This window comes from Tropicimonas marinistellae (assembly GCF_001509585.1).
Lineage (GTDB): Bacteria > Pseudomonadota > Alphaproteobacteria > Rhodobacterales > Rhodobacteraceae > Tropicimonas > Tropicimonas marinistellae.
Genome location: NZ_LNCI01000002.1, coordinates 1 through 56,533 on the forward strand (window position 1 = coordinate 1; position 56,533 = coordinate 56,533).

A 56,533-nucleotide genomic window follows, 5' to 3' on the forward strand; every position below is an offset into this window, starting at 1 on the left:
ATCCTGACGCTCGATACCGGCGACACGGTCGAGTTGCTCGGTGTAAATGCGATCGACCAGATCGTCTTCGCGGGCGATGCGCCTGACGTCTGACGGAAACGCTACGCAAACCGGCGCAGGTGGCGGCTTGCACGCGCTTTCGGGAGCGGTCCGCTTGACAGCGCCATGCGCGCGCGCCAACGCTGCGCCCATGTTCGATATTCGCCCTGTGGGATATGTCATTGGCCTCCTGGTGGCCACGCTCGGGGTGACGATGCTGTTGCCGCTGGGGCTGGATCTGGTGGTGGGCAACGGTCACTGGCCGGTCTTCGCCGAAAGCGCCATCGTCACGATCCTCGTCGGCGGGCTTGTCGCGCTGGCCAGCCACAATGGCGTGGGGCAGGGGCTGACGATCCGTCAGACGTTCCTCCTGACAACGGGAGTCTGGGCGGCGCTGCCCTTCTTTGGTGCAATCCCGTTCATGATCGGCGCGACGCAGGCGAGTTTCACGGACGCCTATTTCGAGGCGATGTCTGGGTTGACCACCACGGGTTCAACGGTGTTTTCGGGCCTGGATGCGCTGCCCGAGGGGCTTCTTCTATGGCGGTCACTGCTCCAATGGCTGGGCGGGATCGGCATAATCGTGGTGGCGATGGTGTTCCTGCCGGAGTTGCGCGTCGGAGGCATGCAGATCTTTCGGTCCGAGGCCTTCGATACCATGGGCAAGATCCTGCCGCGCGCGGCGGAAATCGCGTCGCAGATTACATGGATATACCTCATACTCACCGTGATCACCGTCGTGGGCTACATGGCGCTCGGCATGTCCGCCTTCGACGCGGTCAACCATGCGCTGACCACGATTTCGACCGGCGGATTCTCGACCCACGATGCGTCGTTCGGGACCTTCCAAGGGCCGCCGGAGTATTTTGCCTCCGTGGTCATGCTGATCGCGAGCATGCCTTTCGTGCGCTATATCCAGCTCGTGGCAGGGCGGGCGCAACCGCTGATGCGGGACTCGCAGATCCGCACCTATCTGCTTTTTGTCGCAGTCGTGAGCGTGATGCTCGCGCTGTTCCAGGTGTTCTACGACGAACGCCCGTTGGAGCCGAGCCTGCGCGAGGCGCTTTTCAACGCGACCTCGATCATCTCCGGGACAGGCTACGCCAGCGTGGACTACCAGGAGTGGGGAAGCTTCGCGATGATGGTGGTCTTCTTCGCGGGGCTTGTCGGGGGCTGTGCCGGATCGACGGCCTGTTCCGTGAAGATCTTCCGCTACCAGCTGCTTTTTGCGGCGATCATCCAGCAGGTAAAGCTCCTGCATTCGCCGCGCGGGATGTTTCCGACACGCTACGAGGGGCGTGCGGTTGGGCCGGATGTGTTGAGTTCCGTCATGTCCTTCTTCGTCCTCTTCACGGTGAGTCTTGGCCTGCTGTCCGTTGCGCTGGCCATGACTGGCCTCGATTTCACCACCTCGGTTTCCGGGGCCGCGACAGCGATTGCCAACATCGGGCCGGGGCTGGGGGAAACCATTGGCCCGTCGGGAAACTTCGCGCCACTGAATACCACCGCGAAATGGCTGTTGTCGGCGGCGATGCTGGTCGGTCGACTGGAATTGCTCGCCGTCTACGCGCTGTTTACGGTCGCATTCTGGCGCCGCTAGTTGCGGGCGCTTCCAAGGCCATCCGATCCAGCGTGGCCGGGTCAGTTCCAGCAGCTGACCCGGACTGTCAGATCACCGGCGAGTGCCGACAGGTCTTCCGGTGCCAGGGCGGCACTCCGTTCCGAGGCCTTGGCGGACATTCCCGCCTGATCCAGAAAGCTCGCGATGGCAGGCACATCGATCGCGAAGTTCACATCCGGCGGCAGCCGGCGGGTGGCCGCGTCGTCCCGCGCCTTCAGCATGCCAAGCACAGCTCCGGTGGCATCGAAAACCGGGCCGCCGGCGTCGCCGGGAAGAGAGCTGAGCGCCAGCCGGTCGACGGATTCCTCCCCTTGCAGGCCTCGTGTGTCGGCGAGGGTGCCGTAGGTGACCACGGGCAGGTCCAGCACGTCTTCGTAGGAGAATCCCGCCAGCGCCACCTCGGAGTTCAACCGCGGTACACCGGGACGAAACTCGGCAATCGCGATGGGTGCCAGGGTTTCGCTCGGGCGCAGCAGCGCGAGGCCAAGGGCGGCATCCTGCGCGGCAATCTCGGCTTCGGTTTCTTCACCAATGGTGAGCCGGGTGCATTGGCCGAGCACATCGGTCGTCGTGAGCACGGTGCCGATTGTATCGACGTAGAATCCGCTGCGTGTCTTTTCGGGCCGGCGAAGCTCCAGACCTGCCAGAAGGTCGATCTGCTGATCGGCTCCGGAGTCGCTGATGGCAGTGTCGGGCAGGACCACGTCGGCGATCGGCGTGAAGCTCTGCCGCATGGTCTCGACCACGCGTTCCATCACCTTGGCGTTCTGGGGTTTCCAGATCAACGTGAAGCCCTTCACCGCGCCATCCTGAAGTTGGGCATAGGTGTAGGAATGCATGGTTGCGGATTGACCGGTCAGCACGAAACTGCCGCGGCTGCGCTGCCGGAAGCCGTTGAGCGGGACGATTTCCAGGGTTTGCATGATGTCATAGAGGCCGAAGAGCGTGGCCTCGCTGCCCGATTGGCTTATGAGCAGCACGCGGACTCCATCCGCATCCGTGCTGTCGTAGTGAACGAAGGGGGCCTCGGTCCGCGCATAGTCGACCTTTCCCGCGGGCAGGATCATTTCGATCCCGGCTGCGTCGTCGCGAACCGCTGCGAGACCCAGCCCGGAAAACGCATCTCGATAAATGCCCACAAGCTCTGCGCGCTGCCGCGTTGTCAGAACGCCGGTGGCGTCGTACCCCTGCGCCGCCTGCCAGGCTGCCATGGCATTCCGGGTACCGGGGCCGAAGGCGCCGTCAATCGAGCCGGAGTACACACCTTCCCACTTCAGCGCTTCCTGCAATTCCTGACGGTCCCGCGGCAGCAGGCCACGTTCACTGGCACGCGCTTCGCGTGGCGTTTCGTCGGGTATCGGTTGCAGTTCGGTCGTTGCTGGGAGCGCTTCGGGCGCCGCCGCTTCTGAGGGCGTGTCAGCCGTATCCGCGCTGAGTGCCGCTTGCGCTCCTGTTTGGCCCGGCAGTGGAGCCGCGGTCAGCAAATCGGCACCCACCGGCCAGAATTGCTGTCGGAACTGGCCCGAGGTGGCGATGTAACTATCCGACGGGATGAGCCCGTCACCACGTAGCGCCCTGAGTTCCGCCTCAGCGGTAGCCTGGGTGTACGGACCAAGCGCGACGGCATACCAGCCGCTGGAGGTTCGGAAACCGCCGACGTTGTTCAGGGCTCGGGCGTAGGCGCGGGCCCTTTCCTGAGCCAATGCCAGAGTCCGCACGGCCTCGATCTGTACCCAGGCCGTTTCTTGTTGCGCGCGTGCGTAGGACGGGAAAGCCGCCACGATGCACGCCAATACAATTGAAAATAATGTTTTCACTGCCCCAAACCCCGTTGGATTCTTGCTTGCCGCCGGCGAAATGCCGGTTCTGGTGCAAGATAGCAGAGGTGTAAACAGGCGCACTTCAATTCTGGAAGAGCGCCGCAGGCGTGGCGGCCCTGCATCGGAAGGAGCCGTGGTGCGATTGACCCTTGCCCGCCCGCCGCCTATTGAGGCGCGAAACCGCTATGAATGACCGTTTTTCGACCGGGGCAGCGCCATGACAGAGACAAGCAAGCCGACCTGTTTCCAGGAGGTGATCCTGCGGCTTCAGACCTACTGGGCCGACAAGGGCTGCGCGGTTCTGCAACCGTACGACATGGAAGTGGGTGCCGGCACCTTCCACCCTGCAACCACTCTGCGCGCGCTCGGCAACAACGCCTGGGCGGCGGCCTATGTGCAACCCTCGCGCCGTCCCACCGATGGCCGCTATGGCGAGAACCCCAACCGGCTCCAGCACTACTACCAGTACCAGGTGTTGATCAAACCCAGCCCGCCTGACCTGCAGGACCTCTATCTCGGCTCGCTGGAGGCAATTGGCATCGACATGGGGCTGCATGACATCCGATTTGTCGAGGACGATTGGGAGAGCCCGACGCTCGGCGCTTGGGGCCTGGGTTGGGAGGTCTGGTGCGACGGTATGGAGGTGAGTCAATTCACCTATTTCCAGCAGGTTGGCGGCCATGATTGCAAGCCGGTCTCAGGCGAGTTGACCTATGGTCTTGAGCGTCTTGCGATGTACGTTCTCGGTGTCGATCACGTCATGGAGATGCCCTTCAACCGCCCGGACGCACCGATCCCGCTGACCTATGGCGATGTCTTCCGCCAGACCGAGGCGGAATACTCGCGCTGGAACTTCGACAACGCCGATACCGACGTGCTGCTCAAGCATTTCGAAGAGGCAGAGGCGCATTGCGACTTCATCCTCAACCAGCCCGAGGAAGACCCCAAGACCGGCAGGCGTATCATCATGGTGCATCCGGCCTATGACCAATGCATCAAGGCCTCTCACCTATTCAATTTGCTCGATGCGCGCGGCGTGATTTCCGTCACCGAGCGGCAAGCCTATATCGGCCGCGTACGGGCGCTGGCCAAGAAATGCGCAGATGCCTTCGTGCAGACCGAGGCCGGAGGATGGCAGGGGTGATACCCTCTGGGCTGTATCCAACGGCGTACTGGGCCGATCACAGGGACCTTGCGGCGGGCCGCGCCCGGCCGGCCCAACGGTCTGCCGCGTCTCGCCAGCCCGCGGCTCGGCGCCGCCGTCCGTTCCTTCGCGTGCGAGCTATCGGATCTCTCTTGACCTGCCGGTCTCGAAAGCTGCGCTTTGAGTACGGTTGCACTCGTATCTATTGCGATGGCCGCCAGGATCATGCGCATCAGCCGGCACAAGGTGGTTTTGACCATGCCCGCCAGATACGTGCCAATGCGCTCTGCCAGGGCGAAGACCGTGCTGCTCGACTAAACGATTGCGCCGAAGGCCGCGAAATAGCCGTTCCGGCCCGCAATGGCGACGGCATCGCCCGTCACCGCGACGTAGATCGTCGTTTCCAATCTGCGCGCGCATTGCGGCGCGGGGCTTGTGCTCTGGGCGACGCGGAGGAAATCCACCGCGAATGCCGCTCCACGGAACCTCATGGCAATCTCGGCGATAGCATCGTGAGCCAGTCTCAATTCGGGAGGCTCGCAGCGCAAGACCTCAGCGTCTGGTTCGCAAGGCTCACGCTGACACAGGCTGGGGGGGCGGTGGCATGAGTGGCAAGATCATCGCGGGCGGCATCGTGGCCATCGCCTTTGCCGTTGGCGTGGCGATCTACTACCTGCAGGTCTACTACTATTACGACGATGTTTCGGCCGAGACCGAGGACATCGCGCTTACGCTCATCGGCGGTTCGCCGGAACCAATTCTGGCCGAGAATATCGAAGCGATCAACGCAACCTCCTCGCCGATCCGCTATCGCGCCTGCTTCACGACCACGCTCAGCCACGCAATGCTGACCGAGACCTACGAGATCTACGACGGGGCCGAACCATTGGTCGCGCCTCATTGGTTCAAGTGCTTTGACGCGGTGGAAGTCGGTACGGCACTAGAAGAGGGGCGCGCGCTGGCCTTTCTCGGGCAGAAGGATCTTGCGCACGGGGTGGACCGTGTCGTCGCGATCCACGAGGACGGACGCGGGTTTGTCTGGCACCAAGTAAACGAGGAGATCAAGAAATGAGCGAACCGATACTCATAAATGGCTTCGTCTCGGTGACGGTGGCGTTTCTCGTCTACATTCTCGGCGCGCAACTGACACGCAGAGTCGCGCTTCTTCGCGATTTCAACATACCCGAGCCGGTCTCCGGCGGATTGCTGGTGGCGCTCGCCACGATGGCGGCCTACATCATCTTCGGTCGTGCTATAGAGTTCGACCTCGCGGCACGAGACTACTTCTTGCTCGTGTTTTTCACCGGCATCGGCCTCAACGCGCGGATTTCGGACCTTGTGAGGGGCGGCCTGCCTCTGGCGATCCTGCTGGCTCTGACAATTGTCTATGTCGTTCTTCAGAACCTCATCGGTGTCGCCGGCGCACGCGCGTTCGGTTTGCCGCCCGAGTTCAGTGTGCTGCTCTCGTCTGCCGCACTAATCGGCGGGCACGGCACCGTTATTGCCTGGACACCCAAAATCCAGGAGATGACGGGCGGCGCGGCGGGCGTCAGCGAACTTGGAGTGGCCGTCGCCACCATCGGCCTTGTCTGCGCCGCGCTGATCGGCGGGCCGATCGCGAAGTATCTGATCAATCGCTGGCGGCTGGAGCCGGAGCGGCCTGACGAAGAACACACGGTCGGTGTTGCCTTCGAGGACGAGGCGACTGAAACGATCAACCATCTGAGCTTCATGCGGGTTATGCTCTGGGTCCATATTACCATCGCCATCGGCTATACGTTCTGGGAGGTGCTGGACCATTACGGCGTCGGCCTGCCGCCCTTTGTGCCCTGCCTGCTGGCCGGGATCGTGCTGGGAAACGTGCTCCCAGTGATCTTTCCGCGCATTGTCGAAGTGCGTCGCACGCCGACGCTCGCCATGGTTTCCGATTTCTCGCTCGGTACCTTCCTGGCCATGTCGCTGATGTCGCTCCAGCTCTGGACGCTCGCCGGCATGGGGCTGGTGCTCGCCGTCGTCATGACGGCGCAGACCCTGCTTTCCATTTTCTTTGCCATCTATGTGCTCTTCCCTGCCATGGGGCGCGGGTACCGTGCGGCGGTTCTGGCCTCGGGCTTCGGTGGAGTCACGCTCGGTGCCACGCCCACCGCCATCGCCAACATGACCGCCGTGACCAAGCGCTACGGGCCGTCGCCCATGGCCTTCGTCATCCTGCCGCTCGTCTCGGCCTTCTTCGTGGACATCGTGAACAGTTTCGCGATCCAGTTCTTCCTGCCCCTCTGAGGTCCTCCCAATGCCCGATCTTCTGATCGAACTCTTTTCCGAAGAAATACCCGCCCGGATGCAGTCCCGCGCCGGTGCGGACCTCAAGAAGCTGGTTACCGACGGTCTGGTGGAGGCCGGTCTGTCCTACGCCTCGGCTGAGGCATTCACCACACCGCGGCGTGTGGTGCTTACGGTCGAAGGGGTGACGGCGGAAAGCCCGACCGTGACGGAGGAACGCAAAGGGCCGCGCGTGGATGCGCCGGAGAAGGCGCTGGAAGGCTTCCTGCGTTCGACGGGTCTGACGAAGGACCAGCTCGAGGCGCGGGACGACAAGAAGGGGCAGGTCTGGTTCGCCAAGATCACGAAGGAAGGCCGGCCTGCGGCGGAGATCGTGGCGGAGGTGCTGGAAGACACGATCCGCAACTTCCCCTGGCCGAAGAGCATGCGCTGGGGCGCGGGCGCCCTGCGTTGGGTGCGCCCGCTGCATTCGATCCTCTGCATCCTGAGCGATGAGGCGGGCACGAGCGTGGTGCCGCTGGAGGTGGACGGGATCGTCGCCGGCGACCAGACCTCTGGCCACCGTTTCCTTGCGCCGGGGCCATTCTCGGTCACCGGTTTCGAAGATTACGTAACCGCGCTGAAACGCGCCCATGTCATTCTCGACCCGGCGGAGCGGGCCGAGGCGATCTGGCATGACGCGACCAATATGGCGTTCGCGCAGGCGCTTGAGGTGGTCGAGGACAGGGGGCTTCTGTCCGAGGTCGCGGGGCTGGTGGAATGGCCGGTGGTGCTGATGGGCGATATTGCCGAGGATTTCCTCGGCCTGCCGCCAGAGGTTCTGAAAACCTCGATGAAGGAGCACCAGAAGTTCTTTTCGGTGAAGAACCCGAAGACGGGGCGGATCGAGAAATTCGTGACCGTCGCCAATATGGTGACGGCGGATAATGGCGCGACCATCCTGGCCGGCAACCAGAAGGTGCTGTTTGCGCGGCTCTCGGATGCCAAGTTCTTCTGGGAGAACGACCTGCGCGTGGCACAAACGGCGCAGATGGTGCCGTGGCTGGAAAGCCTCGAACACGTGACCTTCCACAACAAGCTCGGGTCCCAGAAGGCCCGCATTGACCGCATCGCCGCACTCGCCCGCGACATCGCGCCATTGGTCGGGGCGGACTCCGAAGCGGCCGAAAAAGCCGCGCAGGTCGCCAAGGCGGACCTCTCCTCCGAGATGGTCTACGAGTTCCCGGAATTGCAGGGTACCATGGGCCGCTACTATGCCGAGGCCGCAAGCCTGCCGGCGGATGTCGCCGCGGCCGCTGAGGAGCATTACTCGCCGCTGGGACCGTCCGACGACGTGCCGACCGCGCCGATCTCCGTCGCCGTGGCGCTGGCCGACAAGCTGGACACGCTGACGGGCTTCTGGGCGATTGATGAGAAACCGACAGGATCGAAGGACCCGTTTGCGTTGCGGCGTGCGGCGTTGGGGGTGACGCGGCTGCTACTGGCGAACGACATTCGGTTATCGCTGGATCGGTTGAACGATGCGCAACTCCTGCGTCACCAGATCGACACGGATGGGCATCACGATGCGGCGCTTCGCGACGCGCTCCTGCGTGAGATCGCCCATCACGGGGTGTTCGGTTCCGCAGTGCGGGGGGTGATCGACCAGATTGAGGGCGACGCACCGGATTGGATCGTCAAGGTTACCGAGCATGAACCGGACGTGGCCGATGACCTGCTGTCCTTTTTCCATGACCGCCTGAAGGTGCATCTGCGTGACGAAGGTATCCGGCACGACGTCATCGACGCTTGTTTGGCTATGCCGAATGCCAGCGACCTCGTGCTGCTGGTAAAGCGGGCAGAGGCGCTGGCCGAGTTCCTCAAAACCGAGGATGGCGAGAACCTGCTGCAGGGCTTCAAGCGGGCCAACAACATCCTGACCCAGGCCGAGGAAGCCGATGGGGTGAGCTACGAATACGGCCCCGACCGGAAGTTCGCCGAGACCGGTGAGGAAAAGGCCCTGTTCGATGCGCTGGATGCGGCGGAGGGGGCGATCTCCTCGGCCATCGAGACCGAGGATTTCGCGTCGGCCATGGCAAGCATGGCCTCCCTGCGCGCGCCGATCGACGCGTTTTTCGAGGCTGTGCAGGTCAACACCGACAACCAGATCGTCCGGCGCAATCGGCTCAACCTGCTGCACCGGATCCGCGAAACCTGCCTCAAAGCGGCGGATCTGACGCGGATCGAGGGGTAAAAACCCGCGGTAGCTTACCATGCTGCGTTGCGGCATGGCGGGTTCTCACCTAGATTGAGCGCGAGATTTCCGGAGCGCCGCAACCCGTCCAAGGCGGTGCCGGCCCATGGCAACGACAGGAGCAAAGGAGGCCGCGTGTGCTGAACCCGAGCGTGCTGAAAGACTTCACGTTGATCACGCCCACTGCCGAGTTGCGGGTGCGGACACATGGCGGGCGGGCGAAGTGCCTGCAGCGGCTGGTGCGGCTGGAGGTGCCGGTGCCGCGTACCGTGGCGCTGTCGTTCGAGGCGGTGCACCAGATCGCGGAAGGAGGCCGACCGGATACGGCGCGGCTGCTCTCGGCCTTCGGGCGCAGGCCGTTGGTCTCCGTGCGGCCTTCGAGCGCCGATCCGGACTGGGGCGGACCCGGGGCGATCCTGAACATTGGCATGAACGACGAGCGATGCGCCACGCTTGCCGAAACGATGGGGCAGGCGGCGGCAGAGGCGCAATACGCTGCCTTCATCCGGGCCTATGCAATGGATGTTGCCCGGCTCGACCCGGAGCCCTTCGAAGAGGCCATGGAAGCAGATGCGCCTGTCGTGGCCGCACTTGCGGCCTTTGAGGCAGAAACCGACGAGCCCTTCCCGCAATCGCCGGCCCGCCAGCTCGAAGAGGTGTTGCGGTCCATGGCGCGCGCCTGGGAAGGCGTCAGTGCGCGGCTGCTGCGGCAGGCCCGCGGGGCGCCGGTGGATGCCGGGCTTGGCCTCGTCGTGCAGGACATGGCACCGGGGCTCGGGGCAGGTGAAAGCGGGTCCGGCGTCATCCGGATGATCAACAAGGAGACCGGCAATCGACAGGTGACAGGGCGCTACAAGCGCAAGGGCCTCACTGGGCGTGACCGCCAGGAACTCTATCTCGCGCGCGATCCACGGGGAGATTCGATGGAAGGGGAGGCGCCGGAGGTTTACGCGCAGCTTCTCGCTATTCTGGATACCTGCCGCCATCACCTGCGCGAGGAGATGGAGATAAAGTTCACCGTTTCCGAAGGCGCCTTGATGGTCCTCGATGCCGTCAGCGTGGAGCGCAGTGCCCGTGCCGATGTGACAGTCGCGGTGGCGCTGGCGGAGGACGGAATCATCTCGCCGCGCGAGGCGCTGTTGCGCGTCGAGCCCATGTCGCTCACGGAATTGCTGCACACGCGCGTCGATCCGGCGGCGACGCGCGACGTCATCCTAAAGGGGATCGCCGCCAGTCCGGGCGGCGCGACGGGGCAACTCGTCTTCTCTTCCCGGGCGGCGCAGACCTCCGCCAGCCACGAATTGCCCTGCATCCTCGTGCGGCGCGAGACCACACCGGAGGATATTCGCGGGATGCACGCCGCCCAGGCGATTATCACCGAACGCGGCGGCACGACGAGCCACGCGGCGGTGATCGCCCGCGGGCTGGGCCTGCCCTGTATCGTCGGGGCGTCCGGGCTCACGATCTCGACCCGCAACCGGACGATCCGGACGCGGAGTGGACGGGTGTTTCATGAAGGCGACATCGTCACGGTCGATGGCACAACGGGCGAAGCCCTGGCCGGAGCGGTGCCGATGCTGGAGCCGGCGCTGGACCGCTCTTTCCGCACGCTTATGGGCTGGGCGGACGAGGTCCGCGACATCGGCATTCGCGCGAATGCCGACACGCCCGACGATGCACGCATGGCGGAGACATTCGAGGCGGAAGGCATCGGCCTTTGCCGCACCGAGCATATGTTCTTCGAGCCTGCGCGCCTGACCGTGATGCGGGAAATGATCTTTGCCGATTGCGAGAAGGACAGGCAGGCGGCACTCGACCAGCTTCTGCCGATGCAGCGGGACGACTTCGTCGAACTGTTCCGGATCATGGCGGGGCAGCCGGTGTGTATTCGGCTATTCGATCCGCCGCTGCACGAGTTTCTTCCCAACGACCGGGACGGCTTGATGGGGCTGGCGGAATCGCTGGATCTGCCACTCAGCGATGTCACGCGACGAGTCGAGGCACTCTCCGAATTCAACCCGATGCTGGGCATGCGCGGGGTACGGCTTGGAGTGACCATGCCCGAGATCTACGACATGCAGGTGCGCGCGATCTTCGAGGCGACGGTGCTGGCCAGCCGCCAGGCCGGGGCCGCCGTGGTGCCGGAAATCATGATCCCGCTGGTTTCGGCCAAGCGGGAGGTGGAACTGGTCAAGGCACGGATCGATGCCGTGGCAGCATCCGTGCGAATCGAGACCGGGCAGAGCTTCGACTATTGGCTCGGCGTAATGGTCGAAACTCCGCGCGCGTCGTTGCGCGCCGGCGAAATCGCGGCCCACTCCGCGTTTCTCAGTTTCGGGACCAACGACCTGACACAGATGACCTACGGGCTGTCGCGCGACGATGCGGGTCGCTTCATGGACACATACGTGCACAACGGCGTCTTCCACGAAGACCCGTTCCACAGCCTTGACCGCGATGGTGTTGGAGAGCTGCTCCTGCTCGGAGCGGAGCGCGGGAGAAAGGGGCGGCCGGATATCGTTCTGTCGGTCTGCGGCGAGCATGCAGGCGAGCCCGACACGATCGAATTCTGTCGAGAGGCGGGCTTCGACTACGTGTCCTGCTCGCCGTTCCGTGTGCCTGTTGCCCGACTCGCAGCGGCGCATCTGGCGCTGCGCGGCGCGCGCCCGGACGAACAAGGTGATTGAAAACACGCGGCTTTTCGCCGGTCTTTGGCAAGAAACCGCTCAAATTCGTCATTATTTCGCCATGATTCCGCCCATCCGCCGCCACGCACGAAGAATCGTGCCCTTACGGCATTTACAACAGTGTCAGAGCTTTGCTATCGCCGCCGACGGTTCGGCGCGGCCTGTCGCGTCGCTGGGTGGGAAGAAAAATGTTTGTTTTGCGTGGCTTCATTCTATCGGTATTTCTGAGCCTTGCATTTGCCGGATCGGGTGTCGCAGAGACCCGTGTTTCGACATCGACCAATCCGTCCGGGAAGGGGGCCGAGCGCTTGGAAAGCTTGATGGGAATGGAGAACCGTGTCCTGAATTCCCTCAGCGACGAGCATCTCGGACGTTTGAGCCCACGTACTTCGGTGCGCGCGAAGGCACGCCCAAGCGCTTTCAAAACCGTGAGCTACTCCAGAAGCTGGCTTGATCAGCAGGCGCACGTGTCCGGCGGGGCCGAGTGGAAGTGCTTGTCCGAAGCGCTCTATTTCGAGGCGCGTGGCGAGAGTGTGAAAGGACAATTCGCTGTCGCAGAGGTGATCCTGAACCGCGTGAAAAGCCCGCTCTTTCCGAACACGGTTTGCGGTGTCATCAACCAGGGTACAGGAAAACGGTACCAGTGCCAGTTCACCTACAATTGCGATGGCAAGGCAGAGCGGATCGGTGAGCCGGCAGCGTACCGCCGGGTTGGCAAGGTGGCCAGGTTGATGCTTGAGGGAGCGCCGCGCATTCTGACCGGCGGCGCAACCTATTACCACACCCACGCCGTGCGCCCGTCATGGTCTCGCAAGTTCGCGCGGACCGCGTCCATCGGGGATCACTACTTCTACCGTCGTCCCCGGTCCTGACGCCGCCGCCCGAGCTTTCTTGCCTCCGGCGGGGATACTTTTGGACAGAAGAAGACAATGGCCTCTCGCCGCGTGGCGGGAATGGTCATTTCGGGCGTGGCTTCTGAGGCTGGACGTGGCATGTAGGTTCAATGAATACCGAACTCTCCCTTGCCTTTTCCCATCCTGAGCGACGCGCGGCGGCCAGCGCGCCGGACGATGCGCCGCGGGACCGCATCTCGTTGCGCGACTATGTGCGGGAAGCGGAGATCGGGGCGTTTCAGGAAGAACGCGGGGTCTCACAGCGGCTGCGGTTCAACGTCGTGGTGGAGGTGGGTCATGCGCCCGCGGTCTCCGACGATGTCGACCGGATCTTGAGCTACGATTCCATCGTGGAAGCCGTCGATGGCGCTTTGTCGGAGGAGCGTCTCAGCTTGCTTGAAACACTGGCGGAACGTGTTGCCGCGCGCGTGCTCGCAGAGCCACGCGCGCGCAGGGTTTTCGTGCGTATCGAAAAGCTCGACCGCGGTCCGTTTGCGCTCGGGGTCGAAATCGAACGGTCACGCGCGGTTGTGCAGCCAGCGGAGCCGGAGGCTCATCCGCGGCCTCTCGTCGTGCATTTGTCCAACGCCGCGATTGCCGATCCGCGGTTGTCGGGATGGCTCGATCAGATCGAGCGGCTGGAACGGCCGGTTGTCCTGACGGTAGGCCGCCCGAGCCCGGCCGTGCCACAGGCGCAGGCAGCGTTGCCACAGCGCCGGATCGACCTGCTCGCGCTGGAACAGAACGCCTGGGTGCTCGCTGCGCGGGACCGGCGATGTGTCGTCGTCAGCAGCCGCACGGAAATAGTCCATGCGATCCATAGCGGGCGGATTGTTGTCTGGGCGCCCTCGAAAATTGTTCTGGATGCGGTCGACGGGCCGGACACCGGCGCGCGTTCGCCGGAGGCGCTTGCTCGCTGGTTTGCCGATCTTCTCGATGCGGAGCGATTGCTCGGCCTTGGCGCCGATGTGCCTGGTGGCGACAGCGTGGTGCTTGCCGATGAGTTGGCGCTGTAGGCGCTTTTTCCGCAGCCGCGAGGTTGACCAGAGACGACGATGACCGACTATTTCCGCCCGATCCCCTGCGCCGACCCCGCCCAACCCGGAGACGCACGTCCACTTGCCGGCGGCTGGTGCTGGTTTCGCAATGTCGAATGGCTGCGGCGCGATGCTGCGCCGAGGGTGATTCCGGCTTCAGATGTGCCGGAACCCGCTGTGGCCCGACTGACAGGGACACGAGCGCCGCTCGCCGATCTGTCCTTCGTGCAACCGACGATCATGGGGATCCTGAATGTTACGCCGGACAGTTTCTCCGATGGTGGGCTGCACGCAGACCGCAACGTGGCGCTTTTACGGGCGACACAGATGTCCCGCGAGGTCGGAATCATCGATATCGGCGGCGAATCCACTCGCCCGGGGGCGCAAGTCGTGCCGGTGGCGGAGGAGATTGCACGCACCGGTCCGGTGATTTCGGACATGCGTGCTACGGGTATCGCCACGCCGATCTCGATCGACACGCGCAAGGCCGCCGTCGCGCGTGCAGCCCTGGGAGCCGGCGCCGACATGGTGAACGACGTGTCCGGTCTGGGCTACGACCCGGAGATGGCGCCGCTCCTGGCGGAGACGGGCGCGCCGCTCTGCCTGATGCACGCGCTCGAAACGCCAGCGACAATGCAGGACGATCCACGCTACGAGGACGTTTTGCTGGACGTGTACGATTATCTCGATGCGCGTGTTTCGCAGGCCGAGGCGGCTGGCATCCCGCGCCGTCGGATCGTCGTCGACCCAGGCATCGGCTTCGGCAAGACGCTCGCCCACAACCTTGCGCTCCTCGCCAGGATCTCGCTGTTTCACGGGATCGGGTGCGCCGTGCTCCTTGGCGCCTCGCGCAAGCGTTTTATCGGCACGGTCGGGCAGTGCGAACCGGCCGGCGAACGGTTGCCGGGCTCGCTCGCCGTGGCGCTTGCGGCGATCGGACAGGGTGTGCAGATATTGCGCGTGCATGATACAGCGGAGACATTGCAAGCGCTGCGCCTTTGGCGTGCCGCGACGACCGGGACGCATCCCGAGGAGGACCAATGAGCAGAACCCTGTTCGGCACCGATGGCGTGCGCGGGCGCGCCAATTCGCATCCCATGACGGCGGAAATGGCGCTCAGGCTGGGCGCTGCCGCGGGCCGGTACTTCCGTCGCGATGGCAAGTCAGGGCACCGTGTGGTGATCGGCAAGGATACGCGCCTGTCGGGCTACATGTTCGAAAACGCACTGACCGCCGGGCTCACCTCAACAGGGATGAACGTGTTGCTGCTTGGCCCGGTGCCGACGCCCGCGGTGGGGTATCTGACCACATCGATGCGCGCGGATGTGGGCATCATGATTTCGGCAAGCCATAATCCGCACGAGGACAATGGTATCAAGTTCTTCGGTCCCGATGGCTTCAAGCTGTCCGACGAAGCGGAGGCCGAGATTGAGGGGTTGGTGGCCGACGGTGTCGAACCGGCGGCGGCTGCGAATATTGGCCGGGCGCGGCGGATTGACGACGGGCGCTTCCGCTATGTGGAGCGGGCCAAGGCGAGCTTTCCCGATCACCTGCGGCTGACAGGACTCAAGGTGGTGGTGGATTGCGCCAATGGCGCGGCCTACCGCACGGCCCCCGAGGTGCTTTGGGAACTCGGTGCCGATGTGGTGCCGATCGGCGTTTCACCCGATGGCGTCAACATCAACAAAGGCTGCGGGTCGACCCATACGGCGACCGCGGCCGGAGCGGTCGTGGCACATGGTGCCGACGTAGGCATTTGCCTGGACGGAGATGCCGACCGGCTGATGATCATCGACGAAACCGGCCACGTGGCCGATGGCGATCAGATCATGGCACTGATGGCGGCCCGCTGGGCAGACGAGGGGCGTCTGAGAGGCGATGCGCTGGTTGCGACGGTCATGTCCAACCTTGGCCTTGAGCGCTTTCTCGAAGGTCGAGGTCTTCGGTTGGAGCGTACTCCGGTGGGCGACCGCTATGTCGTGGAGCGGATGCGCGCCGGCGGTTTCAATCTCGGCGGCGAGCAATCTGGGCACATCGTTTTCACCGACTACGCGACCACCGGCGACGGCTTGATCGCGGCGCTGCAGTTTCTGGCCGGTATGGCGGATACGGGCAAACCGGCCTCGGCGCTCTCTCAGAGTTTCGAGAAGGTTCCACAGCTTCTGCGCAACGTTCGCTACGATGCGGGCGCGACGCCGCTGGAGACGCTCGGCGTACAAAAGGCGATTGCTGACGCGGAGGGATTGCTCACCGGTAACGGCCGCCTGTTAATCCGGAAGTCGGGGACGGAACCGCTGATCCGGGTCATGGCCGAAAGCGAAGACGCATCTTTGATGGAGAAGGTGGTAGGGTCCGTCGTGGAAGCCGTCGAAGCGGCTGTGTGATGGCCGAAGCGGCGCGCGGCGCATAATAGCAGGCGTTGCCGCAGTGATCCGGGCGACGGCTTTGCGCATTGTTGGGTCGAACGAGGTCAGTTCGCGCTGATCGGTCCTGTGACCGAGGTTTCGACGGGAATACCGTCGATCTCCTCGGGAAGTTCCAGATCCGTTTCGGTGCCGTCCAGAAGCACCTTCAGCGCAAGCCCTTTTCTCGAATGGTCGAGGCCGATGCCCAGTCCAACGACACCGCTGTGTTCGCCGATCATGGATTGCAGTTTCGACTGCGCGGCCTCTGCCTGAGACATCTTGCGTTTGTCCATCACAGCACCTCACATAACTATTTCAATATTTAGAGCCTGCAGCGTGAGTTCAAGGTCACACGCAAAAGTTGTGCCCTGGTTGAAGGCCCCGCCACTCGAGGAACCGGCGAACAACAGCGCGCCCGGTTGATGCCGGTCGTTGAGGATCAATGATCCGCTGTCGCCGCCGTCCGAGAAGGGGGTTTTCGACAGACTCTCGATTTGAATCACGCCATCGAAGCGCGCCGTCAGATCTGCTCCCATGCCAACGTTCAGATTGGTGACATTCACCAGAGTGACTTCGCCCTGGCTGTAACCGGTGGTGCGTCCGGTTTTTAATACGTAGTCACCGAGGCTTAGCCGTACCGGGTTGGTTTGCGAGAGCGTTCCGACATTCTGGTCGGCGCTGTCGTAGATGTCGGCCAGTTCCGTCGCTCGGGGAGAGTCCAGTTCGGCCCAGGCGCAATCCATGGAATTCGGGACGCCTGCAAACCGGATGGGCACAAACCGCGCCAATCTCGCCACGGTATCACCAATCAGCCCGCTGTCGGCTGGTCCCGGTTGCAGGATCTCGTCGCCAATCGCCGCGGCATTCACATCTGCGAGCACATGGTTGTTGGAGAGGATCCCCAGTTTGTCGGTGTCGAGGTCTTTTGCGAAACATCCCAGCGTGCCGGCGGTCACGCGCTTGTGTCCACAGCTGGAACCAAGACGCATGGGATCGGACCTCTGGTAGTGCCAGCCAGCCAGTGCGCGCACGCGCCCGCCGTAGCGTATGTCGATCTCGTCGCCGAGCTTGTCTTTCAGCGCCCGGAGCGTGGGTTGATCGGTGAGACCCGGCTTCTGGTAGAGCGCGACAACCTTGTACCCGTTCCCGTCGCTGCCCGTCGGTCCGATGCCGAGTGCGATGTCGTCGGAGTCCTTCTTCTGGGGTTTGCCAATCGACTTCCGAACGGAACTGGCCGATCGTCGCCCAACCAGCGGAACCGCCGCTGCAGTCGCTTCGGCGAACACCGCGGGCGCGGCGGATTGCGCCTCGATTGCTTCGAAATCCGGGTCGACCAGCGCGGCCGCACCTTGCCCCAATTCCGCGCGGGCTTCGAAACCAAAGATGTCGGTCAATATCTCAATCTGCGCATTCAGCGCTGAATCCATTTCCATAATCGGTCTCCACTAATGCAATAGCAGTTTGACCGGAATGGTACGCATTGGTCAATTATAGAGTCCGGAGCAACATTTCGTTGCTCCGGACAATGCGGCAGGTTGAATTCGTCTCAGTCCGGGGTCCGGCCTGGGAAAACCACCTGAATCGCTTAGACTGGACGAGTCATTGAAATGATTGGAAAACCAATCAGTTTCGCGATTTGTCGACCATTTTGCCTGCGGTGATCCACGGCATCATTTCGCGCAGCTTGGCACCGACTTCCTCGATCTGATGCGCGTCGTTATTGCGGCGGATTGCTTTGAACGACGGCTGGCCCACGGCGCATTCAGCCATCCAGTCGCGCACGAAGCGGCCCTGCTGAATGTCGTCCAGGACACCCTTCATGGCTGCTTTGGTCTGCTCATAGGGCAGCACGCGCGGTCCAGAAACGTATTCGCCGTATTCCGCTGTATTGGAGATCGAGTAGTTCATGTTTGCGATGCCGCCTTCGTAGATCAGGTCCACGATCAGCTTCACCTCGTGCAAGCACTCGAAATAGGCCATCTCGGGGGCGTAGCCCGCCTCGACGAGGGTCTCGAAACCGGCGCGGATCAACTCGACGAGGCCACCGCAAAGCACGGCCTGCTCGCCGAAAAGGTCGGTTTCGCATTCTTCCTTGAAGGTGGTCTCGATGATGCCCGAACGTCCGCCGCCGATGGCGGAGCAATACGACAGACCAAGTTCCAGCGCCTTGCCCGAAGCGTCCTGATGGACCGCGACAAGGCAGGGCACGCCGCCCCCCTTGGTGTATTCGCCGCGCACCGTGTGACCCGGCCCCTTTGGCGCCATCATGATCACGTCGACTCCGGCGGGGGCTTCGATCAGGCCGAAATGCACGTTGAGCCCGTGGGCGAAGGCGATAGCGGCACCTTCGCGGATATTGTCCTTGACGTACTTGTTCCAGGTCTCTGCCTGAAGCTCGTCGGGCATGGTGAACATCAGCAGGTCGCACCAGGCAGCGGCCTCGGCGATGCCCATCACCTGCAGGCCTTCGCCTTCTGCCTTGGCGGCGGAGGCGGAGCCTTCGCGCAGGGCGACTGCCACGTTCTTGGCGCCGGAATCGCGCAGGTTCAGCGCATGGGCGTGGCCCTGGCTACCGTAGCCCAGGATGGCGACCTTCTTGTCCTTGATCAGATTGATGTCGCAGTCGCGATCATAATACACACGCATGTTCTTGTCCTTTGGTCTGAGCGGTGTTGGTGGGCGCATTCTAGGCAGAATGGCCGAATGAACGTTTCAATATGTTCCTCTGAGTGCTATTTTTGCACTCTGTCATTCGTGAACATACGTGTTTCGAGGAAATTCATGCTAGACGATCTTGATCGCCGCATCCTGCGCCATCTTCAGCCGCAACCGGGAATCGGCACGGCGGCCCTGTCGGAGGCTGCCGGCACGACGCCTGCCGTCTGTTCACGTCGGATTGCCCGCATGCGGGATCGGGGAATCCTGAAGGGTCAGGAAGCGGTGATTGACTGGCACCGTCTTGGTTACTCGGTTCAGGTCTCCTTGCGGTTCACGCTGGACAAGACGCAGACCAATGCGTTTGACATCTTCATTCGAGAGGCAAGGAAGGTGCCGGAAGTGTTGGAAATACAGACATTTCTTGGGGGAGTGGATCTGCGGCTTGCGATCATCGCCCGCGACATGGCCCACTACCAGCACCTCTATCGCAGCCGCATCCTCACGTTGCCGCACATCGCCGATATCGAGGCGCTGGTGCATGTGGCGCGGATCAAGGACGCGGAGGCATTGCCGCTGTGATCGAACTCGATGAAACGGATCGGCAGATCCTGCGTGCACTGCGTACCGATGCCTCCCTCAGCGCGGGCGAGATTGGCCGGCGCCTGGGTCTCAGCCAGCCGGCGGCGTGGCGCCGGATCCGGCGCCTGACCGAGAACGGGGTGATCGCGGGGCGGCGCCTCGTGCTTGACCGGGAAGCGCTCGGCTTCGGTGTGACCGTCTTCCTGGGGGTCAAGCTGGCCACCAAGGGGCGCGTTTCCCTCGACGAGTTCGAGCGCGCCGCCGCCGCCATCCCGGAGGTCCAGACGATCGAACATGTGCTGGGCCTCTACGACTACCGCCTGCGCGTCGTCGCCCGCGACCTCGCGGATTTCGAACGTATCCTGCGGCGGCGCATCATGACCCTGCCCGGTGCGGGCAATGTCGAGGCCAATGTGATGCTGAGCGAAGAGCGGCTGGTCGGGCCGCTCTGATTTAGTGCCCGGGTTGCTCCCCAGCGGCGTACCCGAGCGCGTTGGCGACCTCCGGGTCGACCTGGCGCCTGATCCAGTCAATATCCTCACCGGATAGGCCGCTTTCGTCGGTGTCCGTCTCTGGTGCAACGGGCGGACCGACGCGCCCCTCGGGCAACGAGACCGGAGCGGCACCCCGCCGTTGCAGGCCAAATCGTGCGCTGAATGCAGAAAGGCATTCCTCCGGATCCCGCATCAGATCTTCGCAGCGCAGGAAAACCCGCTGATCCGAGACCGCCTTCCAGTTCAACCAGGAGAAATAGAACTGGTTCCAATACTCGGTAGGGTGCAGGAAGTAGTAACGCGGCCGACTGTCGCCGCCGGTGTTGTCATAGACGATGAAGCGCCGCCGGATGAATTCAGAAATGTTTCGGCCGACATCGAGTTCCGGCCGACGTGCCTGCCAGAAACGGTAGAGGGAGCGGTTCAGCTCCACCGGATCCTTCGACATCACGAGGATCGGCACCTTGCGCGGGATCGGGCGTTTGATTTCGGTCGGCGGAACACCGTGTTTCCAGAACCATTCGTTGAATACCACGCGCGTGTGGAAATACTGCTCCAGACAAGTCTGCGTGACGTTCGTACCTGACCGGAATGTTCCGACAACGAGAACCTTCCGGCGGGTGAAGGGGAGGGACAGCGCTCCGGGCTTGCTCATTGCCGCGATCTTCCGCCAGCAAAGCGTGTGAACCTGTGCCAAACCGGCGCTTTGCGTTGTTTCACCGGCTTGCCGATGCAATGGAACAACTCCGGGCGTCGCCAAACACAATCCGCCAAGATGGTTTCCTCGTCGTGGCCGTAGGGCATGGCGGCCGCGCGATCTGCGGCGCGACCGAACTCCTCGTGAAGCACCGCCCAGGTGGGCACGTCGGCACTCAGGAAACTGGCATTGAGTGGCAGACGAGCGCCAAGAAAGCGCATAGGGCTCGCATAGTGCGAGACCTTGCCGACCGGCGTGCTGACCCGGGCGAAATCATCGTTCTCCCGTTGACCGACGAAACGGGCAATCGAGGCGTCGATCCACGCAACCGACTGGTCCGGGTCGGAGGTTTCGGCGAGGGCTGCCGCAAGCGGCACCTTGCTCATCCAGATCGCCAGCATGGCGTGAAATGCCTCCTTGCCGCTGCCGACGAGGTCGCGCCAGTAGTGGTTCATTCCCTTCTCACCGGAATAGCTGGGCGGTTTTGCGATGCTGTCCAACGCCATGTTCTCGCAGCCCGCCAGCAGCCGCAGCGCGAGTTCCGCGCCGGGAAGAGCCGCCTGATCCATAACGACCGTATCGACCGAGATGGCACGATCACGGCACCAGCCTTCGATCTTTTCGATCAAATCGGCATCATCGGAGAGGAAACGCAGGTTACCGCCGGCGATCATGTCGAGCGTGCGGGGCAGGTACCGCTCGTATTGCTCCACGGAATTCTTTGTGTTGCCGGGCACATGCCAGTACCCACAGCAATAAAGGCGCTGTTGGATATTGCGGTGTGCGACCATTCGTTCTCCCTGCGTGCCGCTCTGCGTATGTCGCGGCCGCGCCTGCGCCTCGTCCCATCATAAGCCGGTCGTCTCGCGCAGGGAATCCCGTACGGAGGCTCCGTGTCGAAGAATATCGGATGCCTTCAGTGTCCCATGCCCGCGCGCATCACCGCCTGCCGCAGCCCGGACAGGTCGTGCACTGCCTTCATTCCAGCCAATCGCAACAATTGCACCTGCGAGTTCGGTGACCGGGTGATCCGATTGAACAGGTCGATTGCGGTGACCCGGCGCCGGATGTCGGCGGAGCGGGTGCGATCGTATTCATTCAACATCTCAGGCTTTCCCAGCCCGTCGCGTCCGGCCATCAGCGCCAGGTCGCGAAGCAGGATCAGGTCGTTGAGCGACGTGTTGAGCCCCTGAGCGCCAATGGGCGGGATCACATGCGCGGCCTCGGCCATGATCGCCACTCGCGGCGCGGACAGCCGAGCAGCCCGCTGACTGATGATAGGCCAAAGCCGGCGGTCGGACTTCAGGTGCAGTGGGCCGAGTATGTAGCAGGAGCGCTCGGACATGCGCGCCTCGAACTCCGCGGTCTCCATCGCTGCCAGCTCCTCGGCGCGCGGGCCGGGATTCATCCAAACCACAGCCGAAGCCGGCTGACCGTCCAGATCGGGCAGGGGAACCAGGGTGAACGGACCACCCTGATTGTAAATCTCGGTGGACACATGCGCATGGGGCTTGGGGTGACAGACAACGAAGGCAAGGGTCTTCTGGCCATAGCGCGTCGTGTGCACGCCGATGCCCGCGGCTTCGCGCACCGCTGAATTTCGCCCGTCAGCGGCGACAACCAATTGCGCGGCAACGGAATTGCCGTCGCTGAGGCGGACGATCGCACCGCTGTCGCGAGCGATCATGGAAGCGAAGCTGGTGCCGAAGCGCAGTTCCACGTTTTCGAGCCCATCCAAGACCCGTGCCAGCCCCTGCAAGACGCGCCAATTCATCAGGTTCCAGCCAAAGCTGCTTTCGCCAAGGTCGCTGGCCATGAATTCACGGCTGTCGCGGATCTGGGGTGGCCAGTCCACCGTGTCGACAACCCGCAGCACATTGAGCGGAGTTGCTGTTTCGGCAAGGTCGCCCCAGAGGCCAATCTGTTCGAAAAGCTGCTTCGCCGGCTGCAGGAAGGCCGTCGACCGCAAGTCGGAGCCGTCTGCGTCGCCGTCCGTGACCGGCGGGGTGGGCGAAACGAGAATGGTGCGGAAACCGGCGCGCCCGAAGGCAAGCGCCGCGGTAAGGCCGGCGATCCCGCCGCCGGCGATCAGGATTTCGGTATCGGTGCGTGCCATCGCGGACCCTCCTGACCCCGGATGTAGGGCGACAGCGCCCCGGGGCACAAGCGGCAAAGGGTCTCGCGTCGATCCAGGGCTATCCGCCGACGCTGATGACGATCAGGAGCGCGAGGGAGACGAAGGTCAGCAGCACAAAGAGTACGCCGACGCCAGCTACCCCCATCGACAGAGCGGTAAGCACGGCCACGACCAGCAGGACCGCCACGATACCGAACAATGCTACCTCGCCCTCCGCGCGCGCGAGCCCCTTCCAGCCGCGATCTCCCGTAAAGGGTTCTAGGCTTTCGGTCGGCGGTGTGTGCTCTTCACTCATGTCGGCTCTCCTGAATTCGGTTTTATTCACTCTACTGCATATTGCGGCAGCATGTGCGAGCACCTTGCCGCAGGTGACCGACCGTGTTCCGGCCCGGCTAAGTCCCTATGCGGCCGCGAGCTGCCCGAGGAAATGCGCCAGATCGTCCGTGTGGTGATGGATATGCGGCGCTTCGGTCGGCTCGGGTGCCACATGTACCGTGCGCATGCCCATTTCGTGCGGTGCGGCCAGATTGCGTGGGTCGTCCTCGAACATGGCGGCACGATCCGGCGAGAGGCCATCGGTCGCGAAGACTGCTTCGAAGGCGGCGCGTTCGGGCTTGGGGTGAAATCCGGCGTGTTCGACGCCATAGACCGCGTCGAACAGGCCCGCCAACCCACGCGCGGCGACGACCCGCTCGGCATAGGGGCGCGAAGCATTGGTGTAGACGATGCGCCGGCCCGGAAGGGCGGCTATTCCCCGGGCCAGGTGAGGGTCCGGGGTGAGGTGCCCAAGGTCGATGTCATGGACTTCGTAGAGATAGGCAGACGGGTCGACTCCATGTAGCCGCATGAGCCCGGCGAGCGTCGTGCCGAAGCGGTGCCAGTAGTCACGGCGCAAAGAGTTGGCCGCATCCCGGTCGATCCCCAGTTCACGCATCACCCAGTCGGTCATGCGCACCTCGATCTGGTCGAACAGACGCGCTTCCGGAGGGTAAAGCGTGTTGTCCAGATCAAAAACCCAGGTCTGGACGTGAGAAAATCGGCTGCGGATCATGCGCGGACCCTAGGGTGGCCGCCAACCAGGCGCAAGCGGTGCCGTGGCAATCCGCCAGTGTATACAATTGCCGACAATCGTTTGAACCCCGGCCGATTTCGGGTAGTTTCGGTATCCGCATATGCCGTGCTTTGAGGATCCTTGAATGCCAAGCGACAAACACAACCACAAAGACGCCTACGATCTGATTCTCGAGGCAATAGATGTCGGTGTCTACAAGCCTGGCGACCGCTTGGTCGAGAGCGAGCTCGCAGAGCGCTTCGGCGTCTCCCGAACGCCGATCCGGGAAGCGCTGCAACGGCTTGAAACACAATCGCTTCTTGCGCGTGACGGGCGCAGCCTGATCGTAGCATCGCTCGACCATAACCAGTTGGCGGAGCTTTACGTGGTGCGGTCGGAACTGGAGGGGCTCGCCGCGCGTCTGGCAGCGCGCCATGCGGCGGCGGAGGAAGTCCATGTGCTCGAAGGCATGATAGAGGCGGATCGGGAGCTGGTGGGCGATCCACCGGCGCTGGCGCGGGCAAACCGGCGGTTTCACCGCCAGATTCACCTGGCGTCCCACAATCGGTATCTCGTGCAGCAGCTCGACCTCGTCTACCGATCCATGGCACTCATGGCCACAACCTCGTTGGCCGCGGAAGGGCGCGGCGTTGCCGCACTTCAGGAGCACGAGGTGATCGTTGCGGCAATCAAGGCGCGCGACGAGCAGGCGGCCTACGACGCGCTAAAGGCGCATATATCCGGCGCCTTCGTGCAGCGCCTTACCGCTGACAGCGACGCGTCGACACTTCCCTGACGCTGGCCGTTCGCGGGGTGCAGGCATGTCCGGTTGTTGCTTTCCGGAGGTGACAAGCGCAAGCGTTGGCCGATCTGCCACTGAGGTCTACGGGGATTGCTCGTTAGATGCGGGCACCGGCCTGAACTGCAGGTTGTCTGACCCGTATAGCCGCGCCAGCGATGCCCTGGCCTTCTCGGGACCATCCAGAATGCCTGTTTCGGCTTCGGTTTCGTCATAGTGGCCGTGACTGGTCTTGTCCCAGAAGAACGGCCTGGTGAGCACCTCGTAGAATGCCTTGTAGGAGGCGAGCGCCGCGAGCGGGAAGTAAAAGTGCTGTGTCGGTACCCATTTCATCAGGAAACGGTGCGTCTCACCACGCACCGCGAACGCCCCGACGACGATGTTGGTCAGTTCCGAGAGCACGAAGAGCGCCATCAAGGGCCAATAGGCGGCAGATGGAAGGAGACCGGTAAGCGGGTGCGGGAGGCCGAAGGCCAGAAGCCAGAACGACCACAGCACAGGTGCGAGTAGGAACTGCGTCAGTGTTCCGAGGAAGAGCACCTGAAAGCCGGTGAACTTGCGCGGACCCAGATCCCGAAGGAGCGTGCCCGGTGCGCGCATGTGCACAGCCCAGGTCAAGGCATAGCCCTTGAGCCAGCGGGAGCGTTGCTTGATCCATGGAACCAGACGGCAGTTCGCTTCCTCGCCGGTCACTGTCTCGACCATTTCAGTGCGGTAGCCGAGGCGCGCCAGGCGCATGCCGAGATCGGCATCTTCCGTCACGTTGTGAGCGTCCCACCCGCCAAGTCGTTCCAGCGCCTCGCGCCGGAAGAAGATCGTCGTGCCCCCCAGGGGCAAGGCGAGCCCGAGGTTTTGCAGGCCCGGTAGAATCACTCCGAACCAACTTGCATATTCGATAGTGAAGCAGCGGCTGAGCCAGTTGGTGCGCGCGTTGTAATAGTCCAGCCGACCTTGCAGGCAGGCGACGTCGGGGCCGCGCTCGTGGAAGCGCCGGACAACCTTATGGAGCTGGTCGGCTTCCGGGGCATCCTCTGCGTCCCAGACGCCGATGATCTGCCCACGGCAGAAGTCGAGCGCGTAGTTCAATGCCCGCGGTTTGGTTTGCACGCCGCCCGCGGGTACGGTCACGATCCGCATCCAGCGTGGAAGGTGCGTGTTCGCAAGCACGTCCGCAGTGACGGTGTCTGCTTCTTCGACCACGAGCAGGATATCCATCAACTCCTTGGGATAAGCCAGCCGCGCCAGCCGCTTGACAAGCTTGTCGGCGACGTTCTGTTCCCGAAAAAGCGGCACCATGATCGAAACCGTCGGCAGACGCGCGATCGCCGGGTCGGACCGGCGGCACGACTGGAACATTGCGGGAGGCTTTTCGCGCCCGGCAAGGATAACCGTCGCCAGGGCGGTTACTTTCAGTGCCACGCTCGCGGTCAGAGTCAGGATCGCCCAGGCCGCGAGCAACAGAAAAACGGGGACCGGAAATGTCACGGCCAATGCGAGACACGTGAGAATGCCGGCGAGGATGAGACGGGCATTGGCCGAATTTTCCCAACCGCGACAAGAATAGCTCTGCGGAACCCGCGTTTCGGCCCGCGCCGCGAGCGCAGGGTTCCGGACGGTGGTGAGCGCGCGGTGCAGTTCGGATTCGCTGGTCAGCGCCATGACGACGGGACCAAGCTTTTCCTCCAGTTCCGGCCGAATGGCGGAAAATCGCTCCGGGCGCGTCGTGGCGACCGCGACTGCGCTGCCGTTGCGTTGCCAGGGAAGAAGCCCGTGGCGAAGGCACCATGCGGAGCCCACATCGTCGACAAGTCGTGCGTCCGGCGGTTTGCCGCGGAAATCCGCGACCTCCGCGGACCATTGTTCCGACAGGCCGGCGAGAAGGTCGGTTTCGCTGACCATCCGGTTGCAAAGGAGGATTTCCCCGATCCGCGCATCCTGACGCGCCTGCATCGCCAGCGATTTGACAAGATCCCCGGGATCCAAAACGCCGCGTTCCACGAGCCGTTGGCCAATGGGCTTGTGCGCGGATGGGTTCGAACGGACCAGCCGCGGGCGGAGGTCGTTGTCAATCCGGTCAACCAGCAGAAAGGGCTTCGCAGGCACCGGTACGAGCGGTCGACGGGTGGGCGCGGTCATGGCCTCGCTGTGACTCCCCCAGGGCAAATGGACCCCGGAAGTCTGAGAGGCTCTTGGTTAACGGCGTGTTAACGGCGCGGGCAGATGCGTCAAGCGGCCACTGTTCGTGCCGCCATTGCCGCGGCGAAACGCTCGAAGAGGTAGTAACTGTCCTGTGGTCCCGGACTCGCTTCGGGGTGATATTGCACCGAGAAAACCGGGCGGTCCGCCACGCGAATACCGCAGTTCGATCCGTCGAACAGCGACACATGGGTCTCCAACACGCCCTCCGGCAACGTCTGGCTGTCGACGGTGAAACCGTGGTTCATGGACGTGATCTCGACCTTGCCCGTCTCCAGATCCTTCACCGGATGGTTGGCACCGTGGTGGCCGTGGTTCATCTTGATCGTCCGCGCCCCGAGCGCCAGCGCCAGCATCTGGTGGCCGAGACAGATGCCGAAGACCGGCAGGTCCGTGCGGTCGAGGACCTCCCGGATCATCGGCACCGCATAATCTCCTGTCGCAGCCGGGTCCCCCGGACCGTTGGACAGGAACACCCCGTCGGGGGAATGGGCGAGCACGTCGTCAGCGGCGGCCGTTGCCGGCAGAACGGTGACGTCACAGCCCACCGAAGCCAGGCAGCGCAGGATATTCCGCTTAGCCCCGTAGTCGAGCGCCACCACCTTGTGCTTCGGAGCGTCCTGGCGCGCATAACCGTCGGGCCAGGCCCAACGCATCTCGTCCCAGCGGTAGGACTGGGCGCAAGTGACCTGCTTCGCAAGGTCCAACCCGACAAGGCCGGAAAACCCGCGGGCGGCCTCGATCAGCGCCTCGATGTCGAACCGGCCCTCCGGGTCATGAGCGATTGCCACGTGCGGCGCGCCCTGACGCCGGATCGCGCGGGTCAGCCGCCGGGTATCCACACCGCCGATGCCGATGCGGCCGCGCCGCTCGAGCCATGTGGTCAGCGGCTCGGCCGCACGCCAGTTCGAGGGCGCGGTCGGGTCCCATTTGACCACCATGCCGGCCGCGACCGGATCTGCCGTCTCATCGTCGTCGGGGTTGACGCCCACATTGCCCACATGCGGGAACGTGAACGTCACGACTTGTCCGGCATAGGACGGGTCGGTCATGATCTCCTGATACCCGGTCATGGCGGTGTTGAAACACAGTTCGGCAACCGTGCGTCCCGTGGCGCCGAACCCTTTGCCGTAAAACAGCGTGCCGTCGGCGAGGGCAAGGCAGGCGGTGGGGGCGTTCTGGGACATCGGGCGACTCCTGCGGGCAAATCGGCGGCAACCTATGGGCGGCCTGCGGGGGCGTCAAGGCGTGGTTGCAAGCGCTGGTTGAAAGCGTTAAATTTCCGTTTCGAGGTTGGGGAACCTAGAGGATAACCATGACGCAATTGAGAGACCGGGTGAACGCTGGTCTGAAAGACGCCATGCGCAATCGGCAAACGGATCGTCTTTCGACACTGCGGCTGATCAATGCTGCGATCAAGGATCGCGATATCGCAACGCGCGCCGAAGGAGCGACCGAAGGGGCGACGGAGGCGGATGTACTGCAGATCCTTGGCAAAATGGTGAAGCAGCGCAAGGAGAGTGCCCGCGCCTACGAGGAAGGCGGGCGTCTGGAACTGGCCGAGAAGGAACGTGCGGAAATCATCGTTCTGGAAGAGTTCCTGCCGCGCAAGCTGAGCGATGAGGAAGTCCGCGACGCCGTCGATGCGGCCATCTCGGACACTGGCGCCGGGAGCATTCGCGACATGGGCAAGGTCATGGGAGTCCTGAAGTCCAAGTATACGGGCCGTATGGACTTCGGGACCGTCGGGCCGCTGGTCAAGGACCGGCTCGGCGTTCGTCCACAAGTTTAGGTTTAGTTCGGATCCAGCGGCGGTGCACTGGCGTCCGATGTCGCCGGCCGCATCGGTGGTTCCAACGTCAACGGCATCGCGCCGGTCAGGTGTGGTACATATCCTGTGCCCCGCTTTCGATCGGCTCGTCGATGAAACGCACCGTCCCGATGTACGGCAGATTGCGGTTTCTCTGAGCGAAGTCGATGCCGTATCCGACCACGAACTTGTCGGGTATCTCGAAGCCGGTCCAGTCGGCCTTGTAGTCGACTTCGCGACGGGCCGGTTTGTCGAGAAGGCAAATGGTCCGCAGCCGCGCGGGATTGCGGGCCGCGAGGAAGGCAACGACCCGCGCCATCGTGTGCCCGGTGTCGATGATGTCCTCGACGACCAGCACGTCACGCCCTTCGATCTCGCCGCGCAGATCCTTGAGGATCCGCACCTCCCGGCTTGAGACCATCGTGTTGCCGTAGGAGGAGGCTTCCAGGAAATCGACCTCGACCGGCAGGTCCAGTTCGCGGACCAGATCGGCAATGAACACGAACGAGCCGCGCAGGAGCCCGACGACAACGAGTTTGTCCGTGTCGGCAAACTCGGTTTCGATCTCCCGAGCCAATTCCTCGATGCGGGCAGCGATGGATTTGGCGGAGATCAGCTGGTCAATGACGTATGGTCGCGAGGACATAGGCTTCCCTTGATCTTGCCCGCAGAGTCTAAGACATGTTCGGCCAGTCACGTGAACCGAACAGACAGGGGCCAATCGCCGCACGATGCTTACCCATTCCGACAGCCGCATCATGCCGTATTCGGCACAGCAAATGTACGACCTCGTGGCCGATATCGAATCCTACCCGAAATTTCTGCCGTGGACAGCGGCGGCACGCTTGCGCGGGCAGCATCCAGAAGGCGACGTAATCGTCGCCATTGCGGACATGGTGATCTCGTTCAAGGTGTTTCGTGAGAAGTTCGGAACCCGTGTAACGATGGACCCGCTCGCAGGGACAATCGTCAGCGAACTCGTCGACGGACCCTTCAAATGCCTGATTTCGAAATGGGCCTTCCGGGACGTGGAGGAGGGCTGTCAGGTCGACTACAACGTCGAGTTCGAGTTCCGAAACCGCATATTGCAAAAGGCCGCAGGCGTTTTTTTCCACGAGGCGCAGCGGCAGATCATGGGCGCTTTCGAGAAAAGAGCCAAGGAACTGCACGGCTGAATGCCGAACCTGCGATGGACGATCCACCGCAGGTTCCATCTTCAGGAAACCATGTCGTAGGCTCGCTCGCCGTGCACCAGAAGGTCGAGCCCGGTGGTTTCGGTTTCCGCGTCCACACGCATCGGGGTCACGAGCCGTACCGCCAAGACGAGCGCTGCGGTGACGACTGCGGTGAACACGCCCACGACCACCAGGGCGCCCAATTGCGCAGCCCAGGAGCCGGCCCCGAAGACTGCTATCATGATCGTGCCGAAGATACCGCCAACCCCATGCACCGCAAACACGTCAAGCGTGTCGTCTATCGCCAGAATGTTGCGTATCAGGTTCACGGCCTCGTGGCAGAGCACGCCGGCGATTCCGCCGATGATCAGCGCCTCGACTGGCCCGACGAACCCCGAGGCAGGGGTGATCGACGCCAGTCCCGCGATGGTGCCCGTAACCATGCCCACAAGCGAGGCCTTGCCGTATTTGATCCGCTCCCACAACGCCCAGGTTAGAGAGGCCGCGGCAGCAGAGAGATGCGTAACGGTAATCGCCATGGCTGCGCCGCCGTCTGCCGCCAGTTGCGATCCGCCGTTGAAGCCGAACCAGCCGACCCACAGCATTGCGGCGCCAATCATGACGTAACCGGGCGCGTGAGGCGGTTTGGTACGGTCGCGCCGCGGCCCGAGAAAGAGCGCGAGGATCAACGCTGCGATCCCGGCCGTCTCGTGAACCACGATGCCACCGGCAAAATCTCTCGCGCCCACCGCGCCAAAAAGTCCACCGTCGGAAAGAAACCCGCCACCCCAGATCCAATGCGCAACGGGGGCGTAGCAGATCAGCATCCACAAGGTGGAAAACAGAAGGACGAACGCAAAGCCGATCCGCTCCACATATGCGCCGACGATGAGTGCCGGCGTGATGATGGCAAAGGTCATCTGGAAGGCGAAGAAGAGCACTTCGGGGATTGTTCCGGACAGGCTGTCCGTGGTTATCCCGGAGAGGAACGCCTTGCCCAACCCTCCCCAGAGCGGGCCGCCGTCCCCGAAGGCTATGGAGTATCCGGCGACCAGCCAGGCGATGCTCATGGCGCAGGCAATCGCGTAGCACTGCATGAAAACGCTCAGCACATTGCGAGCGCGCACGAGTCCGCCATAGAACAACGCCAGCCCCGGCAATGTCATGAACAGGACCAGCGCCGTCGCAACGATGATCCAGGCAGTGTCGGCTCCCACCATTCCCTTTGTCCCTCCCAGGTTCGCAAGACGACCAGTTCCGGCCGTTCGCGCCTGTGAAGCGTAGCGTGACCGCCTGCAAAAGGTGCAAAGCGCACATTAAAGCGCCTAAAAACCAAACTCTGTGCGGAGTGCGGATATTTTGGGCGAAAAATAGACGTGTCGGTGCTTTTGTGGGCGGCCGGTGAACCGGGATGGGGCGAATTCACGCGTGCGGCGGAGCAATCCGTTCGGGCGGTAGCGGCGCATCCTGCAACCCGCCGATCAGCAGGTCGAGCGCGTGGTTGACCGTGTACTGGCGCACTGCTGTGCGCCCGAGGGCCCCAAAATCAACGGTTTTGGTGACGGTGATGTGCCCTCGCCTTGCGAGGCCAAAGCACACGCGTCCCTCCGGCTTGTGTTCGCTTCCGCCGGGACCCGCGATACCGGTTACCGACACCGCCAGATCTGCCCGCGACCGCGCAAGCGCACCGTCGGCCATCTCGCGCGCAACCTGTTCGGAGACCGCGCCGTGAAGCTCGAGCGTCTCCGCCCGCACGCCCAGCATTTCCTCTTTGGCTGCATTGGAGTAGGTCACGAACCCGCGGTCGAAAACATCGGATGAGCCAGGGATCTCGGTGATCGCCCCGGCAATCAACCCGCCCGTGCAGCTTTCGGCGGCGGCGACTGTGAGACCGCGACTGCGCGCCTGATCCAGGAGCATTTCGGCGCTCACCGAGGTTCGGTCGCTTACCGTGGCAATCTCGCTCATCGGGTTGCTCCAGTGGTTGCGATCAGGGCGGACATGACGCCTATCGCGAGCATCAGCGTTACGGCGCCGGCAATCAGGTCGTCGGCCAGGTGGGGCAGGGCCGTCGGGCGGCGCCCCAGAAAGCGCAGCGGCAGGGCGAGAAGCCCATGGTAGATCAGCAGCGGGACCAGGAGGGCGGCCGATGTGGTCGACAAGGTGCTGCCGGCGACGCCCGCCAGCGGCAGAGCTGGGGCAGATGCCAGCCAGACGCCTGCGAACCGGTCCAACACGATTTGACGCGGCGCGACACCGGCTGCAAGTGCGCGCGGGACGCAGATCATCGCCAGCGCCATGAGCAAGCCCCAGCAGGCGACGAACACCATGGGTGCACGGAGTGTTGAATAGAGCGTCGCGGCGCAGGCTAGCCCTGCCGCCGAGGCAAGGAATCCGCCGAGCACGGGTATCGTGCCGATCGGGCCGAGTGTGGCAAGACGGAGCAACATGCGGTCAGCCCATCAGCCACGTGTGGGAGACAAAGGCCGCGATGGAAACGACGGCCGCGGCCATCATCCCTGCGATCACGTCGTCGAGCATCACGCCTGTTGGCGCCGGGCGCCGGTCGGCCCAACCAACCGGCCCCGGCTTCCAGATGTCGAACAGGCGGAACATGAGGAACCCGCCGATCCAGCCGGGGTAAGGAAAGACATGCGGTGCGACACCGGCAAACCAGAGCCCCGCCGAGAGCGGCCACAGTGCAATCCACATTCCGACGAGCTCATCAATGACGATCTCGGACGGATCGGGGTCGTCAAGCACGACCACCTGGATTCGCGTTGCCCACCACCCGGCCACCAACGCGCCGAGGGTCGCCACGAAGAGCAGCGGGAACCCCCCGAGCCAGTGCAGCAGCCATGCCGGCGGGATCGCGACGAGGGACCCCCACGTGCCGGGTGCGGGACGCAGGAGGCCGGTGCCACAGACTGTGGAGACGAAGCGCGCGGGGGTCATGCAGACACCAGCGCAGCGGTGGCGAGTGCGGCGATGCCCTCCTCGCGCCCGGTGAAACCCAGCCGCTCCGATGTGGTGGCCTTGACGCTGACCCGCGTGGGGTCCAACCCCATGATCGCCGCGAGCGCGGTCTGCATTGCCGCTGCATGGGGCCCGATCTTGGGGCGTTCGCAGACGAGCGTGCAATCGACATTCGCGACGCGGAAACCGCGGCTTGCCACCAATTCAACGGCGTGACGCAGGAATATCTCGCTCGCCGCGCCCTTCCATTGCGGATCGCTGGGCGGAAAATGCCGTCCGATGTCACCCTCTGCAAGCGCGCCATAGAGTGCGTCGGTTACCGCGTGCATGCCCACATCCGCATCCGAATGCCCCTGCAGTCCGCGGGGATGGGCGACCTCCACACCGCAGAGCACGACGTGGTCGCCGGGCCCGAAACGGTGCACGTCATAGCCGTTGCCCAGCCTTACATCCATCGGAACTCCTTTCTTCAGGATCTTCTCCGCCCGAGAAAAGCATCCCGGAAGCGTCACCTTCATATTGTCCTCGTGCCCCTCGACGATGGCCACGTCCAGCCCCGCGGCGAGTGCAACCTCCACGTCGTCTGCGGCGCCCCCGGGATGTGCGGCATGGGCGGCGCGGATCGCGTCCAGCGCGAAACCCTGCGGCGTCTGGGCGCGAAACAAGCCCTCGCGGGAGGTCGGTGCCATTACACGCCCGTCCTGTCCACGCCAAAGCGCATCCGTCACCGCAATCGCGGGCGCGGCGCCGGGCGCCGTTTTGAGGGCCGCGAGCACGCGGTCGATTACCTCGGCGGGCACGATGGGGCGGGCTCCGTCGTGGATCAGCACGTGCGTGACACCGTCGGGTAGGGCCGCGAGTCCGGCCTTGACCGAGGCGTCCCGACTGTCGCCGCCAGGTGTGAGTGCCACATCTTCGGGCAACACTTCGCGGGCAAGTGTCGCATCTTGCGGGGCGATGACCACGACCACGTCGCGCACAGCGGAATGGCTGCGGAATCGTTCCACCGAATGAGCCAGTACCGCTCTGCCCGCAATGGACTGATATTGTTTGGGTATGTCGCCACCGGCTCGGGTCCCGCGTCCAGCGGCGACGATCAGCACCGCGACCCGCGTCAGGGTGTGTGCGACCGATGTGTTCGGGGGCGTCTCGCTCATGCCCCTCGTCTAGTGCGTGACCGAAGGCAGGGCAACGGGCAAGCCGATCGGTGGTGAATTTGCTTATATTTTGTGCAGTGGTCGTTTTGCGGTCATGTAGCTGGGCTCTGTGTCTTGGAACCGGGCACAGCTTCGATATACGACAATCTGACTGCACAAGGATTGAGCAATTGACGGTTTGCTTTGCAAACTTCAACCTGACGCCACCCGTTCTACTGGCCCCGCTGGCCGGGATAACCGATCTGCCCTTCCGGCAGCTCGTTTCCCGGTTCGGTGCGGGGCTGGTCGTGTCGGAGATGGTTGCGAGCCAGGAGATGGTCCAGGCGAAACCCGGCGTCCGCGAAAAGGCGGAGCTCGGCTTCGGCGAGACCAATACGGCCGTGCAACTCGCAGGGCGCGAGGCGCATTGGATGGCCGAGGCGGCCCGGATGGTCGAGGCAAATGGCGCGCAGTTGATTGACATCAACATGGGCTGCCCCGCGAAGAAAGTTACCAGTACCAGCGGTGCCGGTGCCTCCGGCTCGGCGCTCATGCGGGATCTGGACCACGCGACGTCACTGATTGAGGCCGTTGTCGGCGCGGTATCGGTGCCTGTGACGCTCAAAACGCGCCTCGGCTGGGACGATGCCAGCCGCAACGCCGCGGAGCTGGCGCGGCGGGCCGAGGCGGCCGGTGTGCAGATGGTCACCATCCATGGCCGCACCCGACAGCAGTTTTACAAGGGGCGTGCAAATTGGACAGCGATTGCCGAAGTCAAGCAGGCCGTTTCCATTCCGGTCATCGCCAATGGCGATATCGTCGACGTTGATACGGCGCGCGCCGCGCTGGCCCAGTCGGGCGCCGACGGTGTGATGGTCGGCCGAGGGGCGCAGGGAAGGCCATGGCGTCTGGCCGAGATCGCAGCCGACATTTTCGGCACGCCGAAGCCCGAGGTTCCACGCGGCGGTGCCCTTGCGGAGATTGTCTCGGAGCACGTGGAGGCGATGCTCTCTTTCTACGGGCCGACGCTGGGCAACCGCATGGCCCGCAAGCACCTCGGTTGGTATCTCGATCACGCCGGAGATCCCGCCGGCCTTCGCCGCCATCTGCAGACCGAATCCGACAATGCGCGGGTGCAGCGACTGATCCGAAGTGCCTTTGACGCGCAGACGATGGAGGTCGCCTGATGCCCGGAACCGGCCGAATCTGGGCGTCGCTGCCAATTCCCGCACTTCTGCTCGACCATCAGGATAGAATTACGAACATCAATCCGGCGGCCGAGCTGTTCCTGAACAAGACGATCAAGGGGCTGGCCGGAGCGCTTGTCTACGACAAGTTGGTGATCGATGCGCCGGTGGAAGAGGCGCTGGCCCGCGTGCGAAAGAACCGCTCGCCGATCTTCGTCAACGACGTCGATGTGGGCACGGGCGAAAGGGCCCCCGTTGAGTGCAACCTGCAGATCGCGCCTGTTGCCAATGATACCAGCCAGATACTTTTCCTGGTCTCGCCGCGAGAGATTGCTGGCAGGTTGGGCAGGTCCATCTCGGCCGACAAGGCGGCCAAATCGGCCATCGGCATGGCCGAGATGCTGGCCCACGAAATCAAGAACCCGCTCGCTGGTATCACCGGTGCCGCGCAGTTGCTTTCGATGAACCTGCCCAAGGAAGACCTCGAACTCACCGATCTGATTGTCGCCGAGAGCCGACGGATCGTGAAACTGCTCGATCAGGTCGAGCAATTCGGCAACCTGCGCCCGCCGCAGCTCAAGCCGGTCAACATTCACGACATCCTCGACCGCGCCCGCAAATCCGCCATCATCGGTTTCGCCGCGCACATGACGGTCAAGGAGGATTACGACCCCTCCTTGCCGCCGGCGTACGGCGATGGCGATCAACTGCTTCAGGTTTTCCTCAACCTCCTGAAGAACGCGGCAGAAGCGGCGGCGATGGACAGTGGCGAGATCACCATCCGGACTTTCTATGAACCGAGCCTTCGGGTTCGGCGAAAGGGCGAGCAGGCGTTCCGCGTGCCGCTCCAGGTCGAGATCGTCGACAACGGGCCTGGCTTGCCGGCCGAAATCGCTGACGAGGTTTTTGAACCCTTTGTCTCGGGGCGTGAGAACGGCACCGGGCTCGGGCTGGCGCTGGTCGGGAAGATCATCGCCGAGCACAAGGGGTGGATTTCCGTGGATTCGGTGCCGGGGCGCACAGTGTTCCGCATCTCGCTCCCCGTCGCCCCCAAACACATGCAGCAGGACTTGGACAAGGAGACCCGATAGATGGACGGCACCGTACTAGTCGCAGACGACGACCGCACGATCCGCACCGTTCTGACCCAGGCGCTGACCCGGGCGGGCTGCAAGGTCCATGCCACGTCGTCGCTGGTCACGCTCATGCGATGGGTCGAAGAGGGTAAGGGCGACCTGGTGATCTCCGACGTGATCATGCCCGATGGCAATGGCCTGGAGACCTTGCCGAAGATCGCCGAGGAGCGGCCCGGTCTGCCGGTGATCGTGATATCGGCACAAAACACAATCATGACGGCGATCCAGGCGGCGGAAGCGGATGCCTACGACTACCTGCCCAAGCCGTTCGATCTGCCGGACCTGATGAAACGCGCCTCCAAGGCATTGGAGACCAAGCGGCGCGCGCCCATCTCGCGCCCCGCTGGCGACACCAACGGGAGCGAGTCCGACGACTTGCCGCTGGTCGGCCGGACTCCGGTGATGCAGGCGCTCTACAGGCTCGTTGCGCGCGTCATGAATACCGACCTTGCGGTGCTGATCACCGGCGAATCCGGTACCGGGAAGTCGCTTATCGCCCGCGCCATCCACGATTTCTCGGACAGGCGTACGCTTCCTTTCGTGGTCGCTGGAGCGGAGGAATTGTCCACTTTCGACGGACCGTCCTCGATCCTCGCCAAGGCGCGCGGTGGATCCGTTCTGTTCGACGAGGTCGGTGACCTGGACGCAGACACGCAGGGCCGGATCGTACGCATGCTGGATGCCTTGTCGGACACCGCGCCTCGGGTGATGGCAACGTCCCAGGGCGATCTCATGCAGAAGATGGAGGGCGGTAGTTTCCGGCAAGATCTGTTCTATCGTCTCAGCGGGGTCACCCTGAACGTGCCGTCTCTTCGGGAGCGCGTTGACGACATTCCTTTGCTTGCCGAGCATTTCCTGGCGCGGTCCGACCGCGACGGCACCGGCTCCCGGCGGTTTTCTCCGACGGCAATGGAACTGATCCGCGCCTATTCCTGGCCGGGCAACGTGCGCCAGCTCGAAAACACGATCCGGCGGCTGGTCGTGACGTCCTCCGAAGAAGAGATCGGCCGAGCCGAGGTGGAGATGGTGCTCGGCAACCAACCGGAGATCGAACCGCTGGTCGGCGGCGGCGATGCGGAGAAGCTCTCTGCCTCCGTGGCCAAGCATTTGCGCCGGTATTTCGACCTGCACGGCGGAGTCTTGCCACCGCCCGGCCTCTACCAGCGCATCCTTCGCGAGGTTGAAATCCCGCTTATCGAGATCGCGTTGGACGCAACCGGCGGTAATCAGGCGAAATGTGCCGATCTTCTCGGAATAAATCGCAATACCTTGCGCAAGAAGATCACCGACCTCGATATTCGCGTGACACGACGCCGCAAGTTGATGTAAAACCGCAACAGAGCCGTGGCATCGGGGGCACGCCCCCGCGGAAAGATCACGGGATATGGCGGTCGCGCGCTCGGATCCAACGAAATCTGGGTGGCGCAAACATCACGGGGCGCGAAGCTTGGCAGGCAGTTCCAGGCGTCTGAAATGGGAAACGATCGCTCGGCTGCGACGGATGCGCCGTGTGCAAACCACGGCGACTCTCGCTTTGGTTGTGCTCGGCCCTGTTCTCGTTGTCGGGACGTTCCTCCTGATGGGGCCGCTGGGGCAGGGGGCATCCTCTCCGGCATTGCGCCTCGTTCTGCTCATCGACCTCGTCTACATCCTCGCGGTTGCGACCCTCGTGCTTGGGCGCGTGATTGCGATGATCGGTGCGCGGCGGGCGGATTCGGCGGGGTCCAAGCTCCACCTGCGGTTGACCGGCGTCTTCGCCCTGATCGCGCTTCTGCCGGCGGTTCTGGTCGCGATCTTCGCCGGGCTGACGATCAATATCGGTCTGGAGGGATGGTTCTCGGACCGGGTGCGCAATGTCGTTGGCGCTTCCCTGTCTGCCGCCGAGGCCTATGAAACCGAGCATGTGCGCGATCTGCGGCAGGATGCGCAGGGGCTTGCCGCCTATCTCGATGCTGCCGGGAGCACGACACTCGGCTTGTCGGATGGCGAGGTGCGCCAGTTCCTGACCCAGGGGCAGGCGCAAATCCAGCGCGGCCTGCGCGAAGCCTACGTGATTGATTCCTCGGGCCAGCTTCGCTCACGCGGCGAACGCTCCTATCTGTTCGACTACGAGCAGCCGACGGCCGACCAGATCGCACGCGCCGAGGCCGGCGAAACCGTGATGATCGAGGATTGGGATATCAACGAGTTCCGCGCGCTCGTGAAACTCGATTCCTTCACGGACCGATACCTCTATGTCAGCCGCGATGTGGATGGCAACATTCTCTCCCTGCTCGACGAGACACAGGAATCAATTCGCCTTTACAACCAGTTGGAAGATGAGCGCGGGCGCATCCTGTTCGAGTTCTCGTTACTCTACCTAGGGTTCGCGCTGATCCTCATCCTGGCGGCGATCTGGCTGGGGCTGTGGTTCGCCGAACGGCTTTCGCGCCCGATTGGCCGCCTTGCCGCCGCCGCCGGCGAAGTGGGGCGCGGCGACCTGTCGGTGCAGGTGCGCGAGGAGCAGGGAGACGACGAGATCGCGACCCTTGGCCGGGTCTTCAACCAGATGACCCGCCAACTCAGTGCGCAGCGGCAAACGTTGCTTGAAACCAACGCGCAGATCGAGGCGCGGCGGCGCCTGTTCGAAACGGTTCTGACATCGGTAACCGCCGGCGTGATCGGTCTCGACCCGGACGGGCGCGTGGATTTCATGAACCCGGCGGCCGTGCGGTTGCTGCAACTCGACGCCGGCGCCGGAGATCATCACGATGCCCTTGCGAAGGCGGTTCCGGAATTCGCCGGCCTGCTTGCACGATTGCGGTCGGATGACCGGGGCGTCACTCAGGATGAAATCCGAATAACGCGAGACGGAAAACTGGAAAACCTGCTGGTGCGCCTGGCCGAACGGCGTTCTGTCGAGGGCACGCTGGAAGGCTACGTTGTGGCATTTGACGACGTCACGGAGCTTGTAACCGCGCAGCGGATGGCCGCATGGGGAGATGTGGCGCGGCGGATCGCACACGAGATCAAGAACCCACTGACGCCGATCCAGCTTTCGGCAGAGCGACTGAAGCGGAAGTTCGCCCGCAAGCTGGACGCGGAGGACGCCGAGGCGCTCACGTCGATGACCGATGTCATCGTGCGCCAGACCGACGATCTGCGGCGCATCGTCGATGAATTCTCGAAGTTCGCCCGGATGCCGGAACCGGACCGTCGGGACTCCGACCTGACGAAGCTGGTACGCGATGCGGTGACGTTGCAGCACCAACAGCTTGGCGAGGCTCTGCACTGGGATCTGCCGGACGCTCCGACCCCCGTTACGGTGGACGAGACGATGATCGGTCAGGCTCTGACGAACCTCATCAAGAATGGTGGTGAGGCGATTGAAAGCCTTGAGGAAAAAGGCGCACCAGATGGGTTCGTGCCGGAAATACGGGTCAGCCTGGTTCAGGAAGGTCCGCTAGGGATCATCCGGATCGCCGACAATGGAATTGGCCTTCCGGAAGATAGAGGGCGCTTGTTCGAGCCCTATGTAACCACTCGGTCGAAGGGAACGGGCCTCGGCCTTCCGATCGTGAAGAAGATTATCGAGGAACATGGCGGCACGCTCGAATTGCGGGACGCCCCGGTATTTGAAGGAAATGCGCACTTCGGTGCGTTGGCAGAAATCCGGCTGCCCTGCGCAGCCACGCTCGACCAAGCAGCCGAGTGAGAAAACTTGAGGGAGATCAGGAATATGGGCGACATTCTTATCACCGATGACGAACGCGATATCCGGGAGTTGATCGGCGACATCCTCCGTGACGAGGGCTTCAGCGTGCGGCTGGCCGCAAACTCCGAGGAGTGCATGAACGCCATCGAGGAGGAGCCGCCTGCGTTGATGATCCTCGACATCTGGCTCAAGGACAGCAAGATGGACGGGATCGACATCCTGAAATCCGTCAAGCGCGACCGTCCGGACATTCCGGTGGTGATCATCTCCGGGCACGGCAATATCGAGATCGCCGTCGCCGCGATCAAGCAGGGCGCCTACGATTTCATCGAGAAGCCCTTCAATATCGACCAGCTTCTCGTGGTGATCCGTCGGGCAATGGAAACCTCGCGCCTGCGCCGGGAAAACACCGAGCTGCGCCGCAAGGACGTCTCGACCGCGGAAATGATCGGTTCCAGCGCGGCATTCAAATCCCTGAAATCGCATCTCGACAAGGTCACGCGGTCGAACGGCCGGGTGATGCTGACTGGCCCCGCCGGCGCCGGAAAGGAAGTGGCCGCGCGCTACATTCACGCCAATTCCAACCGGGCCGACGCCCCGTTCGTATCGGTCAACTCGGCCTCCATCGAGCCAGAGCGCATGGAAGAGGTCCTCTTCGGACGGGAGGGCGTGGACCGAGGCGTGGAGCCCGGTCTGCTGGAAGAAGCGCATGGTGGCGTGCTCTATTTCGACGAGATTGCCGACATGCCGCTGGGCACCCAGTCCAAGATCCTCCGGGTGCTGGTCGATCAGCAGTTCCAGCGCGTTGGCGGCTCCGACAAGGTTCGGGTGGATATCCGCGTGATCTCCTCCACGAACCGCGACCTCGAAAGCGAGATTGCTGCGGGCAATTTTCGGCAGGAGCTGTATCATCGCCTCAATGTCGTGCCGATCCGCGTTCCAGGTCTGGACGAGCGCCGCGAAGACATCCCCGAACTGGCGCGGCATTTCATCGACGGGTTCAACGCCTCCCAGGGTCTGCCCCTGCGGGAGTTGAGCGATGAGGCCGAAGCGCTGCTGCAGACAATGCATCTGCCCGGGAATGTGCGCCAGCTCAAGAACGTGATCGAACGCGTGCTGATCCTGGGCGAGGGCAGCGCGGCCATCGCGGTGCGCGAGCTCGAGGGCGCGGATTCCAACGAAGCGGATGATGGGCGCGTGGTCCTCTCCGGTGCGTTGGCGACCCTGCCGCTGCGTGAGGCGCGCGAGTTGTTCGAGCGCGAGTACCTCCTGACCCAGATCAATCGGTTTGGCGGCAACATCAGCCGGACGGCGACGTTCGTCGGCATGGAGCGTTCGGCGCTCCACCGCAAATTGAAGTCGCTCGGCGTCGTTACCTCGTCGAAGGCCGGGACGCGGGTCGCGCATGTCGAGGCGTCGTCGCAGGCGGCAGAGTAGGGCGCTGTTCCAGACTGCCCCGCAAGAGTTTGCAGGTTGCGCGTTGGAACCTTCGCACCACTCTTGCGCGGGCTGCCGCAGGTCGGGGCGTTGACGCCCCCCGTGCGCTCTGCCATGCCTGTTGCAACCGCGAATGATCATGGGCCGGAGCGATGAAGGTCATCATCTGTGGGGCGGGTCAGGTCGGCTGGCAGATCGCCCGGCACCTCGCCAGTGAGCAGAACGACGTCACTGTTGTCGACAACAATGCTGATCTGGTGCGCCGTGCAACAGACACGTTGGACGTTGCCGGTATCGCCGGATTCGCAAGTTACCCGGACGTGCTCGACCGCGCGGGCGCGCGCGATGCCGACATGGTAATCGCCGCAACCCATTCGGACGAGGTCAACATGGTCACCTGCCAGGTGGCCCACTCGGTGTTTGGCGTCACGCGCAAGATCGCCCGCCTGCGTGCGCAATCCTACCTGGAGGCGATTTATCGCGACCTCTACAAGCGCGATCACATGCCGATCGACGTCGTCATCAGCCCCGAGCGCGAGGTGGCCGAGGCGGCGCTCCAGCGAATTGCGGCACCCGCAACATTCGATACGGAGAGCTTCCTGGACGATCAGGTGCAGCTTCTGGGCATCCACCTCGATCCGGATTGCCCCGTTCTGAATACCCCGCTTCGCCAGTTGACCGATCTGTTCTCGACCCTCCGGGCCATGGTTGTGGGGGTGCGGCGCGAGGGTACGCTCTTTGCGCCGGAGCCGGGGGATCAGCTCTTCGTCGAGGATCAGGTCTATCTCGCCGCGCATCGTGAAGACGTGAAGCGGACGCTGGAGATCTTCGGTAAACCGACCCGACGGCAAGAACGTGTGGTCATCGTCGGGGCCGGCAACGTCGGCCTTGCCGTGGCCAAGGCGCTGGAGAAGAGCGAGACCCGCATTCGCGCCAGGGTGATCGAACGGGACAGGGCGCGCGCGGAGCACGCGGCAGATGCACTGGAGCGAACGATTGTGCTCAATGGCGACGGCATGGACAGCGAGGTGCTTGCGGAAGCGAGCGTGGGGCGGGCGGATGCCGTGGTTTGTGTAACAGACGACGACAAGGTCAATCTGCTCGCGGCCGTGCGCGCGAAGACGGCAGGGTGCAAGATGGCGATCGCCTTGGTCAACGATCCAACCCTCGTTACCCTGATGGAACCGCTCGGGATCGACGCCTACGTCAATCCGCGCGCGACGACCGTCAGCTCGATCCTTCGCCATATCCGGCATGGCCGCGTCAGGGGCGTCTATTCCATCGGTGATGCGGAGGCCGAAGTAATCGAGGCACAGGTGCTGTCGACCTCACCCATATCCGGTAAATCGCTGCGCGAGGTGGATTTTCCGGAGGGCGCGCTGCTCGGCGCGATCAAGCGGGACGACGAGATTCTGATGCCGGACGGCAGTACGCGCATCCTCGAGGGGGACATCGTGATGATCTTTGCCATGGCCGACGACGTGCCCGAGGTGGAGCGGTTGCTTCAGGTCTCCATCGATTTCTTCTGAGGCCGCGCCTCCCGATGTTCCGTCTCTATGACCTTCCGTTGATCGTGCTCCTGATGGGGATCGGGGCCGCGGCGATGCTGGTGCCGGCGTTCCATGGGATTGCGGTCGGCGACTTGCGGGCGGCGCATGTCTTCGGCCTGTCGGCGGTGCTCTTCCTGTTTCTGACGGCGATCATTGCCGTTGCTGTCGCCAATCATCGATCCCGCAGCCTCGTCCGGAGCCACCTTGCCGCGCTGGCGGCCGCCTATACGCTCTTGCCATTGATGCTGGCGGTGCCGTTTCAACAGGGTGTCCAGTCGACGACCTACATGAATGCCTGGGTCGAGATGGTGTCCTCGATCACCACCACCGGAGCGACCCTCTTCGCGCCCGAACGCTTGTCCTCGTCGCTGCACTTGTGGCGCGCCCTGGTGGGCTGGATGGGCGGTTTCCTGGCATGGGTTGCCGCCTTTGCGCTGATGGCACCGATGAATCTGGGCGGGTTCGAGGTGATCTCCTCGGGCACCGTCGGTGTGGGGGCGCGGCCCGGGCGCCGGGTCGGCGCGCTCGGTCTTGGCGACCCGCGCGAGCGGCTCTTGCGTTTCACGTTGCAATTGCTGCCGGTCTACGTGGGGCTGACGGCGCTCCTTTGGCTGGGGCTTGTCGCATTGGGCGAGGACGCGCTTGTCGCGGTCTGTCATGCCATGTCCACCATGGCCACCAGCGGGATCAGCCCGGTGGGTGGTATGGAGGGGGCGCAGGCCGGTCTGGCGGGCGAAGCGCTGATATTCGTCTTCTTTTCCTTCGCGATCACGCGCGTGACGTTCTCTGGGGCGTTTACGCCGCGTGGCGCCCGCAATCTCGCAGGTGATCCGGAGGCCCGCATCGGCCTCGGATTGGTCATTCTGGTTCCGAGTTTTCTGTTCCTTCGGCATTGGATCGGCGCCTACGAGGTCGATACGATCGGCGAGTTGCCCTCGGCGTTGAACGTGCTTTGGGGGGCGACGTTCAGCGTTCTCTCTTTCTTGTCCACCGCCGGCTTTGTCAGCTCCGAATGGGATGTCGCCAGTGCCTGGTCGGGGTTGCGGACGCCAGGACTGGTGCTGTTGGGGCTGGCTCTGATCGGCGGCGGGGTGGCAACGACGGCCGGCGGTGTGAAGCTGCTTCGCGTTTTCGCGCTCTACAAACACTCGGAGCGGGAGATGGAGCGGCTGATCTATCCGAGTTCGGTCGGAGGCGCGAAACACGGAGGGCGGAGCATTCGCAAACAGGGGGCTTACGTCGCCTGGATTTTCTTCATGCTCTTCGCGCTGTCGCTGGCAGGCGTGTCGATGGCGCTCTCCGTCGCCGGTGCCGCGTTCGACGAATCCATCGTCATGGCGGTTGCGGCGCTCTCCACGACGGGGCCAGCGGGCCACGTGGTCCTGGAGCACCCGGTGAGTTACGCGGCACTGAACGACCCCGGAAAGGTGGTTTTGGGGCTCGCAATGGCGCTTGGCCGGCTCGAGACGCTGGCGATTCTTGCGCTGTTCAACCCGCAGTTCTGGCGCAAATGAGGGATATCCGTTGCCGCAGGTGCGAAATCGCGGGGGCATCCCGCTCAGAGGGGGCTGGAATCTGTCGCGATCCCATATCATAGTGGTCCCCGATGGGTGGCCTCCGCCCCGATATGAGACATGGCATTTCGCCAACTATAACAAAACAAGGCAAGAATAATGGCTGCAGATAAGCAGAACTTGCAGGATGCATTCCTTAACCACGTTCGCAAGACCAAGGTGCCCGTTACGATCTTTTTGATCAACGGCGTCAAGTTGCAGGGTGTGATCACCTGGTTCGACAACTTCTGCGTGCTGCTACGCCGCGACGGACAGTCGCAGCTGGTCTACAAGCATGCAATTTCCACGATCATGCCGTCCCAACCGATCAACCTCTACGAGGGCGAAGACTGACCGAGTTCGAGAGCGGGGCCGGCCGCGGGGAGGACCGCGGGGACGGTCCTGCGGAACGCGCTCTGGTCCTTCACCCCGATATTCTCGGCGATCCCGACCGCCGCCCAGCGGCCGCGGGGTTGGCGGAGGCTGTGTCATTGGCTGCAGCCCTGCCGGGGTTGACCATCGTCGGTGGCGAGGTCGTGCCCCTGCGCACGCCGCAGCCCGGCACGCTCTTCGGATCGGGCAAGCTCGACGAGTTGAAAGCGCGGATCGAGGCCGACGAGGTCGGGCTGGTTCTGGTGGACGGGCCGGTCACCCCCGTGCAGCAGCGCAATCTGGAAAAGGAATGGGGCGTCAAGCTCCTGGACCGGACCGGACTCATTCTGGAGATTTTCGCAGACCGCGCGGCCACCCGTGAGGGGGTGCTGCAGGTGGAACTCGCCGCGCTCTCCTATCAGCGCACCCGGCTTGTACGGGCATGGACCCACCTGGAACGCCAGCGCGGCGGGCTTGGCTTCGTCGGTGGGCCGGGTGAAACGCAGATCGAGGCGGACCGCCGCGCCATTGACGAGGCGATCACCCGCATCCGCCGGCAACTGGAAAAGGTCGTGAAGACGCGAGCCCTGCACCGGGCGTCGCGTGCCAAGGTGCCGTTCCCGGTCGTGGCTCTGGTGGGCTACACCAATGCCGGCAAATCGACGCTCTTCAACCGCCTGACCGGTGCGGAGGTCCTCGCCAAGGACATGCTCTTCGCCACGCTCGACCCAACGATGCGGGGGGTGACGCTGACGTCTGGGCAGAAGGTGATCCTGTCGGACACGGTTGGTTTCATCTCCGACTTGCCGACGCAGCTCGTGGCGGCATTCCGCGCCACGCTGGAGGAGGTACTCGCGGCCGACTTGATCGTTCATGTGCGGGATATCAGCCATGCCGAGACGGATGCGCAGGCCGAGGACGTTGAGTCGATCCTGCACGAGTTGGGCGTGTCCGACGAAACGCCGCGCATCGAGGTCTGGAACAAGATGGACCTCTTGCAAGAGGCGGAGCGCGAGCCCCTCGAAACCCTTGCAGCGCGGCGCCCGGATGTCCTGACCATCTCGGCGTGGACCGGGCTGGGAATGGATGGGCTGGTCGCTGCTATCACCGAGGCGCTCGACGGGGTGCGCAGCGACGACGTCTTGCATCTGCCGTTTTCCGAGGGCCGGAAGCACGCATGGCTGCATGAACGCAAGGTCGTGACCGATGAGCGGCAAGGCGCGGATGGCTGGGAGATCGAAGTGCGCTGGACGGCGCGGCAACGCGAGGCGTTCGGGCGTCTATGATCGCAATCGGTGGCGTGAACGCGGCTACAAGGTTTCGTGATACTGGAAGCTTAGCGCCTGTCCCCTATTGTAGGCATGATACCTTTGGTTCGATCAGCGGCTATGGCGGGGGCAGTGCCCTGCCGCGTCGGTCGGCAACCGGTCCGTGAAACGCAAACAGAACGGCGGTGACCGTTAGGAGGATGGGATGCGTCGATTGGGGGCGAGTATTGCGCTTCTCGGCTTTGTCGCCGGGTTGCTGACGCCGCTCGCGGCGGGTGCAGATCTCGACAGGAATTACCGCGCCACCAACACGATGCGGGTAAATTACATCCCCGGCTATCCTGGAATGTTCGAGGTCTTTCACAGGATGAATGCCGCTGCACCGGACTACTGGTGCGCCGCTGCGGACTATGTACGCCGGTTCGCGCCGGACAAGGGGCGCACGCCAATATACGTTCTACGGGGCGTTGGGCGGGGCGTGACCTTGCCCAACCAGCGCTCGGTCGTGTTCACCGTTGCGCCATCGCCCGAGGTCGAGGCCTCGTCGGAGGCGGCGACGGGGCTTTCCCTGAGTGTTTCGAACGTGGGCGAGCGCCGGACGGCGGCGCATGGCTTCACGGGATGCACGGACAGCCGTCGGAAATTCCGGCGCGGCGGCTTCCGGTAGCGCGCATCCGGAGTCGATTGTGCGGATCGACCGCGCCTTGAAGCCCTATCTCCGAGGCACGGTCGGCCCCATGGCCCGGGCCGACGCGCTTGCAACGCCCCGGGACAAGCTGCATCGTCCCGACATCATGCAAACCACCTTCACCATTTCCACCCGCGGACCGGGCCTCTACGAATTCACGTCCGAAATCGCCAACTGGGTGGCGGCGCAGCCCGTGGACACGGGCTTGCTCACGCTATTGGTGCGCCATACATCGGCCTCCTTGCTGATACAGGAAAACGCCGATCCCGAAGTGCGCGACGACCTCACGGCGTTCTTTCATCGCCTCGTACCGCCGACAACCGATCCCTCCATGAGCTACCTTCAACACACCTACGAAGGCCCCGACGATATGCCCGCCCATATCAAGGCCGCACTTCTGCCGGTGTCGCTCGGAATTCCCGTTTCCGCCGGGCGTATGGCACTCGGCACATGGCAAGGCATCTATCTCTTTGAACACCGCACACGTCCGCACCAGCGTGACGTGGTCGCGCATCTCGGCTAGCGCCTGCACAGCGCAGGGCTAGATGTGGGTGCCGTGTGGCCAGAATATCCTGTAGGTTTCCCCCAGATGCGGTGTTTCAACATACCCTCTACCCAAGCCATGGCACATTCCCTATAGTCGGACCAACGAGAAGGGGGCGACCCCTGGTGCAGAGGTGAGGGGGACGCGATGCGCTGCCCGTTTTGTGGAAACGTGGATACGCAGGTCAAGGATTCCCGGCCCGCCGAGGATCATGTGGCGATACGCAGACGGCGGTTCTGCCCGGCGTGCGGTGGCCGGTTCACCACCTACGAGCGTGTGCAGTTGCGCGACCTCGTGGTCATCAAGTCCAATGGCAGGCGGGAAGATTTCGACCGCGACAAGCTGGAGCGGTCGATCCGCATCGCCCTACAAAAACGCCCGGTGGAGCCGGAGCGGATTGACCAGATGATCTCCGGCATCGTCCGGAGGCTCGAAAGCATGGGCGAGACCGACATTGCCTCAAAGGTAATCGGCGAGATCGTTATGGAGAGCCTGGCGCGCATCGACACCGTGGCCTATGTGCGGTTCGCAAGCGTCTACAAGAATTTCCAGGCCGCGGACGACTTCGACAAGTTCGTCAGCGAATTGCGTCCGTCCGCAACGCCGCAGGAGTAGAATCCCCATGGAGGCAGCCGCCGCGGTCGACCGCCGGTGGATGGCAATGGCGCTCGGCCTTGGTGCGCGCGGGCTGGGGCAGGTCTGGCCAAATCCGGCAGTGGGCTGCGTTATCGTCCGGAACGGCCGCGTTCTTGGCCGCGGCTGGACCCAGCCTGGCGGACGTCCCCATGCCGAGACAGAGGCGCTGGCACAGGCCGGATCGGCGGCGCGCGGCGCGACGGCCTATGTCACGCTGGAGCCCTGTGCGCATCACGGCAAGACCCCGCCCTGTGCGGAGGCACTCGTCGCCGCCGGTATTGCCCGCGTTGTCACCGCGCTGACAGATCCCGATCCGCGCGTCGATGGCGGCGGCCACGCGATCCTGCGCCACGCCGGGGTCGCCGTGACGACCGGCGTTCTGGAGGCAGAGGCGCGGCGCGCCAACGAGGGCTTCCTGCGCCTCATGACCGAGGGGCGCCCGCATCTGACACTCAAGCTGGCCAGTTCTGTCGATGGCCGCATTGCCACTGCCACGGGCGAGAGCCAGTGGATAACCGGCCCGGCCGCCCGGCGCGCGGTTCACGCCATGCGTGCCCGCCATGACGCGGTGCTCGTGGGGGCGGGCACTGCTCGGGCCGACGATCCATCGCTGACCGTGCGTGGCCTCGGCGTGTCGCATCAGCCGGTGCGGATCGTTGCCTCGCGGCATGTAGACCTGTCGACGGAGAGCCGGCTGTTCCGGGCGATCGGGGACGCACCCGTGTGGATCTGTCATGGAGTTGACGCCGTGTCGGAAAGGACGGCCACCTGGAAGGCCCGGGGCGCCCGCATGGTCGAGGTTCCGGTGGACCGTGGCCGGCAACTCGATCCGGTGCAATTGCTTCGCGCCCTTGGTGCGGCCGGGCTGACGCGTGTCTTCTGCGAGGGCGGCGGCACGCTGGCAGCCTCGCTCTTGAATGCGGGTGTGGTGGATGAACTCGTGACCTTCATTGCCGGTATGGGTCTCGGTGCGGAGGGGCAACCGGGCCTTGGCGCGATGGGCATCGACAGGCTCGCCGAGGCGCCGCGCTTCGTGCTGGACGGGGTGGGCGGAGTCGGCGCCGATGTCGTGGCGCACTGGCGTCCGGTGCGGCAGTCTGTGGTCAACAGCGCCTGACGCGCTGGCCGAACGGGGGTGCGGTCACAGCTTCTTGGGCGACCGCCAGAACGCTCCGTGGCCAATCATCAGTCCCTGTAGCTTGGACAGACCCCGATGTGTTGGTCCCGGAGCGGGCAACGGTCCGTATTCCAGCCGCTCCAGGGCAACTTCCACGGGGCAGGGCAGCCCGCTCACCGGATCGCGGTAGCGCGGGTAGGCGATGAGCGCGGCATGGACGAGCGCGGCGAGGCTCGGCCGCGCCTGCCGTCGCGCCGGCACCGGTCCAAGGTCGTCCGTCAGACCCCAGCCAGCATAGAAAGGTGCGCCAAGGCAGGTCACGGGGCGCCCGCGCAAGAGTGCCTCGAAACCCAGGAGCGAAGTCAGGGTCCAGACGGCGTCGACAGCCTCCAGCAAGACGGCGGGATGCGCGCCGGTGACCACCATATCCGCCAGCGCTTCCACCTCCGCCTGAGGAACCGCTCCGGGGCGGAGGCCGGCCTCGACGTCCGGATGTGGCTTGTAGAGGATCGTGGCGTCCGGATTGGCGGCACGCGCTGCGCCCAGCAATCCGAGGTTTGTGCGGATCTCCCCGCAGCCGAGGGTGATCGATGCGTCGTCTTCCACTTGCCCGGGCACGAGTATGCGGCGCCCCTCCGGAAGCGATGGCAAGGTGACGTTGCCGACATTGTACTTGGTCACACCGGAGGCACGCAGCGCCGCGATCAGGCGCTCAGCCCGTGCGAGCGCCTCCGGCGGGAATGTGGCCGCGCGGGATATCTCCGCCTCCAAACGGCTTTCCCGTGTCGGATCGTAGTAGATTCCCCGGTCGTCCGAGACGAGAGACAGTGGCGGGATCAACTCTGCCCCAAGCCCGCGTGACCGCAGAAAGCCGTCTTCAACCCGGCGCAGGGACAGACCGGCTCGCGCCGCCGCATCTTCGGTCTCCGGTTCGAGGCCGCTCGCCCAGGCGAGCAGCGGGCGCCCTGTGTCTCGCGCCACCTCGACCGCGCGCGAGGGATTGGCTACGAAGCGCATCCGCCGTTCGGTTCCGAAAAACCCTTGAAGCAGACCGCGCTTCCACAGACGCATGCCGGTTGCAACGTATCCGTCGCTGTCCTCGCGGAAGGCTCGCACCCGAGAGTCCAGCCCGTCGAGCGCCTCCTCCAGCGCGCACAACCGGTCCCGGCAAGGATCGTACCACACGGGATAGAGGATCATCGCAGCGGCAAAAAGCTGGGTGCGGGTCAGCTGTCGCTGGCGGCGGTCGAGCGGTATGCGGTCCTCCGTCAGCCCCCAACCCGAGTAGAATGGCTGACCGAAGACCCGCGGCCGATGCCCGGCAAGAATTGCCTCGAACCCCATCTGCGAGGAGACGGTATAGACGGCGACAGCGCCATCCAGCAGGTGCCACGGCGAGACCTGTGCCGCGCATGTCTCCACGCCCTCCGGCAAGTCGGTTGGGTCAAAATGCCCGGACCGGTGGCCGGCGAGCGTTTCGGGGTGGGTTTTGACCAGGATGCGCGTGCCGGGATGGTCCAACCGCGCCTCCGTCAGCATTTCCGCAAACCGAGCGGCCGAGGCGCCGGCACGGGCGATGGACGCATCGCCCCGCGTCTGGTCGATCACGAGGACATAGCCCGGCGCAGGTGGATCAAGATCGGGCGAAAACGCGTTGTATTTGCTCAGGTGTCCCTCGTGCAACCGCGCCATGGCGGTACGGGCGCGGGCAAGCAGCGCGGCATCGTCAAGCGGGTGGGTCGCAAGCAGCGTTTCCAGGTCCGAGGGGGCCGCGCTGTCGAAATGCACGCCGCTTGTATCGAGCAGCAATCCCATGGGCGGCGCCCCGTCGCGGCCGGTGCGGATCGACCGCAGAAACGCGTCCTCCACCCGCAACAGGCGCGCGCCGGTGCGTCGGGCAATCGCCTCGCCGCGCCGGGCGGTCGGGCTGTGGCCCCAGACCCCGATCCAGTCGTCCGCTCCGGGCCGACCGGTCGTTACCCGCCACCCCGCCAGCGCCAGGATGCGCCGTACCCGGCGATTGAGAAAGCCGCCATTGTAGACGAAGAGCCGCCGTGGATCGCTCTCCACCTGCCGAACCTAGAAGTTGTTGGCGAGCGTGGAGTAGTTCGCCAGCGGATTCAGGGTTCCGGTGACAGCCGAGAGCGTCTTGCGCCATTGCACGAACGGCGCTTCGGTCACGTAGAGCGTGTCACCGTCCCGAATGGCGAAGTCGCGTGCTTCGAAAATCCCGTTCGGTTCAGTGAGGTTCAGCACATAGACCATGCGCTGATCACCCACGAGGTCGCTGCGGCCGAGCACGTTTCGGGAAATCGCCTCGGGCTCATTGCGGAAGACGAAGACGCCTGTCGGGTCGGCGAGATTGCTGTCCAGCCCTCCAACCTGCGCAATGGCTTCGATGGCGCTGAGCGTCTGGGTTTCGAACCGGACACGGTTCTGCGAGCCGGTGGCCCCCAGAACCGAGAAGGACCGCGTGTCCTCCTCGACAAGGATCCGGTCGCCCCCGCGCAGCGCGATGTCGAGCCGCGGGTCGCTGAAGAGGTCCTGGAACCAGACGGTGGAACGGTGTCCGCCGCGCATGACGTTGATTTGCGCCACTTCGGGTTCGATGCTCAGCCCGCCGGCCTGTGCCAGCATGGCCGAAAGCCGCCGGGTGGGGCGTTCGATCGGGTACACGCCCTGATCCGCGATCCCGCCCATCACCGAAACGGTCGCGCCGTCGCCGGACAGGCGCGTTACCAGAACCTGCGGATCCGGCGTCTGCGCATCGAGCTTGTCGGTAATGATCTGGCGCAGACGCTCCGGCGTGTTTCCGGCGGCCCGGATTCGGCCGGCATAGGGCACGAAGATGAAGCCCGCGCCGTCGACCTGCACCTCCTCCAGCACCGTGGCCGCCTGGCCCGCGCTTGAGAGGAGCCCGTCATCCACGTTTTCCCAGACAGTCAGCCCAAGCGTATCGCCGGGCCGGATCGTATCGGAGCCGACCTCGCCGGCATTGAGAAAGTCGCTGGTGAACCCAAGGATCGGCGTGACGGAGGTCGCGCGGGTGACATGATCCGAGACTTCCACCACAAAGGCGTCGCCGTCTTCCATCACCGATCCGGAGAAGATCTCTTTCTTGTGAGGGCCGGAACGCGGCAAGGCACAACCGCTCGCGACGGATGCCACAAGGAAAAGGGCCAATACCTTGGCCCAGCGGGAAGCTTGGGTACGCACTGCTCTGGCTCCTTGGCCGGAATTCTGCCTCGACGTCTTTTTTATTGGGCTGACCGTACACGATAGCCCAAAAAAGGGAAGTCGCCGCGTCAGCGTCAGAGCGAGTGTTGCCGCCCGGTCGCGCCCTGCGACCGGCGTGATGTATCAGGAATGTTCACACCTGAACGAGCCGGATTTGCTGCCGTGGAGGCGCATTCCCGCTGGCCAGCGCCTCGTAGGGATCATGCGGGCTGAGCATCATGTCCACCACCTGCCGCATCACGCGCCGCCGCCCGGCAGCAGAGTAATATCCCCCCGCGATCTGGGAGGTCTCCAGAAGGTAGGCGCGGAAATCGCGGTAGGCGCGGCTGTCTGGGCGGGTGGGGGCGCCGAAGAACTCCGGGAGAGGCTGGCGCGAGACGAACTCCGGTTTTGCATAAACTGCCGCTCCGAAACAGCGCAGCGGCAGTCCGCGCCACAGCACCTGCTGGCCCGCGGTTGAGTTCACCGTTATCGCGCTCCGCGCGAAGTCGAGCAGCGCGGCGAGCTTGCCGCCGCGGACGAAATGTACCCGGTCCGCCACGCCCGCGGCTGCGGCGATGCGCTGGATGTCACGCCTGAGCGGCGTGCGGCCGTCTTCGAGCGGGTGGGCTTTGAACACGAGGTGGTGATGGCGTGGCGCACCGTCGGCGAAGCCTGCGATGCAGACGGCGAGAAACTCCGTCATCGAGCCGAAGGGGCTGTGGGCAAGAAAGCTGGAATCGTGCTCCAGCTGCAAGAGCACCAGGTGGAACGGGAAGCCCGCGCGCGCAATGGCCCGCGTGGCCGCGACGCGCTCCAGCGCATGTGCCGGCATGAGAAGCAACCGCCGCAGATGCAACCGGAACTCGGTGCGCACTGGCAGCGCGCGGTGCGGGCGGTACTGGCGGAACCGCCGGTTCCGGAACAGGATGTGCCAATGGTAAAGCGCGCCGTACCAGATATGTTGCCGCGTTTCGCCCCAGTGGCCCGGGGTGTCGGGCAGGTCGGTATCCGAATGGGCGAGCGCCGCGCGCATGGCATCTAGGCCGAGATCCATCAGCCGCGAATTCCCGTTAGAACCGCCGCGTTCGTAGGTGATCCAGTAGGGACGGAGGTATCCTTCCTCGAAGACATGGACCCTGAGCCCGCGCGCCTGCGCGGCCTTCACCGCTTGTGCATGTATGGGCCGGGTGTCGCCATAGAGGACCAGATCCGTAATCGCCTTGTTGTCGAGAATGTCGACCAGGGTCTCGGACCAACGGTCAGCGTGTGCACGGAACGGAATGAAGCTCTCACGGTCGCGCCAGAAGGCGGCATCGCCGGCGTTGAACCCAACCCGCCAGACCCTGGCGCCGGCAGCCCGCAGCATCTCCGCCAATTGGCCGAAGAAGGGGCCATGCGGCCCCTGCAGGAACAGGAACCGTCCCTGGGTACCGGGCGATATGATCGGTGCTCCCATGGCATCGCCGCTGCGCGGCGGGGAGGGCGGGATGCCTGCCATTGTGTCCATCTGCCGATTGTCCCCTGAGCGCTATCACCAACCGTGGCCTGAAATCCAGCAGCCATGCGTTATTGATGCGATCTAACACGGTCGCCGCGCAGGCGGGTTAACGGATTGGCGCTTGCCGCCGCTGCGTTGCGGCTTTACCTGACGGAGAGGCTATAGGAGGCTCTCAATGTTCACCGGAATCGTAACCGACATCGGCGAAATCAGGCAGGTGGAGAGACGCGGCGATCTGCGGGCGCGGATCGGCACCTCCTACGACATGTCGGGAGTGGACATCGGCGCCTCGATCGCCTGTGACGGGGTCTGCCTGACCGTGGTCGCCAAGGGAACGGACTGGTTCGAGGTGGATGCCTCCGCCGAGACCGTGGACAAAACCAATATCGGGGTCAGTGACTGGCAGGCGGGCAAACGCATCAACCTCGAGCGCGCGTTGAAGGTCGGCGACGAGTTGGGCGGCCACATCGTCAGCGGTCACGTGGATGGCGTCGCCGATGTGATATCGATGCACGACGAGGGCGACAGCACGCGTGTCCGCTTCCGCGCCCCCGCCGGGCTGGCGAAATTCATCGCGCCGAAGGGCTCTGTCGCTCTGAACGGGACCTCCCTGACCGTGAACGAGGTCGAGGGCGACGTGTTCGGAGTGAATTTCATCCCCCACACCAAGGAAGTGACGACCTGGGGCGGAGTTGTCACGGGCGACAAGGTGAACCTCGAGATCGACACGCTCGCCCGCTACGTCGCGCGGCTCGCCGAAGCCGGTTGACGCTGGCTGGCGGCCGCGCCGCCATGCAGGGTTTCCACTCGAAAGGCGGCGAGCCATGCGCACAGCGAATGGCAGAATTCCGGGCCATCCGCGCAAAGCGTTGACGCAAGGGCTTCGCGCGCGCCGAAAAATAGTTTAACGCTGAACTATATTTTCTCGCGGAGGGGGCCGGCATGGCTGCACAGACTTTCGACATGATCGTTATCGGCGCCGGTCCTGGCGGCTACGTTGCCGCCATCCGGGGCGCGCAACTGGGGCTGAAGGTTGCCTGCGTGGAACGCGAACATCTGGGCGGCATCTGCCTGAACTGGGGCTGTATCCCGACCAAGGCGCTGCTGCGCTCTGCCGAGGTATTTCACCTGATGGAGCGGGCCAAGGATTTCGGGCTTTCGGCCGACAAGATCGGCTATGACATCGACGCGGTGGTGAAGCGGTCGCGCGGCGTGGCCAAGCAGCTTTCGGGCGGCATCGGGCATCTGTTCAAGAAGAACAAGGTTACGGTGGTGATGGGCGAGGCGACGCTCGCCGGCAAGGGCAAGGTGACGGTCAAGACCGACAAGGGCACGGAGGAGCTGAGCGCCAAGAACATCGTGCTCGCCACCGGTGCCCGCGCCCGCCAGTTGCCCGGCCTCGAAGGCGACGGCAAGCGGGTCTGGACCTACAAGGACGCGCTCCAGCCGCCGCACATGCCCAAGAAACTGCTGGTGATCGGCTCCGGTGCCATCGGCATCGAATTCGCCAGCTTCTACAACACGCTCGGTGCGGAGACGACCGTGGTCGAGGTGCTGGACCGCGTGCTGCCGGTCGAAGACGAGGAAATCTCCGCCTTCGCCAAGAAGCAGTTCACCAAGCAGGGCATGAAGATTCTCGAAAAGAGCATGGTCAAGCAGCTCGACCGTGCGGCCGGCAAGGTGACCGCTCACATCGAAACCGGCGGCAAGGTGGAGAAGCACGACTTCGACACGGTGATTTCCGCGGTCGGCATCGTCGGGAATGTGGAGAACCTCGGCCTGGAAGCGCTCGGCGTGAAGATCGACCGGACACATGTCGTGACCGACGAGTTCTGCCGCACCGGCGTCGAAGGTCTCTACGCCATCGGCGATATCGCCGGTGCGCCCTGGCTCGCGCACAAGGCCAGCCACGAGGGCGTGATGGTGGCCGAGCTGATCGCCGGCAAGCACGCGCATCCGGTGAAGCCCGAGAGCATTGCAGGTTGCACCTACTGCAACCCCCAGGTCGCCAGCGTCGGTCTGACGGAGGCCAAGGCCAAGGAAGCCGGATACCAGGTCAAGGTCGGCCGCTTCCCCTTCATCGGCAACGGAAAAGCCATCGCGCTCGGAGAGCCCGAGGGGATGATCAAGACGGTCTTCGACGCCAAGACGGGCGAGCTTCTGGGCGCCCACATGGTCGGCGCGGAAGTGACCGAGCTGATCCAGGGCTACGTGGTGGGCCGCCAGCTGGAGACCACCGAGGCCGAATTGATGGAAACGGTCTTCCCGCACCCGACGCTCAGCGAGATGATGCACGAAAGCGTGCTCGACGCCTACGGGCGCGCGATCCACTTCTAGGCATTCCGGGGGTCTTTCGGGCCGGGCACCGACTGATGCGGCTTTACGCGTGTCGGATTTCCGCCGATGCCGTTGGGTCGCCCGGTTCACAGCCGATGCACGCCTTGACGCTGGCGTCCCCTCGCTTAGGACGGGCGGGTGGGGCTACAGGCAAAGGAGGCCAAAGAAAATGGCACGTACCATCTCCCTGATCACAGCAGGTCTTATCGCACTTTCGGTCGCTGGGTGCACAAACGACCCGGCGGTCAATGCCGCGACCGGCGCCGTTGTCGGCGGCGCCATTGGCAACCAGTTCGGCGACGGCCAGGGCAAGACGGCGATGACCGTGGCCGGCGCGGCCACGGGGGCGGCCATCGGCGCTAACGCCAACCGTTACTGATACCACCGGCCGGCGCCGCATCGGGCGCCGGCCGGTCGTTCACGCTCTCGG

The 56,533-nt window shown here is 63.9% G+C and carries 53 protein-coding genes (1 of these 53 cut by a window edge); 31 read left to right on the forward strand and 22 right to left on the reverse strand.

The genetic code is table 11. From position 1 onward, the window contains the following. Positions 1 to 190: 190 nt before the first annotated feature. Entirely contained in the window at positions 191 to 1,639 is a 1,449-nt protein-coding gene (locus ARC39_RS03450; protein WP_068110162.1) for a TrkH family potassium uptake protein, read from the forward strand. A 41-nt stretch (positions 1,640 to 1,680) separates the two neighbouring features. Here ARC39_RS03450 and ARC39_RS03455 read toward each other — a convergent pair whose 3' ends face one another. Beyond that, positions 1,681 to 3,441: a serine protease gene (locus ARC39_RS03455; RefSeq protein WP_236545114.1), complete on the reverse strand. Its 1,761-nt coding sequence runs from the start codon at positions 3,439 to 3,441 to the stop codon at positions 1,681 to 1,683. Between the two features lie 256 nt (positions 3,442 to 3,697). Between ARC39_RS03455 and ARC39_RS03460 the strand changes: the two genes are divergently transcribed. Beyond that, a complete protein-coding gene (locus ARC39_RS03460) occupies positions 3,698 to 4,624 on the forward strand; it encodes a glycine--tRNA ligase subunit alpha (RefSeq protein ID WP_068110168.1) in 927 nt (308 codons plus the stop codon). Positions 4,625 to 4,938: 314 nt separating this feature from the next. On the opposite strand, the gene ARC39_RS25790 is transcribed toward ARC39_RS03460, so the two are convergent. Beyond that, entirely contained in the window at positions 4,939 to 5,115 is a 177-nt protein-coding gene (locus ARC39_RS25790; protein ID WP_161470926.1) for a hypothetical protein, read from the reverse strand. A gap of 113 nt (positions 5,116 to 5,228) precedes the next feature. On the opposite strand from ARC39_RS25790, the gene ARC39_RS03465 reads away from it, so the two are divergent. The 8 genes from ARC39_RS03465 to glmM all read left to right on the forward strand — a co-directional run bounded on the left by ARC39_RS03465 (position 5,229) and on the right by glmM (position 16,138). Beyond that, a complete protein-coding gene (locus ARC39_RS03465; RefSeq protein WP_068110171.1) occupies positions 5,229 to 5,696 on the forward strand; it encodes a DUF6446 family protein in 468 nt (155 codons plus the stop codon). Continuing rightward, a complete protein-coding gene (gene gltS, locus ARC39_RS03470; RefSeq protein WP_068110174.1) occupies positions 5,693 to 6,904 on the forward strand; it encodes a sodium/glutamate symporter in 1,212 nt (403 codons plus the stop codon). Before ARC39_RS03465 ends, gltS begins: the two co-directional genes overlap by 4 nt. Before the next feature lie 10 nt (positions 6,905 to 6,914). Next, entirely contained in the window at positions 6,915 to 9,137 is a 2,223-nt protein-coding gene (glyS, locus tag ARC39_RS03475; RefSeq protein WP_068110177.1) for a glycine--tRNA ligase subunit beta, read from the forward strand. Positions 9,138 to 9,274: 137 nt separating this feature from the next. Further along, positions 9,275 to 11,824 (forward strand): putative PEP-binding protein, encoded by a 2,550-nt coding sequence (locus ARC39_RS03480; protein WP_068110179.1) that lies wholly within the window; start codon positions 9,275 to 9,277, stop codon positions 11,822 to 11,824. A gap of 188 nt (positions 11,825 to 12,012) precedes the next feature. Beyond that, positions 12,013 to 12,696 (forward strand): cell wall hydrolase, encoded by a 684-nt coding sequence (locus tag ARC39_RS03485; RefSeq protein ID WP_078059053.1) that lies wholly within the window; start codon positions 12,013 to 12,015, stop codon positions 12,694 to 12,696. Between the two features lie 131 nt (positions 12,697 to 12,827). Beyond that, entirely contained in the window at positions 12,828 to 13,733 is a 906-nt protein-coding gene (locus tag ARC39_RS03490; RefSeq protein ID WP_068110181.1) for a dihydroneopterin aldolase, read from the forward strand. Between the two features lie 39 nt (positions 13,734 to 13,772). Then, on the forward strand, positions 13,773 to 14,798 hold the full coding sequence (gene folP, locus ARC39_RS03495; protein ID WP_068110184.1) for a dihydropteroate synthase: 1,026 nt from the start codon (positions 13,773 to 13,775) through the stop codon (positions 14,796 to 14,798). Further along, a complete protein-coding gene (gene glmM, locus ARC39_RS03500; protein ID WP_068110186.1) occupies positions 14,795 to 16,138 on the forward strand; it encodes a phosphoglucosamine mutase in 1,344 nt (447 codons plus the stop codon). Before folP ends, glmM begins: the two co-directional genes overlap by 4 nt. An 86-nt stretch (positions 16,139 to 16,224) precedes the next feature. On the opposite strand, the gene ARC39_RS03505 is transcribed toward glmM, so the two are convergent. From ARC39_RS03505 to ilvC, 3 genes are all read right to left on the reverse strand, one after another. Beyond that, positions 16,225 to 16,452, reverse strand: coding sequence for a hypothetical protein (locus tag ARC39_RS03505; RefSeq protein WP_068110189.1), 228 nt, complete (start codon positions 16,450 to 16,452; stop codon positions 16,225 to 16,227). Between the two features lie 9 nt (positions 16,453 to 16,461). Further along, positions 16,462 to 17,592, reverse strand: coding sequence for a chymotrypsin family serine protease (locus ARC39_RS03510; RefSeq protein ID WP_068110191.1), 1,131 nt, complete (start codon positions 17,590 to 17,592; stop codon positions 16,462 to 16,464). Positions 17,593 to 17,782: 190 nt separating this feature from the next. Then, a complete protein-coding gene (gene ilvC, locus ARC39_RS03515; protein WP_068110195.1) occupies positions 17,783 to 18,805 on the reverse strand; it encodes a ketol-acid reductoisomerase in 1,023 nt (340 codons plus the stop codon). Positions 18,806 to 18,940: 135 nt separating this feature from the next. Here ilvC and ARC39_RS03520 point away from each other — a divergent pair, with 135 nt between their 5' ends. Both ARC39_RS03520 and ARC39_RS03525 read left to right on the forward strand, forming a co-directional pair. After that, a complete protein-coding gene (locus ARC39_RS03520) occupies positions 18,941 to 19,396 on the forward strand; it encodes an Lrp/AsnC family transcriptional regulator (RefSeq protein WP_068110199.1) in 456 nt (151 codons plus the stop codon). Beyond that, positions 19,393 to 19,848 carry an Lrp/AsnC family transcriptional regulator gene (locus ARC39_RS03525; RefSeq protein WP_068110200.1) on the forward strand — a complete coding sequence of 152 codons (456 nt, stop codon included), beginning with the start codon at positions 19,393 to 19,395 and terminating at the stop codon, positions 19,846 to 19,848. Before ARC39_RS03520 ends, ARC39_RS03525 begins: the two co-directional genes overlap by 4 nt. A 1-nt stretch (position 19,849) precedes the next feature. Here ARC39_RS03525 and ARC39_RS03530 read toward each other — a convergent pair whose 3' ends face one another. The 5 genes from ARC39_RS03530 to ARC39_RS03550 form a co-directional block, all read right to left on the reverse strand. Continuing rightward, a complete protein-coding gene (locus ARC39_RS03530) occupies positions 19,850 to 20,545 on the reverse strand; it encodes a hypothetical protein (RefSeq protein ID WP_068110203.1) in 696 nt (231 codons plus the stop codon). Next, positions 20,542 to 21,378: a hypothetical protein gene (locus ARC39_RS03535; protein WP_068110205.1), complete on the reverse strand. Its 837-nt coding sequence runs from the start codon at positions 21,376 to 21,378 to the stop codon at positions 20,542 to 20,544. The genes ARC39_RS03530 and ARC39_RS03535 overlap by 4 nt, the downstream gene beginning before the upstream one ends. 125 nt (positions 21,379 to 21,503) lie before the next feature. Next, positions 21,504 to 22,703: an FAD-dependent monooxygenase gene (locus ARC39_RS03540; RefSeq protein WP_068110208.1), complete on the reverse strand. Its 1,200-nt coding sequence runs from the start codon at positions 22,701 to 22,703 to the stop codon at positions 21,504 to 21,506. Positions 22,704 to 22,782: 79 nt separating this feature from the next. Continuing rightward, positions 22,783 to 23,019 carry a hypothetical protein gene (locus ARC39_RS03545; protein ID WP_068110211.1) on the reverse strand — a complete coding sequence of 79 codons (237 nt, stop codon included), beginning with the start codon at positions 23,017 to 23,019 and terminating at the stop codon, positions 22,783 to 22,785. A 105-nt stretch (positions 23,020 to 23,124) separates the two neighbouring features. Beyond that, positions 23,125 to 23,775 (reverse strand): pyrimidine 5'-nucleotidase, encoded by a 651-nt coding sequence (locus tag ARC39_RS03550; RefSeq protein ID WP_068110214.1) that lies wholly within the window; start codon positions 23,773 to 23,775, stop codon positions 23,125 to 23,127. A gap of 145 nt (positions 23,776 to 23,920) precedes the next feature. Between ARC39_RS03550 and ARC39_RS03555 the strand changes: the two genes are divergently transcribed. Next, positions 23,921 to 24,571: a GntR family transcriptional regulator gene (locus tag ARC39_RS03555; RefSeq protein WP_068110217.1), complete on the forward strand. Its 651-nt coding sequence runs from the start codon at positions 23,921 to 23,923 to the stop codon at positions 24,569 to 24,571. An 87-nt stretch (positions 24,572 to 24,658) separates the two neighbouring features. Here the strand turns inward: ARC39_RS03555 and ARC39_RS03560 are convergent, their stop codons facing one another. Then, entirely contained in the window at positions 24,659 to 26,710 is a 2,052-nt protein-coding gene (locus ARC39_RS03560; protein ID WP_078059054.1) for a glycosyltransferase, read from the reverse strand. Between the two features lie 89 nt (positions 26,711 to 26,799). Further along, positions 26,800 to 27,957 (reverse strand): glutamine-hydrolyzing carbamoyl-phosphate synthase small subunit, encoded by a 1,158-nt coding sequence (gene carA / locus ARC39_RS03565; RefSeq protein WP_068110219.1) that lies wholly within the window; start codon positions 27,955 to 27,957, stop codon positions 26,800 to 26,802. Between the two features lie 128 nt (positions 27,958 to 28,085). Here carA and ARC39_RS03570 point away from each other — a divergent pair, with 128 nt between their 5' ends. Continuing rightward, positions 28,086 to 28,562: a GatB/YqeY domain-containing protein gene (locus ARC39_RS03570; RefSeq protein ID WP_068110222.1), complete on the forward strand. Its 477-nt coding sequence runs from the start codon at positions 28,086 to 28,088 to the stop codon at positions 28,560 to 28,562. A gap of 85 nt (positions 28,563 to 28,647) precedes the next feature. Here ARC39_RS03570 and hpt read toward each other — a convergent pair whose 3' ends face one another. Beyond that, on the reverse strand, positions 28,648 to 29,226 hold the full coding sequence (hpt, locus tag ARC39_RS03575; protein WP_068110225.1) for a hypoxanthine phosphoribosyltransferase: 579 nt from the start codon (positions 29,224 to 29,226) through the stop codon (positions 28,648 to 28,650). Positions 29,227 to 29,311: 85 nt separating this feature from the next. Here hpt and ARC39_RS03580 point away from each other — a divergent pair, with 85 nt between their 5' ends. Beyond that, the gene (locus ARC39_RS03580; protein WP_068110227.1) at positions 29,312 to 29,755 is read left to right on the forward strand and encodes a type II toxin-antitoxin system RatA family toxin; all 444 of its coding nucleotides are present in this window, start codon (positions 29,312 to 29,314) and stop codon (positions 29,753 to 29,755) included. Positions 29,756 to 29,796: 41 nt separating this feature from the next. Here ARC39_RS03580 and ARC39_RS03585 read toward each other — a convergent pair whose 3' ends face one another. From ARC39_RS03585 to ARC39_RS03605, 5 genes are all read right to left on the reverse strand, one after another. After that, positions 29,797 to 30,975 carry an ammonium transporter gene (locus ARC39_RS03585; protein ID WP_068110230.1) on the reverse strand — a complete coding sequence of 393 codons (1,179 nt, stop codon included), beginning with the start codon at positions 30,973 to 30,975 and terminating at the stop codon, positions 29,797 to 29,799. Positions 30,976 to 31,177: 202 nt separating this feature from the next. After that, positions 31,178 to 31,687, reverse strand: a complete 510-nt coding sequence (locus ARC39_RS03590; protein WP_068111583.1) for a CinA family protein — start codon at positions 31,685 to 31,687, stop codon at positions 31,178 to 31,180. Positions 31,688 to 31,719: 32 nt separating this feature from the next. Continuing rightward, positions 31,720 to 32,205 carry a phosphatidylglycerophosphatase A gene (locus tag ARC39_RS03595; protein WP_068110233.1) on the reverse strand — a complete coding sequence of 162 codons (486 nt, stop codon included), beginning with the start codon at positions 32,203 to 32,205 and terminating at the stop codon, positions 31,720 to 31,722. 4 nt (positions 32,206 to 32,209) lie between these two features. Next, positions 32,210 to 32,710, reverse strand: a complete 501-nt coding sequence (locus ARC39_RS03600) for a phosphatidylglycerophosphatase A family protein (protein WP_068110236.1) — start codon at positions 32,708 to 32,710, stop codon at positions 32,210 to 32,212. After that, a complete protein-coding gene (locus tag ARC39_RS03605; protein ID WP_078059055.1) occupies positions 32,707 to 33,888 on the reverse strand; it encodes a bifunctional 2-C-methyl-D-erythritol 4-phosphate cytidylyltransferase/2-C-methyl-D-erythritol 2,4-cyclodiphosphate synthase in 1,182 nt (393 codons plus the stop codon). The genes ARC39_RS03600 and ARC39_RS03605 overlap by 4 nt, the downstream gene beginning before the upstream one ends. A 170-nt stretch (positions 33,889 to 34,058) precedes the next feature. Between ARC39_RS03605 and dusB the strand changes: the two genes are divergently transcribed. The 13 genes from dusB (at position 34,059) to ribD (ending at position 49,049) form a co-directional block, all read left to right on the forward strand. Continuing rightward, complete coding sequence (dusB, locus tag ARC39_RS03610) at positions 34,059 to 35,054, forward strand: tRNA dihydrouridine synthase DusB (RefSeq protein WP_068110238.1); 996 nt, start codon at positions 34,059 to 34,061, stop codon at positions 35,052 to 35,054. Continuing rightward, positions 35,054 to 36,145 carry a two-component system sensor histidine kinase NtrB gene (locus tag ARC39_RS03615; RefSeq protein ID WP_068110241.1) on the forward strand — a complete coding sequence of 364 codons (1,092 nt, stop codon included), beginning with the start codon at positions 35,054 to 35,056 and terminating at the stop codon, positions 36,143 to 36,145. Before dusB ends, ARC39_RS03615 begins: the two co-directional genes overlap by 1 nt. Further along, positions 36,146 to 37,519: a response regulator gene (locus tag ARC39_RS03620; RefSeq protein WP_068110244.1), complete on the forward strand. Its 1,374-nt coding sequence runs from the start codon at positions 36,146 to 36,148 to the stop codon at positions 37,517 to 37,519. It abuts the gene before it with no gap. Positions 37,520 to 37,691: 172 nt separating this feature from the next. Beyond that, a complete protein-coding gene (locus ARC39_RS03625) occupies positions 37,692 to 39,884 on the forward strand; it encodes a sensor histidine kinase NtrY-like (protein ID WP_068110247.1) in 2,193 nt (730 codons plus the stop codon). A gap of 24 nt (positions 39,885 to 39,908) precedes the next feature. Continuing rightward, positions 39,909 to 41,321, forward strand: a complete 1,413-nt coding sequence (gene ntrX, locus ARC39_RS03630; RefSeq protein ID WP_068110249.1) for a nitrogen assimilation response regulator NtrX — start codon at positions 39,909 to 39,911, stop codon at positions 41,319 to 41,321. A 152-nt stretch (positions 41,322 to 41,473) separates the two neighbouring features. Next, complete coding sequence (trkA, locus tag ARC39_RS03635; RefSeq protein WP_068110253.1) at positions 41,474 to 42,850, forward strand: Trk system potassium transporter TrkA; 1,377 nt, start codon at positions 41,474 to 41,476, stop codon at positions 42,848 to 42,850. A gap of 14 nt (positions 42,851 to 42,864) precedes the next feature. Beyond that, on the forward strand, positions 42,865 to 44,385 hold the full coding sequence (locus tag ARC39_RS03640) for a TrkH family potassium uptake protein (RefSeq protein ID WP_068110257.1): 1,521 nt from the start codon (positions 42,865 to 42,867) through the stop codon (positions 44,383 to 44,385). Between the two features lie 159 nt (positions 44,386 to 44,544). Then, positions 44,545 to 44,778, forward strand: coding sequence for an RNA chaperone Hfq (gene hfq / locus ARC39_RS03645; RefSeq protein ID WP_042461931.1), 234 nt, complete (start codon positions 44,545 to 44,547; stop codon positions 44,776 to 44,778). Further along, complete coding sequence (hflX, locus tag ARC39_RS03650; RefSeq protein WP_068110261.1) at positions 44,775 to 46,082, forward strand: GTPase HflX; 1,308 nt, start codon at positions 44,775 to 44,777, stop codon at positions 46,080 to 46,082. Before hfq ends, hflX begins: the two co-directional genes overlap by 4 nt. A gap of 187 nt (positions 46,083 to 46,269) precedes the next feature. Further along, complete coding sequence (locus tag ARC39_RS03655) at positions 46,270 to 46,731, forward strand: hypothetical protein (RefSeq protein ID WP_068110265.1); 462 nt, start codon at positions 46,270 to 46,272, stop codon at positions 46,729 to 46,731. Between the two features lie 127 nt (positions 46,732 to 46,858). After that, positions 46,859 to 47,275: a secondary thiamine-phosphate synthase enzyme YjbQ gene (locus tag ARC39_RS03660; RefSeq protein ID WP_068111588.1), complete on the forward strand. Its 417-nt coding sequence runs from the start codon at positions 46,859 to 46,861 to the stop codon at positions 47,273 to 47,275. Positions 47,276 to 47,443: 168 nt separating this feature from the next. After that, positions 47,444 to 47,911 carry a transcriptional regulator NrdR gene (gene nrdR, locus ARC39_RS03665; RefSeq protein ID WP_068110268.1) on the forward strand — a complete coding sequence of 156 codons (468 nt, stop codon included), beginning with the start codon at positions 47,444 to 47,446 and terminating at the stop codon, positions 47,909 to 47,911. 7 nt (positions 47,912 to 47,918) lie between these two features. Then, positions 47,919 to 49,049 carry a bifunctional diaminohydroxyphosphoribosylaminopyrimidine deaminase/5-amino-6-(5-phosphoribosylamino)uracil reductase RibD gene (ribD, locus tag ARC39_RS03670; RefSeq protein ID WP_068110271.1) on the forward strand — a complete coding sequence of 377 codons (1,131 nt, stop codon included), beginning with the start codon at positions 47,919 to 47,921 and terminating at the stop codon, positions 49,047 to 49,049. Between the two features lie 24 nt (positions 49,050 to 49,073). On the opposite strand, the gene ARC39_RS03675 is transcribed toward ribD, so the two are convergent. From ARC39_RS03675 to ARC39_RS03685, 3 genes are all read right to left on the reverse strand, one after another. After that, the gene (locus tag ARC39_RS03675; RefSeq protein ID WP_068110274.1) at positions 49,074 to 51,119 is read right to left on the reverse strand and encodes a capsule polysaccharide biogenesis protein; all 2,046 of its coding nucleotides are present in this window, start codon (positions 51,117 to 51,119) and stop codon (positions 49,074 to 49,076) included. 9 nt (positions 51,120 to 51,128) lie between these two features. Then, entirely contained in the window at positions 51,129 to 52,265 is a 1,137-nt protein-coding gene (locus ARC39_RS03680) for a polysaccharide biosynthesis/export family protein (RefSeq protein ID WP_068110277.1), read from the reverse strand. A 154-nt stretch (positions 52,266 to 52,419) separates the two neighbouring features. Further along, the gene (locus tag ARC39_RS03685; protein ID WP_068111590.1) at positions 52,420 to 53,724 is read right to left on the reverse strand and encodes a capsule polysaccharide biogenesis protein; all 1,305 of its coding nucleotides are present in this window, start codon (positions 53,722 to 53,724) and stop codon (positions 52,420 to 52,422) included. Positions 53,725 to 53,941: 217 nt separating this feature from the next. On the opposite strand from ARC39_RS03685, the gene ARC39_RS03690 reads away from it, so the two are divergent. From ARC39_RS03690 to ARC39_RS03700, 3 genes are all read left to right on the forward strand, one after another. Beyond that, on the forward strand, positions 53,942 to 54,535 hold the full coding sequence (locus tag ARC39_RS03690; RefSeq protein WP_068110281.1) for a riboflavin synthase: 594 nt from the start codon (positions 53,942 to 53,944) through the stop codon (positions 54,533 to 54,535). A 173-nt stretch (positions 54,536 to 54,708) separates the two neighbouring features. Continuing rightward, positions 54,709 to 56,103: a dihydrolipoyl dehydrogenase gene (gene lpdA / locus ARC39_RS03695; protein ID WP_068110284.1), complete on the forward strand. Its 1,395-nt coding sequence runs from the start codon at positions 54,709 to 54,711 to the stop codon at positions 56,101 to 56,103. A 169-nt stretch (positions 56,104 to 56,272) separates the two neighbouring features. Next, positions 56,273 to 56,482 (forward strand): glycine zipper 2TM domain-containing protein, encoded by a 210-nt coding sequence (locus tag ARC39_RS03700; RefSeq protein WP_068110287.1) that lies wholly within the window; start codon positions 56,273 to 56,275, stop codon positions 56,480 to 56,482. 39 nt (positions 56,483 to 56,521) lie between these two features. On the opposite strand, the gene ARC39_RS03705 is transcribed toward ARC39_RS03700, so the two are convergent. Further along, on the reverse strand, positions 56,522 to 56,533 hold the end of the coding sequence (locus ARC39_RS03705; protein ID WP_068110290.1) for a DUF1330 domain-containing protein. Its footprint extends 282 nt past the window's final position; the window shows 12 of its 294 coding nt (coding positions 283-294); its start codon lies beyond the right edge, outside the window; it ends in the stop codon at positions 56,522 to 56,524.

Coding starts and splice junctions, on each gene's coding strand:
- ARC39_RS03450 (WP_068110162.1), top strand. CDS start 191: ATGTTCGATATTCGCCCTGTGGGATATGTCATTGGCCTCCTGGTGGCC.
- ARC39_RS03460 (WP_068110168.1), top strand. CDS start 3,698: ATGACAGAGACAAGCAAGCCGACCTGTTTCCAGGAGGTGATCCTGCGG.
- ARC39_RS25790 (WP_161470926.1), bottom strand. CDS start 5,115: ATGAGGTTCCGTGGAGCGGCATTCGCGGTGGATTTCCTCCGCGTCGCC.
- ARC39_RS03465 (WP_068110171.1), top strand. CDS start 5,229: ATGAGTGGCAAGATCATCGCGGGCGGCATCGTGGCCATCGCCTTTGCC.
- gltS (WP_068110174.1), top strand. CDS start 5,693: ATGAGCGAACCGATACTCATAAATGGCTTCGTCTCGGTGACGGTGGCG.
- glyS (WP_068110177.1), top strand. CDS start 6,915: ATGCCCGATCTTCTGATCGAACTCTTTTCCGAAGAAATACCCGCCCGG.
- ARC39_RS03485 (WP_078059053.1), top strand. CDS start 12,013: ATGTTTGTTTTGCGTGGCTTCATTCTATCGGTATTTCTGAGCCTTGCA.
- ARC39_RS03490 (WP_068110181.1), top strand. CDS start 12,828: ATGAATACCGAACTCTCCCTTGCCTTTTCCCATCCTGAGCGACGCGCG.
- folP (WP_068110184.1), top strand. CDS start 13,773: ATGACCGACTATTTCCGCCCGATCCCCTGCGCCGACCCCGCCCAACCC.
- glmM (WP_068110186.1), top strand. CDS start 14,795: ATGAGCAGAACCCTGTTCGGCACCGATGGCGTGCGCGGGCGCGCCAAT.
- ARC39_RS03505 (WP_068110189.1), bottom strand. CDS start 16,452: ATGGACAAACGCAAGATGTCTCAGGCAGAGGCCGCGCAGTCGAAACTG.
- ARC39_RS03510 (WP_068110191.1), bottom strand. CDS start 17,592: ATGGAAATGGATTCAGCGCTGAATGCGCAGATTGAGATATTGACCGAC.
- ilvC (WP_068110195.1), bottom strand. CDS start 18,805: ATGCGTGTGTATTATGATCGCGACTGCGACATCAATCTGATCAAGGAC.
- ARC39_RS03520 (WP_068110199.1), top strand. CDS start 18,941: ATGCTAGACGATCTTGATCGCCGCATCCTGCGCCATCTTCAGCCGCAA.
- ARC39_RS03530 (WP_068110203.1), bottom strand. CDS start 20,545: ATGAGCAAGCCCGGAGCGCTGTCCCTCCCCTTCACCCGCCGGAAGGTT.
- ARC39_RS03535 (WP_068110205.1), bottom strand. CDS start 21,378: ATGGTCGCACACCGCAATATCCAACAGCGCCTTTATTGCTGTGGGTAC.
- ARC39_RS03540 (WP_068110208.1), bottom strand. CDS start 22,703: ATGGCACGCACCGATACCGAAATCCTGATCGCCGGCGGCGGGATCGCC.
- ARC39_RS03545 (WP_068110211.1), bottom strand. CDS start 23,019: ATGAGTGAAGAGCACACACCGCCGACCGAAAGCCTAGAACCCTTTACG.
- ARC39_RS03550 (WP_068110214.1), bottom strand. CDS start 23,775: ATGATCCGCAGCCGATTTTCTCACGTCCAGACCTGGGTTTTTGATCTG.
- ARC39_RS03555 (WP_068110217.1), top strand. CDS start 23,921: ATGCCAAGCGACAAACACAACCACAAAGACGCCTACGATCTGATTCTC.
- ARC39_RS03560 (WP_078059054.1), bottom strand. CDS start 26,710: ATGACCGCGCCCACCCGTCGACCGCTCGTACCGGTGCCTGCGAAGCCC.
- carA (WP_068110219.1), bottom strand. CDS start 27,957: ATGTCCCAGAACGCCCCCACCGCCTGCCTTGCCCTCGCCGACGGCACG.
- ARC39_RS03570 (WP_068110222.1), top strand. CDS start 28,086: ATGACGCAATTGAGAGACCGGGTGAACGCTGGTCTGAAAGACGCCATG.
- hpt (WP_068110225.1), bottom strand. CDS start 29,226: ATGTCCTCGCGACCATACGTCATTGACCAGCTGATCTCCGCCAAATCC.
- ARC39_RS03580 (WP_068110227.1), top strand. CDS start 29,312: ATGCTTACCCATTCCGACAGCCGCATCATGCCGTATTCGGCACAGCAA.
- ARC39_RS03585 (WP_068110230.1), bottom strand. CDS start 30,975: ATGGTGGGAGCCGACACTGCCTGGATCATCGTTGCGACGGCGCTGGTC.
- ARC39_RS03595 (WP_068110233.1), bottom strand. CDS start 32,205: ATGTTGCTCCGTCTTGCCACACTCGGCCCGATCGGCACGATACCCGTG.
- ARC39_RS03600 (WP_068110236.1), bottom strand. CDS start 32,710: ATGACCCCCGCGCGCTTCGTCTCCACAGTCTGTGGCACCGGCCTCCTG.
- ARC39_RS03605 (WP_078059055.1), bottom strand. CDS start 33,888: ATGAGCGAGACGCCCCCGAACACATCGGTCGCACACACCCTGACGCGG.
- ARC39_RS03615 (WP_068110241.1), top strand. CDS start 35,054: ATGCCCGGAACCGGCCGAATCTGGGCGTCGCTGCCAATTCCCGCACTT.
- ARC39_RS03620 (WP_068110244.1), top strand. CDS start 36,146: ATGGACGGCACCGTACTAGTCGCAGACGACGACCGCACGATCCGCACC.
- ARC39_RS03625 (WP_068110247.1), top strand. CDS start 37,692: ATGCGCCGTGTGCAAACCACGGCGACTCTCGCTTTGGTTGTGCTCGGC.
- ntrX (WP_068110249.1), top strand. CDS start 39,909: ATGGGCGACATTCTTATCACCGATGACGAACGCGATATCCGGGAGTTG.
- trkA (WP_068110253.1), top strand. CDS start 41,474: ATGAAGGTCATCATCTGTGGGGCGGGTCAGGTCGGCTGGCAGATCGCC.
- ARC39_RS03640 (WP_068110257.1), top strand. CDS start 42,865: ATGTTCCGTCTCTATGACCTTCCGTTGATCGTGCTCCTGATGGGGATC.
- hfq (WP_042461931.1), top strand. CDS start 44,545: ATGGCTGCAGATAAGCAGAACTTGCAGGATGCATTCCTTAACCACGTT.
- ARC39_RS03655 (WP_068110265.1), top strand. CDS start 46,270: ATGCGTCGATTGGGGGCGAGTATTGCGCTTCTCGGCTTTGTCGCCGGG.
- ARC39_RS03660 (WP_068111588.1), top strand. CDS start 46,859: ATGCAAACCACCTTCACCATTTCCACCCGCGGACCGGGCCTCTACGAA.
- nrdR (WP_068110268.1), top strand. CDS start 47,444: ATGCGCTGCCCGTTTTGTGGAAACGTGGATACGCAGGTCAAGGATTCC.
- ribD (WP_068110271.1), top strand. CDS start 47,919: ATGGAGGCAGCCGCCGCGGTCGACCGCCGGTGGATGGCAATGGCGCTC.
- ARC39_RS03685 (WP_068111590.1), bottom strand. CDS start 53,724: ATGGGAGCACCGATCATATCGCCCGGTACCCAGGGACGGTTCCTGTTC.
- ARC39_RS03690 (WP_068110281.1), top strand. CDS start 53,942: ATGTTCACCGGAATCGTAACCGACATCGGCGAAATCAGGCAGGTGGAG.
- lpdA (WP_068110284.1), top strand. CDS start 54,709: ATGGCTGCACAGACTTTCGACATGATCGTTATCGGCGCCGGTCCTGGC.
- ARC39_RS03700 (WP_068110287.1), top strand. CDS start 56,273: ATGGCACGTACCATCTCCCTGATCACAGCAGGTCTTATCGCACTTTCG.